The following is a 54611-nucleotide window of genomic DNA, read 5'->3' as shown; positions in this document are numbered from 1 at the left end:
GGGCGAGCAGACGCAAAAGTTCACGCCGCGCGGCGTGTCGGCAGGCTTTTGCGTCTGCTCGCGAGAGCTGGCGGGGGCTGCCCGGGGTCAGCTCGCGGGCGTCAGCTCAGCCGCTCGATCACCATCGCCATGCCCTGGCCGCCGCCGACGCACATGCTCTCCAGGCCGAACGTCTTGTCGCGGGTCTGCAGGTTGTTGATCAGCGTCGTGGCGATGCGCGCGCCGGTCATGCCGAACGGGTGGCCCAGCGCGATGGCGCCGCCGGAAACGTTCAGCTTGTCCTCGTCCATGCCCAGCTCCCGGGCCGAGCCCAGCACCTGCACCGCGAACGCCTCGTTGATCTCGTAGAGGTCGATGTCCTTGATCGACATGCCGGCGCGCGCCAGCGCCTGCTTGCACGCTTCGATCGGGCCGAGCCCCATGATCTCCGGCGAGAGGCCGCTGACCCCGGTGGACACGATGCGCGCCAGGGGCGTCAGCCCCAGCTCCTTGGCCTTGGTGTCGCTGGTGATGATCAGCGCGGCGGCGCCGTCGTTGAGCGGACAGGCGTTGCCCGCCGTCACCGTGCCGTTGGGCCGGAACACCGGCTTCAGCTCGGAGACCTTCTCATAGGTGGTGCCCGCCCGCGGGCCGTCGTCCTTGCTGACGGTGGTGCCGTCGGGAAGCGTCACCGGGGTGATCTCGCGCTCGAAGAACCCGCTGTTGATGGCCTCCTCGGCGCGGTTCTGGCTGCGCACGCCCCAGCGGTCCTGCTCCTCGCGGCCGATGCCGGTGATCAGGGCGACGTTCTCGGCGGTCTGCCCCATCGCGATGTAGACGTCCGGCACCTTGCCGTCGGTCCGGGGGTCGTGCCATTCGTCTACTCCCGACGCCGCGGCGGCCGACCGCTCCTGGGCCTCGTCGAACAGCGGGTTCTTGGTGTCCGGCCAGGAGTCGGAGTTGCCCTTGCCGAACCGCGACACGGTCTCGACGCCGGCCGAGATGAACGCGTCACCCTCGCCCGCCTTGATCGCGTGGAACGCCATCCGGGTGGTCTGCAGGGACGACGAACAATACCGGTTCACCGTGGTGCCCGGCAGGAAGTCGAAGCCGAGCTCGACGGCGACCACACGGGCCATGTTGAAACCGGACTCACCGCCAGGCAGCCCGCAGCCCAGGATCAGGTCGTCGATCTGATGCGGGTTCAGGGCGGGCACCTTGTCGAGGGCGGCGCGCACCATCTGCGCGGCCAGGTCGTCGGGCCGCATGCTGACCAGCGACCCCTTCATGGCGCGGCCGATCGGCGAACGAGTGGCGGAGACGATGACGGCTTCGGGCATGGGGATTCCCTCCAATGGGATGTGGCTCGCTACACAAGCGGCTGCTACGGCACCCAGACGGGCTGGCACAAATCTAGTCGCCGCGCGAGGGCGGTCACGAAGACGGGGCACCCGCGCCGGGCGGCGGGCGCCGCCACAGCCGCGACAGCATGCTCAGCCGCGTATGACGTGCGTCGAGCATCGGCGTTGCCGGCCGTGCCGGCAACGCGACCATGGGTTCCTCGACGTCCTCGCCGAGCGTCTCGCACAGCGCGACCAGCAGGGCGTCGGCCGCCAGCGCGTAGGCGGTCGCCGAGGGGTGATAGCCGTCGGCCGAGAACATCACCTGCGGCTTCTTGCGGAAGTGGGGTGCCAAGCGCTGGGCCAGTGGAACCGGCACACCGCCGGCCGCCCGGACGACGGCGGTCTGGGCGCGGGCGAGCTGAACGCACCGCTCGTGCGCCAGCGAACGAAGCGGCTGCGGGATCGCGCTGATCACCCCGAGGTCGGGGCAGGTCCCGACGATCACGACCGCGCCGCGGGCCCGCAACTTACGGACGGTCAAGGACAGCCGTTGCGCGGACTGGCTGATGCCGTTGAGGGCCGTGACGTCGTTGGCGCCCAGCATCATCACCGCCACATCGGGCGGCGCGCCGGCCACGAACATGGCGTCGACCTGACCGGAGACGCCCTTGGACGTGGCGCCGACGATGGCCTTGGTGCTCAGCCGGACGCGCTTGCCGGTCTGGTTCGCCAGTCCGCGGGCGATCAGGACGCCCGGGACTTCCTCGGCGTCCATGCAGCCGTACCCGGTGGCCGTCGAGTCGCCGAAGATCATCAGGTGCAGGTCCACGGCCATGCCGCGATGCCAGCGCTCCACCGGCCCGCCCCCGCGGGTGTACACGCCGTCGGCGCGCGGCGGGATGTCCCACGACTTAGGGATGACGGTGCGCGCGTGAGTCGCCTGGCCGACCAGCAGGTTGCGTGCGCCCAGATAGGCCGTGCCCGTCGAAGCGAGTGCGCCCGCCGTGGCCAGGGCGATCGTCGAACGACGCGGCACCCGGATGGTCACGGCGCCAGTTTAGTTCGGCTCGAGGGTTTGCGCGGGCGGCTAACGAACAATGTGGTCACGGTGCGAATCAAATGTGGTATCGAATCAGATTCTTCAAACGTTGCACTCATGAACACCTGTCAAGCTAAGTTCAAGTGGCTGGCTGAACGTACGGGAAACTTGGGTTAAACCAGACGCTCGGCTGCCTCGTTCCATGCTGTATGCACTACGAAGGCGTAGGAGTGTCGAGCATGACCGCACCGAGCAAGGTACCCGGCTCACCTCGGTATTCCGTTCGCCCACATGACGTCCTCAGGGCTCGTAAACTCGAGGCTCGAAGATTTGCCATCAGCGACGGCGCGCCGGTCGAGGTCCTCGAGTCCGGACCGAGCGTTGCTGCGCGGCTGGCCACCCTCGCATCCCGGCTGACCATCCGGCCCGTGTTGGCCGTCGGCAGCCACGTCCCCAACCTGCCGTGGCCGTGGGGCCTGATCGATCTGGCGGCCCGCGTCGTGTTGCCGGTGTCGGCCACCGTCCGCGAGACGGTGAACTTGCCAAACGCTTCGGCGCAGCTCGTGCGGGCGCCCGGAGTGCTGCCCGCCGACGGCACCCGCCGAGTCGTCCTGTACCTGCACGGCGGCGCGTTCCTGACGTGCGGGGCCAACTCGCACGGCCGGCTGGTGGAGGCCCTGTCGAAGTTTGCTGACTCGCCCATCCTGGTGGTCAACTACCGGTTGCTGCCCAAACACTCGGTGGGAATGGCCCTCAACGACTGTCACGACGCCTACCAATGGCTGCGCGAGCGTGGCTATCCACCGGACCAGATCGTGCTGGCCGGTGACTCCGCCGGCGGGTATCTCGCGCTGGCGCTGGCGCAACGCCTGCAGGAGGAGGGAGAGGCGCCGGCCGCGCTGGTCGCGATCTCGCCGCTGCTGCAGCTAGCAAAGGAATTCAAACAGGCTCACCCGAACATCAGGACCGACGCGATGTTCCCGCCGAAGGCCTTCGACGCCCTCATCGACCTCGTTGCTGGCGCGGCCGCCAAGAACACGACCGACGGCAAACCCGAGGAGATCTACGAGCCCTTGGAGCACATCAAGCCGGGCCTGCCGCGGACCCTCATTCACGTCTCGGGCTCGGAGGTGTTGCTGCACGACGCGCAGCTGGCGGCCACCCGGCTGGCGGCCGCCGGCGTGCCCGCCGAGGTGCGGGTGTGGCCTGGGCAGGTCCACGACTTCCAGCTGGCCGCACCGATCCTGCCGGAGGCGATCCGTTCGCTACGCCAGATCGGCGACTACATCCGCGAGGCCACCGGCTGATCGACGGCGCGGCTGTGCGCCCGCCGGACGGGCTTGAGACGATGAACGCATGCGGATCGCGCAGCACATCAGTGACCTCATCGGCGGCACGCCCCTCGTCCGGCTGAACTCCGTCGTCCCCGAGGGGGTCGGAACGGTGGCGGCCAAGGTCGAATACCTGAACCCCGGTGGCAGCTCGAAGGATCGGATCGCGGTCAAGATGATCGACGCCGCGGAGGCCAGCGGACAGCTGCGACCGGGCGGCACCATCGTCGAGCCCACCTCGGGCAACACCGGGGTCGGCCTGGCTCTGGTGGCGCAGCGCCGCGGGTACAAGTGCGTGTTCGTCTGCCCCGACAAGGTCGGCGAGGACAAGCGCAATGTGCTGCTGGCCTACGGCGCGGAGGTCGTCGTCTGCCCGACGGCCGTGCCGCCCGACCACCCGGACAGCTATTACAGCGTCTCCGACCGACTGGTCCGCGAGATCGACGGCGCCTGGAAACCCGACCAATACGCCAACCCCGAGGGGCCGGCCAGCCACTACGCGACCACCGGGCCCGAGATCTGGGCCGACACCGAGGGCAAGGTCACCCACTTCGTCGCCGGCATCGGCACCGGCGGCACGATCAGCGGCGCCGGCCGCTACCTCAAGGAGGTGTCGGGCGGTGCGGTGCACGTCGTCGGCGCCGACCCCGAGGGGTCGGTGTATTCCGGGGGCACCGGCCGGCCCTACCTGGTGGAGGGGGTGGGCGAGGACTTCTGGCCGCAGGCGTATGACCGCACCGTGCCCGACCAGATCATCGCGGTGTCCGACTCCGACTCGTTCGACATGACCCGGCGGCTGGCCCGCGAGGAGGCCCTGCTGGTCGGGGGGTCGTGCGGGATGGCGGTGGTGGCCGCGCTGAAGGTGGCCGAGGAGGCCGGTCCCGACGCGCTCGTCGTCGTGTTGCTGCCGGACGGCGGGCGCGGCTACATGGCGAAGATTTTCAACGACGCGTGGATGTCGTCGTACGGCTTCCTGCGCACCCGGCTCGACGGGTCGACCGAGGAGGCCAGGGTCGGCGACGTGCTGCGCGGCAAGTCCGGGGCCCTGCCGGACCTGGTGCACACCCATCCGGCCGAGACCGTCCGCGACGCCATCGGCATCCTGCGCGAGTACGGCGTGTCCCAGATGCCCGTGGTCGGGGCCGAGCCGCCGGTGATGGCCGGTGAGGTCGCCGGCAGCGTCTCGGAGCGCGAACTGCTCTCGGCGGTCTTCGAGGGCCGCGCGAAGCTGGCCGACGCCGTCTCCCAGCACATGAGCCCGCCGCTGCCCATGATCGGCGCGGGCGAGCTGGTCAGCGCCGCCGGCAAGGCGCTGCGCGACTGGGACGCGCTGATGGTCGTCGAGGAGGGAAAACCCGTCGGGGTCATCACCCGTTACGACCTACTGGGGTTCCTGTCCGAGGGGCCGCGGGGGCTCGCGGGGCGCCGGTAGGGACGCCCGCCGAGGCGTGCTTCCGCTCTCGCCGGGCCGCTCGGCGCTCAGGTACTGTAATGCCGCCGAGTTGAGCCAATCCGCAGTGGAAGGGTTGCCCATGACCGATCAACCGCCGCCCGGCGGCGCTTACCCGCCGCCGCCCCCGCCGCCCGGTAGTCATGAGCCGCCGTCCGGCGCGCACGAGGCGCCGTCCTCGCCGGCTGGGCCGTCGGTGCCCGGTGTCGGCTCCTATCCGCCGCCCCCGCCACCGCCCGGCGGCTCCTACCCCCCGCCCCCGCCGTCGTCCGGTGGGTACGCGCCACCGCCCCCGGGGCCGGCGATCCGCACCCTGCCGACGGCTTCCTATGCGCCCTGGCTCACCCGGGTGCTGGCATTCATCATCGACTACATTCCGTACGCCGTCGTGGTGGGCATCGGCTCGGCGATCTACTTCAGCACCCAGCAGTCGTCGTGCGTCACCGACATCACCCAATACGACGTCAGCCAGTTCTGCGCCACCCAGCCGTCGATGATCGGCCAGCTGTCCCAGTGGCTGGCCAGCCTGATCGGCCTGGCGTATCTGGTCTGGAACTACGGCTACCGGCAGGGCAACACCGGCTCGAGCCTCGGCAAGTCGGTGATGAAGATCAAGGTGGTCAGCGAGGTCACCGGCCAGCCCATCGGCTTTGGGATGTCGGTGGTCCGCCAGATCGCGCACTTCGTCGACGCGGTCATCTGCTTCATCGGTTTCCTTTTCCCGCTGTGGGATTCGAAACGGCAGACGCTCGCGGACAAGATCATGACAACGGTGGTACTGCCGGTCCAGGAGGCGTGAGCGGCGCGCGCCACTAGGCTGGACGCCGATGAGCCACGACAGCGACGGGCACCACCCGTTCACCGGATTCGCGACCAAAGCCATCCATTCCGGTTACCGCCCGGACCCGGCCACCGGGGCGGTCAACGCCCCGATCTACGCCAGCAGCACCTTCGCCCAGGACGGCGTCGGGGGGCTGCGCGGCGGGTTCGAGTACGCGCGCACCGGCAACCCGACCCGGGCCGCGCTCGAGGCGTCGCTGGCGGCGGTCGAGGAGGGCGCATTCGGGCGGGCGTTCGGTTCCGGGATGGCCGCCACCGACTGTGCCTTGCGGGCCATGCTGCGGCCCGGCGAGCATGTGGTCATCCCGAACGACGCCTACGGCGGGACGTTCCGGCTCATCGACAAGGTCTTCACCCGCTGGAACGTCGAGTACACGCCGGTGCCGCTGTCCGACCTGGACGCCGTCCGCGCGGCCATCACGCCCCGCACCCGGCTGATCTGGGTGGAGACGCCGACCAACCCGTTGCTGACCATCGCAGACATCCCGGGCATCGCGCAGCTGGCCGCCGAAGGCTCGGCGAAAGTGTTGGTGGACAACACGTTCGCCTCGCCCGCGCTGCAGCAGCCGTTGACGCTGGGGGCCGACGTGGCCCTGCACTCGACCACCAAGTACATCGGCGGGCACTCCGACGTGGTGGGGGGCGCGCTGATCACCAACGACGAGGAGCTCGACGCCGCCTTCGGCTTCCTGCAGAACGGGGCCGGCGCGGTGCCGGGCCCGTTCGACGCCTACCTGACGCTGCGCGGCCTGAAGACCCTGGCGCTGCGGATGCAGCGGCACAGCGAGAACGGCATGGCGGTGGCGCAGTACCTCGCCGGGCACCCGTCGGTCAGTGCGGTGTTCTATCCCGGTCTGCCCGGCCACCCCGGGCACGACGTCGCCGCACGGCAGATGCGCGACTTCGGCGGCATGGTGTCGGTGCGCATGCGGGATGGCCGCCCGGCCGCCGAGAAGCTCTGCGGCCGCACCAAGGTGTTCATCCTGGCCGAGTCGCTCGGCGGGGTCGAGTCGCTGATCGAGCTGCCCAGCGCCATGACGCACGCGTCCACGGCCGGTTCGCAATTGGAAGTGCCCGACGACCTGGTGCGGCTCTCGGTGGGCATCGAGGACATCGCCGACCTGCTGGGCGACCTGGAGCAGGCGCTGAGCTAGTAGGCCGAGCAGTCGCAAAAGCCGGCGACACGCCGGGCGCGCGCGGGCTTTTGCGTCTGCTCGCGGGGAATGGTCGAGCGGCCTAGGAGTGGTAGGGCTCCGCGCTGAGCAGCGTGACCTCGACGGTGTTGCCGTTGGGCACCACGTAGCTGCGCGTCTCCCCGACCTTGGCGTCGATCAGGGCACCGCCGAGCGGGGAGTTGGGTGAGTACACCTCGAGCTTGCCGTCGTTGACGCCCTCCTGGCGCGTCGCGATCAGGAAGGTCTCGGTGTCGGACTTGTCGCCGTTGTAGTAGACCTTGACCACCGAACCGGGCAGCGCGATGCCGGACTGCTTGGGCGCCTCGCCGACCTTGGCGTTGTTGAGCAGATCCTGCAGCTGGCGGATGCGGGCCTCCTGCTGGCCCTGCTCCTCGCGGGCGGCGTGGTAGCCGCCGTTCTCGCGCAGGTCACCCTCCTCGCGGCGGTCGTTGATTTCCGCTGCGATGACCGGACGGTTGGCGATTAACTGGTCGAGCTCGGCCTTCAGTCGGTCGTGTGACTCCTGGGTCAGCCAAGTCACCGAAGTGTCCGTCATCTCGTCGTGCTCCTCATTGTCGTTCGCGTATTCGCGTAAGCCTGTCAGCCCCGCCGCCGGGGTCACCGGGTCCTCCCCCCGCGTGCTGCCGGCCCGTGATCCTGACGGCCATTAATGCAGCAATACACGGTCCCAGCCGGAACCGTGCATTCATCCATGTTACCACCGCGCAAACAAAAGATGACCCCGTTCGATCGGGTCGACTGTGCCGGCGCGGTCAGGAGGGGCGCAGGTAGCCGGGCACTTCGGTGCCGCAACCATAGATGTCGGCCATCACCGGCGGCTGCGACGACTTCACCGTCGTCGTCACTTGGACGGTCGCCTGACCGGCGGGCGGGACCAGCACTTCGCGCCGGCCCGTCTCGCTGCCGTCCTTCGCCTTCACCCGCACGATGCAGTCCACCGGGCGCGACGGGTCGGATCGCGTCACGCTGATCGTTACCGCCGCGGTCTCGTCGTCGACGACGCGATAACCGGCCAGCGAGCCCGACACGCTGCTGGTGGCCAGCCGCTGGTAGGCGATGACGGCGACGGCGACACCGGCCGCGACGACCAGCACGGCGAGGGCAATCACCGCGCTCCGCCGGGACGTGGGCGTCAGTCGCGAACGCCCGTAGCGGGACTCGGGACGCGGGATGGGAGTTTCAGTCATGCCTGGGTATCGGGGGAGTGTGGGCCGGCCGGACGGGCGCCGGCGCGTGCAGGGATACGGAACTGGAATTATAGGGTTCAGACCGGGCGACCAGCGGACCGACAAGGGGGCACGTGAGCGAACTGCGGTTGATGGCGGTGCACGCCCACCCGGACGACGAGTCCAGCAAGGGGGCGGCCACCCTGGCCCGCTACGCCGACGAGGGCCATCGGGTGATGGTGGTGACCCTGACCGGGGGCGAGCGGGGCGACATCCTCAATCCGGCGATGGACTTCCCCGACGTGCTCGAGCACATGGCGGAGATCCGTCGCGACGAGATGGCGAAGGCCGCCGAGATCCTCGGCGTCGAGCACACCTGGCTGGGCTTCGTCGACTCCGGGCTCCCCTCGGGAGACCCGCCCCCGCCGCTGCCCGAGGACTGCTTCGCCCTGGTGCCGCTGGAGGCGTCGGTCGAAGCGCTGGTCCGGGTGGTGCGCGAGTTCCGGCCGCACGTGATGACCACCTACGACGAGAACGGCGGCTACCCCCACCCCGACCACATCCGGTGCCACCAGGTGTCGATCGGCGCGTTCGAGGCGGCCGGCGACTACCGGCGCTTCCCGGGCGCCGGCGAGCCGTGGGCGGTGTCCAAGCTGTACTACATCCACGGCTTCGTGCGGGCGCGGATGCAGCTGCTGCACGACGAATTCGTCAAGCGCGGCCAGGAGGGCCCGTTCACGAAGTGGCTCAAGCACTGGGACTCCGAAAGCGACCCGTTCGAGTCCCGGGTGACGACGCGGGTGGAGTGCTCGGCGTACTTCAGCCAGCGCGACGACGCCCTGCGCGCGCACGCCACCCAGATCGACCCCAACGCCGAGTTCTTCGCCGCGCCCATCTCGTGGCAGCAACGGCTCTGGCCCACCGAGGAATTCGAGTTGGCCCGGTCGAGGGTTCCCGTTCGGCTGCCCGAGGACGACCTGTTCGCCGGGATCGGGCGTGACGCGTGACCCACCTTCTCTTGGCGGTCCTCGCCGACAACGCGCCGCGCAACACCGGGCCCGACTTCGGGAAGGCCAGTCCGGTCGGGCTGCTCATCGTGGTGCTGTTGCTGATCGCCACGCTGCTGCTGCTGCGATCGATGAACCGGCAGCTGAAAAAGGTTCCCGACTCGTTCGACCCCAAGCACCCCGAACCCGACCAGGCCGCCGACGAGGGCACCGACACGGTCGAGCAGCCCCCCGACCGGCCGGACGGGGCGGCGCGCGGGCCGGGGCCCGGCGATGAGCCCGGCTGACCCCGGGACGAACACCCTCGCGCTCGCGACGAGCCCTTATCTGCGTCAGCACGCCGACAACCCGGTGCACTGGCAGCAATGGACGCCACAGGCGCTGGCGGAGGCGGCCGCGCGGGACGTGCCGATCCTGCTGTCCATCGGGTACGCCGCCTGCCACTGGTGTCACGTCATGGCCCACGAGTCGTTCGAGGACGACGAGGTGGCCGCGGTGATGAACGCCGGCTTCGTCTGCATCAAGGTCGACCGGGAGGAGCGGCCCGACCTCGACGCCGTCTACATGAACGCCACGGTCGCGCTCACCGGGCGCGGCGGCTGGCCGATGACGTGCTTCCTGACCCCCGACGGCCGGCCGTTCTTCTGCGGCACCTACTACCCGAAAGACGGGTTTCTGCAACTGCTCTCGGCGGTCGGCGAGACGTGGCGGGAGCGCCGCGGCGAGGTCGAGGAGGCGTCGGACCACATCGCCGGTGAGCTGCGCAGGATGTCGTCGGGCCTGCCCGGCGGCGGGCCCGACCTGGCCCCCGAACTGTGTGACCACGCCGTCGCCGCGGTGCTGGGGGATCAGGACACGGTGCACGGTGGTTTCGGCGGTGCGCCCAAGTTCCCGCCGTCGGCGCTGCTCGAGGCGCTGCTGCGCCACTACGAGCGCACCGGCTCGCCGGCCGCGCTCCGGGCGGTGCAGCGCACCGGCGGCGCGATGGCCCGCGGCGGCATCTACGACCAGCTCGCCGGAGGCTTCGCCCGCTACAGCGTCGACAACGCCTGGGTGGTGCCGCATTTCGAGAAGATGCTGTACGACAACGCGCTGTTGCTGCGTGCCTACGCGCACTGGGCCCGGCGCACCGGGGACCCGTTGGCGGGCCGGGTCGCCGCGCGGACCGCGGCCTTCCTGCTCGGCGAGCTGGCCGACGGGGACCTGTTCACCTCGTCGCTGGACGCCGACGCCGCCGGCCGCGAGGGCTCGACGTACGTGTGGACGCCCGGACAGCTTTCCGAGGCGCTCGGCGTCGACGACGGGCTTTGGGCCGCAGAGCTTTTCGCGGTTACCCGATCCGGCACGTTCGAGCATGGCAGCTCGGTGCTGCAGTTGCGCGCCGATCCCGGCGATCCGGACCGGGCCGAACGCGTGCGGGCGGCGTTGCTCGCCGCGCGGTCGACCCGGGCGCAGCCGGGCCGCGACGACAAGGTGGTCACGTCGTGGAACGGGCTGGCGATCACCGCCCTGACCGAGGCCGCCGTGGCGCTGGACGACCCCGGACTGACGCACGCGGCGCGACGCTGCGCGGCGGCCCTGCTGGACCTGCACCTCGTCGACGGCCGGCTGCGGCGCGCGAGTCTGGGCGGGGCCGTCGGGGCGAGCGGCGCCATCCTCGAGGACCACGGGATGCTGGCCACCGGCCTGCTCGCGCTGTACCAGCTGACCGGGGAGGACACCTGGCTGACGTCGGCGGCCGACCTGCTGGACACCGCGCTGGCGCACTTCGTCGACCCGCAGCGGCCGGGACGCTGGTTCGACACCGCCGACGACGCCGAGGCGTTGGTGCTGCGGCCCGCCGACCCGCTGGACGGGGCCACCCCGTCGGGGGCGTCCTCGATCACCGAGGCGCTGCTGACCGCCGCCCACCTCGTCGGCGCCGACCGGGCCGAGCGGTATCTGCGGGCGGCGGGCGACGCGTTCCGCGAGCATTCGGTGTTGCTGGAGCGGGCGCCGCGCTCGGCCGGACACTGGCTGGCCGTCGCCGAGGCGGCGGTGTGCGGGCCGTTGCAGATCGCGGTCGCCTGCGACCCTGCGCGCTCCCCGCTGCTGGCCGGCGCGCGTCGGCTGGCGCCGGGGGGAGCGATCGTGCTCGGCGGCGCCGAGGACTCGGCGCCGCTGCTCGCGGGCCGGGGCAGGGTGGCGGGGGCCGACGCCGCGTACGTCTGCCGAGGGCAGGTCTGCGACTTGCCGGTCACCGGCGTCGACGACCTCGCGGACCTGCTGGCCGTGCCACGGTAGCGTCAGGTTTCATGCCGAGCGCCGAACACATCACCGACACCGTCAACCGCTACATCGAGCTGGTCGCCAAGGGCACGGCCGACGACCTGGTCGAGTTGTATGCCGACGACGCCACCGTCGAGGACCCCGTGGGCGGCGAGGTGCACATCGGGCACGGCGCCATCCACGGGTTCTACTCCGCGGTCAACAACGTGGAGCGGGAATGCGAGCTGGTGTCGCTGCGGGTGGCCGGCAACGAGGCGGCCTTCCAGTTCCGGCTCACCGTGGCGGCCGGGGAACACCGGATGGTGATCGAGCCGATCGACGTCATGGTCTTCGACGGCGCCGGCAAGATCGCGGCGATGAAGTCGTACTGGTCGGCGGCCGACGTCACGCGGCTCTAGCCGGCAAGCCAGGCGCCGGTCCCGGTGTAGAACACCGCGAACCACATGGCGATGTAGTGCAGGACCGCCGCGACAGCGGTGCAGGCGTGGAAGATCTCGTGGTAGCCGAACGTGCTCGGCCAGGGGTCGGGCCAGCGCAGCGCGTAGAAGATGCCGCCGACGCTGTAGAGCACGCCGCCGACCGCCAGCAGCACCATCGCGGCGACACCCGCCTCGTGCAGGATCGTCGGGCAGAACCACACGGCCACCCAGCCCAGCAGGATGTAGAGCGGCACGCCCAGCCAGCGCGGCGCCGTCGGCCAGCACACCTTGAGCAGGATCCCCGCCGCCGCCCCACCCCAGACGATGCATTCCACGAGCATCCCGGTCTTCTGCGGCATCGCCAGCCGCGCGAACGGCGTGTAGCTGCCGGCGATGAAGACGAAGATCATCGAATGGTCGAGGCGCTTCATCAGGTTGCGAGCGGCCTCGGTCTTCCACTGCACCCGATGATAGGTCGCGCTGACGGCGAACATCGCCACCGTGGAGGCGGCGTACACCAGCGTCGAGTGCCCGGCGCGCGGCGAGGACGCCGCCCACGACACCGACACCAGCGTCGCGCCCGTGATGACCGCCAGCCACGCCGAGTAGAAGTGGATCCAGCCGCGCATGCGCGGCTTGGAGAGGATGTGGGCGGCGCTTTCGACGAGCTCTTCGACGGTGTTGCCGGGGTTGATCGTCTCGGGCTGAGGGTCCTTGCCGGCGGGCGTGTCGATCTGGCTGCTCATGTCTCCTGTTGCCTTGTCCGGGCTGTTGGCGAAGCAATCGGGGTTGCCAGTGCTGGTACCCGTCAACAGTAGCCGCGAACCGTCACGAGTCGGTGTCGCCGTGCGGTGACATTGGCCCAGATGCGGCCCGGAATTCGGCGCCGGTCACAGTAGGGTGGATCCTCGTGGAGATCATCCCGCCGCGCCTCAAAGAGCCGCTGTACCGCGTCTACGAGCTGCGCCTAAGGCAGGGGCTGGCGGCCTCCAAGTCCGAACTTCCCCGCCACATCGCGGTCCTGTGCGACGGAAACCGGCGGTGGGCACGCAACGCCGGTTACGACGACGTCAGCTACGGGTACCGCATGGGCGCGGTCAAGATCGCCGAGATGCTGCGGTGGTGCCAGGAAGCCGGGATCGAAATGACCACCGTCTACCTGCTCTCCACCGAAAATCTGCAGCGCGACCCCGACGAGCTCGCCGGTCTGATCGAGATCATCACCGACGTGGTCGAGGAGATCTGCGCGCCGGCCAATCGCTGGAGCGTGCGCACCGTCGGCGACCTCTCCGCAATCGGCGAGGAACCGGCCCGCCGGGTGCGCGATGCGGTGGGCTCCACGCCGGGCGTTGCGCCGTTCCACGTCAACGTCGCGGTGGGCTACGGCGGCCGCCGCGAGATCGTCGACGCGGTGCGGGCGCTGTTGAGCAAGGAACTCGCCAACGGCGCGACCGCCGAGGAGCTGATCGACGCCGTCACCGTCGAAGGCATCTCCGAAAATCTCTATACCTCCGGGCAGCCGGACCCCGACCTGGTGATCCGCACCTCGGGGGAGCAGCGCCTGTCTGGCTTCCTGCTGTGGCAGAGCGCGTACTCGGAGATGTGGTTCACCGAGGCGCACTGGCCCGCGTTCCGCCGGGTCGACTTCCTGCGCGCGCTGCGCGACTACAGCCAGCGGCACCGCCGGTACGGCAAATAGGACCGCTTCGGGGGCCGCGCTGCGTGCGAGACTGGATCCATGGCAGCGCTGTCGGCGGTGGTCTTCACGCTGAGTGGCTGGCTCGGGCTGTACCTGCTGGCCCGTGATCCGCGAAAACCGGTGCTGGCGTTGGCGGCGACCGGGTTGTGCGGTTTCGCGCTGGTGGTCGCCCTGGACGCGGTGCGCACCGGCGGCATCACCCACATCGCCGCATTCGGCCGGATCGAGGTGTATCTGGTCGCCGTGCCCAGCGTGGCGTGGTTCGCGGTGCTCGTCGAGCTGTCCCGGCCGTGTGATCACTGGCGGGCCCGCACCCGGGAGTTCCTCCTGGTGGCCGCGGTCGCCGCGCTGACGCTGGTCGGCGCGGCGGTGGCCGGCAGCGTCGACGGTCCGCTGCGGCCGGGGCATGTGCTGATGTTCGGGGTGATCTCGGTGTCCACGCTCGGCGCGATGGTGGCGGCGCTGCGGCGCCCCGCGCAGCCGGTGTCCGTCCTCGGCGTCGTCGTGGTGGCGACGCTGTTCTTCGCGCTGGCCAACGCGATCCTCATCATCCCGCTGGGCTTGGTGCCCAGCTGGCTGGCGCTGGCGTCGACGGGATTCGACCTGCTGTTGCTGGGCGTGGCGGTCGCCCTCTGGGACGCGTTCGACGAGGGTCAGGCGCTGCGCGCGGACATGCTGCGCTCGTTCGCCGGGTCGATGTCGGTGGCGGTGCTGCTGGGCGGCCAAGCGCTGATCGGGCTGGGGGCCACCCGCGGGGAACCCACCGCGCAGGCCGCGCTGACCGTGCTGTTGTTCACCACGCTGGCGATCGCCATCACGGTGCAGGTGCTCGCGGATCCCCTCGCCGGGGTGCTCGACCGGCTGGCGTTCCGGAAGTCGCCGGCGTTGCGGGCCGACCGGGCCGCGCTGCGGCAAACCGAGGCCGCGCTGCCGCTGCGTTCCTTCGACCCCCTGCATGACGTCGACGACGAGGCGTTCGCTCGGCTCACGCGCCGGGCGCTGGGTCACTACGGCGACCTGACCAAGCTGGTGGCCAGCCCGCTGACGGCGCTGCCCGCCATCGACGAGCGGCTGGCCGCCCGCGGCGCGCCGGACAACCCGCTGGAGCGGGCCAACGAGCTCAAGGCCGTGCTCGCCGACGCCATCGGCCGGCTCAAGCCGCGCGACGCCGGCGAGTTCGGCACCACCGAGCAGTGGCGGCACTACAACTCGCTGTACTTTCCGTACGTCGTCGGCGTGCGGGCCTACGCGCAGAACGCCACGCCGTCCGGCTTGGATCCGACAGCCCGGCGGGCCTGGCAGTGGCTGGTGACCGAGGTGCCGCAGCGCTCGCTGCACAACTGGCAGAACGCCGCCGCCCGGCTGATCGCCGCCGATCTGCGCGGGCGGGTACGGGTCGTCTCGGCGCGCCGAGCGTAACGCCACCGCGAGTTCGGGCCTCAACTTTCGCGGTGACGTTACGCCCGCGGGGCCGCACCCGTCCGGATAAATGTCTTATTCGCACAAAATAGACAGAAAGCCTAGAATAGTGGGCATGTCGGTAACCAACGAGGACAGCACCACGCACACCGTCGCGTTCCGCAACCGCGACGGCAAGCTCGTCGACATACCCATGGTGGCCGCCACCCGCCTCAAAAACGAATTCGGCACCGTCTTCGAGCAGGCCGCCGTCAACGGGGCGGTCGTGATCACCAAGCACGACACTCCCAAGGCGGTGCTGCTGTCCTACGCCGAATTCCAGGCCCTGACCGCATCCGCCACTCCCGCCCTCGACGACCTCAGCGACCGCTTCGACACGCTGTTGGCCAGCATGCAAACACCGAGGGCGAAAGCCGCGGTCGCTGCGGCATTCAACGCGACACCGGAGGAAATGGGCGCCGCCGCAGTGAAGGCGGCCCGCGCCGCGCAACCGCGGTGACCCCGCGCGCCCCATGGCACGCAAAACCACGACACCGGCGCAGATACACGTGTTGGCAGGTGTCAACGGCGCAGGCAAGAGCAGCATCATCGGCGCGACCATCCGAAATAACGGCGGCGAGTACTACAACCCCGACGAGGCCGCGCGCCAGATCATGGCGGCCAACCCCGCACTAAGCCAAACCCAGGCCAACGCGGCAGCCTGGGACCAGGGCCGAAAACTGCTGCAAAAAGCAATCGATCAAGGCCTCGACTTCACTCTCGAGACCACCCTCGGCGGCAACACGATGCCGCGACTGCTCGCCGAGGCGGCCGACCGGGGCATCGAGGTCCGCGTCCTCTACGTCGGCCTTCACAGCGCCGATGCCCACATCGAACGGGTGCGACAGCGCGTGCGCGCCGGCGGGCACGACATTGCCGACGCCGACATCCGCCGCCGCTACCGGCACAGCCTGATCAATCTCGTGAAACTACTCCCGGTGCTCACCGAGTTACGGGTCTATGACAACTCGGCGACTGCCGACCCTGCCACCGGGCACGCACCCACGCCGATCTTGGTGCTGCACCTGCATCGCGGCCGCATCATGGGGCCGCCCGAATTGGCCTCCACCCCGGCGTGGGCCAAACCCGTCGTCGCCGCCGCATTAGAGCTCATCGCCAGGTCATAGCCTGGCCCGTAGCTCGCCGCCATCCGCGCTGAAGACGTAGTCGGCACGCGGTTGGGCATCGGTCGCAACGACGGTCAACAGGTATCGCGGGTGCTCGCGCACAGCTTGATGGCGGTCGAGCCGCTGGGGCGTCGACGCATTGATCCGTGGGCAGGATCGCGTCAGTCTTTGCGGTGCCGCTGGCCGTGACTCCGCTGCCCGAAGACTGAATCGAACGCGCTACAGAAAGGCCTATGAACGGCGGAAATGCGGGATCGCCCGGCCATCGAAGCATCTTGTCACCGTGGTCGAGCACGAAGGTTCCGAGTTGCACGACGTCCCACGTCGGATCGCACTGAGGAAAGTGGTAGCGACAGGGCCACGTTCAACGCGAACATTCCCGCGCCAAACCCCGTTCTCCGATTTGGTATCAACTACGAAACGGGACGCACATGAGCGAACGCGAGAACCAGATGTTCGACCCAAGAGAAATGGTGATGGTGCACACGATGCTCAGACGGGAGTTCGGGCTGCTGCCCGATCTGTTGCGCGCAACAACCGCAAGCGACGCGGAGCGCCGCGCGGCCATCTCCGCGCACTTCGATCTCATCGCCAACATCCTGCATCACCATCACCAGGCTGAAGACGACCATCTTTGGCCGCAGCTCCTGAAGAGAAGCGTCGCTGCTTCATCGATCGTCGACGTCCTCGAGACCCAGCACTGCGAACTAGCCGCGCTGCTGGAGTCGTCGCGCGTATGCGTTAGGCGGTGGGTTTCAGAATCCGACCTGGAGCACGCGGCGGCTGCCTTCGATAGCGTCGACCAGCTCAACGCCGCACTAGACGAACATCTGCGCGTCGAAGAGCAGCAGGTGGTGCCCCTCATGCAAATGCACATCACGGCCGCCGAATGGGATGCGATGGTCCAACTCGGCGCCGCCGACGCAGACCCACAGGATCTCCTATTGGGTCTGGGCATGCTCGCATACGAGGCTGACCCCGATGTTCTGGCGACCGCGATCGCCGCTATACCGGCCGACGCACAGCCCGCCGTTCGCCAACTTGCGGCAGACAGCTTTGCCCAATACTCGCTGCAGTTGTACGAAACGGTCACACCCCGACGCAGCACCGATCTTCGCCGAGGGCAGCCAGGATGACCGACTACGGACACCCGATCCTGTTCGGGACGCTGATCGAGCCGCCCGCGAACCGGCCGCTCGATGTCATCGGCCTAGCCGAGTTGTCCGATGGTCTCGGACTCGATCTCGTCAGCCTGTCCGACCACCCCTATTGGCCGGAGCGCCTCGACACGCTGACCCTGCTCGCGGCGATCGCCGCTAAGACCGAACGCGTCCGACTACTGACCAACCTCGCCAACCTGCCGCTGCGCCCGCCAGTTGCGTTGGCCCGCATTGCAACAACTTTGGACCTGCTGAGCGGCGGCCGCTTCGAAATGGGCCTCGCCACCGGCTCACAACAGTTGTGGCACCAGATCGTGGCGGACGGCGGACCACATCGCGACGCCGCCGAATCGGTCGCGGCCCTGGATGAGGCGGTGCACATTCTCCGCACCCTTTGGGCGGCCGGCGGACCAGTCCACTTCGATGGCGTCCATTACCAATTGGACGGCGTACCCGCGGGACCGCGGCCCGCACACGACATTCCGATCTGGGTGGGGGCTTACCAGCCCCGCATGCTTCGCCTGGTCGGACGATTGGCCGATGTGTGGGTTCCGAGTTCGCCGTTCCTGCCGCCCGACAGGATCCCGGCCGCCAACGCCATCATCGATGACGCCGCGCACAGCGCAGGCCGCTCGCCTGCCGCCGTGCGACGTGCGTACAACATCGATGGCGACTTCTACGGCGGCGGCGGGTTCCTACGGGGCTCACCTGCAAGTTGGGCCGAGCAGCTCACCGAGCTGGCGCTCACCGACGGCATGAGCGCATTTCTGCTTTACCGCGCCGAAACTGCCACGCAGATCGAAAGATTCGCCAAGGAGGTGGCACCCGAGGTGCGTTACCGCGTCGCTGCTGAACGCAAACGCAGCGATCAGACACCCGCCAACAGTCGAAGCCGCTGCTCTGAGATTGAGCCTGGCTCCGCCCAATAAGGAATTAGCAGCTGGCCGGTGTTCGGCATGACCAGCTGCTGGTAGCGCAGGTCCAGATCCCCCACCTCCGGGTGCCTGATCAGCATCACTCCCCGCGGGTTGTACTCCACGTCGTGGCGCTGCCAAAGGGCACGGAACCGTTCGCTCTCGGCGCTCAAGTCGCCGATTAGCCGAATCAATTCGGCATCGGCGCGATTTGCGCCCAACAGTGACCTCAAGTACGGGACCGTCGCGACCGTCAGCTGCTCCCAATTCCGGTAGAACTCTCGCATCTGCGGCTCGAAGAACAGCGTCCGCAGCGAATTATGGCCAGGCCCGAACAATGGCGACAACGCGATGGCCAGCAGATTGGCCGCGCCGACGGTCAGTGTCCGGTTGAGGTATACCTGGGCTGGCGTCATTGGCCAGCTGTCAATGAGTTGCTTGATCATCGGATCCACATGCGGTGTTGGCGTATTTGGCGAATATCGCCGCGCCGGTTGATAACTGGCTAACTCGCGGAGATGCCGCGCCGCATCGCTCTCTAGGCGCAGCGCTCGCGTGAGACCGACCAGGACCTGTTCGGACGGATGTCGGTCGCGGCCCTGCTCGAGACGCTGGTAGTACTGATTGCTGATGCCGGCCAGCCTCGCCACCTCGTCACGTCGCAAGCCGGCAACTCGACGACGGCCGCCGGCAGCAAGCCCGACGTCCTCGGGGCGGACCAAATGGCGCCGCGCCCGCAGAAACTCGGCGAGTGCGGATCGGCTGACACCTGTGACGGCCGCCGGTCGATCATCATTGCCCACGCTGGTCCTTGCCAAGATTGTGTTTCGGCTGCGGCGTGGCTGTCGAGGCCGCATTCTTACTGGTGGTGACGGGGACAGGCGGTCAATCCCACTCCGGGCGGTTCAGGGAAATGTAAATTATCCATGAAACTGTCGGAAAGCGTCGGCGCGGCACCGCAACGCCGATCTTGCGCACAATGTCGAGGGGTTCTGCTGCTGCCCGCCGTGGGCTAGCGAGCGGATCGCGCCGTAGCGCGATATTCGATAGCGGTAGAGATACCGCGGTGCGACCTCATCATCCGTTGGGGTCATCGATGAGCGACTGGCCGCCCCGCGGCGCGCCGGACAACCCGCTGGAGCGGGCTGCACAACTGGCACAACGCCGCCGCCCGGCTGATCGCCGCCGATCTGCGCGGGCGGGTACGGGTCGTCTCGGCGCGCCGAGCGTAACGCCACCGCGATTTCCGGCCCGGATTTTCGCACTCCCGCTACGCTCGCGGCCGCGTAAAAGGGGACGTCGCTCGCTGCCTGGCAGCACTTGGCAGTGCCACGGGTCGATATGGCAGTGCCCGGTCGCAACGCTCGGAACTGTCCGACGCTCGTTCGACCCAACCCCCGAGGAGCAATCGCATGACCGCCATATCAGGTCCCCCCACCCGCCGCCTCTATGACTCCACCGACTCGCTGCTGCGCTTCGCCATGCGCGCCGACGCCACCCTGACCGGGCTGTGCGGCCTGGCGGTGGCCTTCGTCGCCGACCCGCTCTCGTCGCTGACCGGTCTGACGTCCTTCCAGGAATACGCGCTGGGCGCCACCTTCGTGCTCTACGGCCTGGTGGTCTTCAGCCTGGCGGCCCTGCCCAACCTGCGCCGCATCGGGATCGGTGTCGTGGTCGCCAACGTGGTCTGCACCGGGGCCGCTGTGGTCGCCGCCGAGGCGGTCCCGATGACGTCGCTCGGCGTGGCCGCGACGCTGGCCACCGGGGCGTACACCGCGACGTTCGCGGTGTTGCAGTACCTCGGGGTCCGTCGTCTCGCCACCTAGCGCAGGCTGAAGGCGGGGCTCCGACCGCGGGGCCCCGCTATAGCTTGCGCAGCCGCAGCCGGTTGATGGAGTGGTCGGCGTCCTTGCGCAGCACCAGCGTGGCGCGGGGGCGCGTCGGCAGGATGTTCTCCACCAGGTTCGGCCGGTTGATCGATCGCCAGATCTCGCGGGCGGCGGCCACGGCCTTGGTGTCGTTGAGCGCCGAGTAGTGGTGGAAGTGCGATTCGGGATCGGCGAACGCCGTGCTGCGCAGCGACAGGAACCGCGACACGTACCACTGTTCGATGTCCTCGATGCGGGCGTCCACATACAGCGAGAAGTCGAACAGGTCGGACACCATCAGGGTCGGGCCGGTCTGCAACACGTTGAGTCCCTCGAGGATCAAGATGTCGGGATGCCGGACCACATGCTTGGCCCCGGGGATGATGTCGTATTTCAGGTGCGAGTAGACGGGCGCGCACGCGTATTCGGAGCCGGATTTGACGGAAGTGACGAACCGCATCAGCGCCCGGCGGTTGTAGCTCTCCGGAAACCCCTTGCGATGCATCAGGTTTCGATGAGCGAGCTCGGCATTGGGGTAGAGGAATCCGTCGGTGGTCACCAGGTCCACCCGGCGGTGGGGATCCCAGCGCGCCAGCAGCGCCTGCAGCACGCGGGCGGTCGTCGACTTGCCCACGGCCACGCTGCCCGCCACGCCGATGACGAACGGCACGGGCCGGTCCGGATTCTGCTGCGGTTCCCCGAGGAATTCCGCGGTGGCGGCGAACAGTCGCTGGCGGGCGGCCACCTGCAGGTGGATCAGCCGGGCCAGCGGCAGGTAGACCTCTTCGACCTCGAGCAGGTCGATCTGCTCGCCCAAACCGCGCAGCCCGACGAGCTCCTCCTCGGTGAGGGCCAGCGGCGTCGACATACGGAGCGCACGCCATTGCTTCCGGTCGAACTCCACATAAGGGCTCGGCTCGCTAAGCCGCGGCATAGTGCACAGTGTTGCAGGGGCGGCCCCGCGGCCGACGGTTGGGCTGGCGAATTCCGCCGCTCGATAGACTTGCCCCCGTGACCGCCGCACCTGATGCCCGCACCGCCGCCCCCCGAAGCGCGTCCGTGATGTCCGCCCCGCTGGCCGAGGTCGACCCCGATATCGCCGAGCTGCTGGGCAAGGAGCTCGGCCGCCAGCGCGACACCCTGGAGATGATCGCCTCGGAGAACTTCGTCCCGCGCTCGGTGCTGCAGGCCCAGGGCAGCGTGCTGACCAACAAGTACGCCGAGGGACTGCCCGGGCGGCGCTATTACGGCGGCTGCGAGTACGTGGACGTGGTGGAGAACATCGCGCGCGACCGGGCCAAGGCGCTGTTCGGCGCCGAATTCGCCAACGTGCAGCCGCATGCGGGTGCCCAGGCCAACGCCGCGGTGCTGCACGCGCTGATGAGCCCGGGCGAGCACCTGCTGGGCCTGGACCTGGCCAACGGCGGCCACCTGACCCACGGGATGAAGCTGAACTTCTCAGGCAGGCTGTACCAGGCCGGCTTCTACGGCGTGGACCCGAAGACACACCTGGTGGACATGGACGTGGTGCGGGGCAGGGCGCTTGAGCTGCGCCCCAAGGTGATCATCGCGGGCTGGTCGGCCTATCCGAGGATCCTCGACTTCGCGGCGTTCCGGTCCATCGCCGACGAGGTCGACGCCAAGCTGTGGGTCGACATGGCCCACTTCGCGGGCCTGGTGGCGGTAGGTCTGCATCCGTCGCCGGTGCCGCACGCCGACGTGGTCTCCACAACCGTGCACAAGACCCTCGGCGGCGCCCGGTCCGGGATGATCCTGGGCAAGCAGGAATACGCCAAGGCGATCAACTCGGCGGTGTTCCCCGGGCAGCAGGGCGGCCCGCTCATGCACGTCATCGCCGGCAAGGCGGTCGCGCTCAAGATCGCCACGACGCCCGAGTTCGCCGACCGCCAGCGCCGCACGCTGTCGGGCGCCCGCCTCATCGCCGAGCGGCTGCTGGCCTCCGACGTCGCCAAGGCCGGTGTGTCGGTGGTCAGCGGCGGCACCGATGTCCACCTGGTGCTGGTGGACCTGCGCGACTCCCCGCTGGACGGTAAGGCCGCCGAGGACCTGCTCCACGAGATCGGCATCACGGTCAACCGCAATGCCGTGCCCAACGACCCCCGTCCGCCGATGGTGACGTCGGGCCTGCGGGTGGGCACCCCCGCGCTGGCGACCCGCGGCTTCGGCGACGCGGAATTCGCCGAGGTCGCCGACATCATCGCCACGGCGCTGGTGGGCGGCGCGAGCGCGGACCTGCCCGCGCTCCGCGAGCGGGTCATCCGCCTGGCCCGGGAGTTTCCGCTGTACGAGGGCCTCGAGGAGTGGACCCTGGTCGACCGGTAGGCCGCGTTTTCGCGGCGCGGGCCGGCGAGCGGAACCCGAAAGAGCCTGCGAAAGGACCAAAGTCACCACTTCGTCCCGACACGGGCAGGAAATTTCACAACACCTGTGAACGCGGGTTACAGTAACCGCATGGCACAGAAACCTGTCCCTAACGCGCTGACCCTGGAACTCGAGCCGGTGTGCGAGGTCAACATGGACCGCCACCTCAACACCGAGGATCTCTGGTTCGCCCACGACTACGTTCCGTTCGACCGGGGCGAGAACTTCGCCTTTCTCGGCGGGCGGGACTGGGAGCCGTCCCAGGCCACGCTGCCCCGGCCCATCACCGACGCCTGCGAGATCCTGCTCCTGCTCAAGGACAACCTCGCCGGCCATCACCGCGAGCTCGTCGAGCACTTCATCCTCGAGGACTGGTGGGGTCGCTGGTTGGGCCGGTGGACCGCCGAGGAACACCTGCACGCCATCGCGCTGCGGGAGTACCTGGTGGTCACCCGCGAGGTCGACCCGACCGCGAACGAAGAGGCTCGGGTTCGGTATGTGATCAAGGGTTACCGCGCAGACCAATACACGCAGGTCGAAACCCTGGTGTACATGGCGCTGACCGAGCGCACGCAGGGCGTCTTCTGCCAGAACCTGGCCGCCCAGATCGAGGAGCCGGTGCTGGCCGGGCTCATCGACCGGATTGCGCGGGACGAGGCGCGCCACGAATTGTTCTTCTCGAACCTCGTCGCGCACTGCCTCGACTACACCCGCGACGAGACGATCGCGGCCATCGCCGCCCGCGCGGCCGACCTTCAGGTTGTCGGCGCCGACATCGACGAGTACACGGACAAGGTGCAGAACGTGGCCGACGCCGGCATCTTCGGTGAGGCGGACCTTCGGCAGGCCATCTCCGACCGCATCAGGGAGTGGGGAGTGGCCGACGAGCCCGCGCTCAAGCGGTTCGTCGTCGGCTAGCTCGGCCCGCGCGCGCGTCGCGCCTCTCACACCCTCGCCCGGCTGACCTCGGCGCGCCTGCGCGGCGCGCACGCCGCGACGGGAGTAGCGTCAGTCTCGATGGCCAGCGACAAGCTCTGCTGCCAGGGCGGCACCTCCCGTCACGAGAAGGGCAGGACCGGCCCCGGTCCTGGTGCCGCGGTTCCCGCCGACATGCCCGTGCGGGTCCGCGCGGGCTCATCCCGCTCGAGGAGCGCTACGTGACCGAAATCCGGACTTACGTGATCGATACGTCCGTGCTGCTGTCCGATCCGTGGGCGTGCAGCCGGTTCGCCGAGCACGAGGTGGTGGTTCCGCTGGTGGTGATCAGCGAATTGGAGGCCAAACGCCACCACCACGAGTTGGGGTGGTTCGCCCGCCAGGCGCTGCGGCTGTTCGACGATCTCCGGCTCGAGCACGGACGGTTGGACCAGCCGATTCCCGTTGGGGCACAAGGCGGGACGCTGCACGTCGAGCTCAATCACACCGACCCCGCGGTCCTGCCCGCCGGCTTCCGCGGCGATAACAACGACTGCCGGATCCTCAGCTGCGCCGCCAACCTCGCCGCCGAGGGTAAGCGGGTCACGTTGGTCAGCAAGGACATTCCGCTGCGCGTGAAGGCCGCCGCCGTGGGTCTGGCCGCCGACGAGTACCACGCGCAGGACGTCGTGGCGTCCGGATGGTCGGGAATGCGCGAGATCGAGACCGCCACCGAGGACATCGACGCCTTGTTTGCCGAGGGCGAGATCGATCTGGTCGAGGCGCGAGACCTCCCGTGCCACACCGGGATTCGGCTGCTTGGTGGCAGCTCCCACGCGCTGGGCCGGGTCAACGCGGACAAGCGCGTCCAGCTGGTGCGTGGCGACCGCGAGGTGTTCGGGCTGCGCGGTCGTTCCGCCGAGCAGCGCGTCGCTCTCGACCTGCTGCTCGACGAATCGGTGGGCATCGTGTCGTTGGGCGGCAAGGCCGGCACCGGCAAGTCGGCGCTGGCCCTGTGCGCGGGTCTGGAGGCGGTGCTGGAACGCCGGACCCAGCGCAAGGTGGTGGTGTTCCGTCCGCTGTACGCCGTGGGTGGCCAGGAATTGGGCTACCTGCCGGGCAGTGAGAGCGAGAAGATGGGCCCCTGGGCGCAGGCGGTGTTCGACACCCTTGAGGGCCTGGCCAGCCCGGCCGTACTGGAGGAGGTGCTCTCGCGCGGCATGCTCGAGGTGCTGCCGCTGACCCACATCCGGGGCCGCTCCCTGCACGATTCGTTCGTCATCGTCGACGAGGCGCAGTCGCTGGAGCGCAACGTGCTGCTAACCGTGCTGTCCCGGCTGGGAACGGGCTCGCGGGTGGTGTTGACCCACGACATCGCGCAGCGCGACAACCTGCGGGTCGGGCGCCACGACGGCGTGGCCGCGGTGATCGAGAAACTCAAGGGCCACCCGCTGTTCGCCCACATCACGCTGCTGCGCAGCGAGCGCTCACCGATCGCCGCGCTGGTCACCGAGATGCTCGAGGAGATCGCCGGACCGCACTGACCCCGGCACTCGGCGCGTGAGTGCACCCCCGATGCGCGGGTAGGCTTCCAGCGTGCCGAAACGACCCGACACCCAGGCCTGGCGCTACTGGCGCACCGTGGCCGGTGTGGTCGCGGCCGCGGCGGTGCTGGTGGTCGGCGGTCTCACCGGCCACGTGACGCGCGCCGACAGCCTGAGCTGCTCGGTCACCAAGTGCGTCGCCCTGACCTTCGACGACGGGCCCAGCCCGTTCGACGGGCGGCTGCTGCAGATCCTCAAGGACAACGACGCCAAGGCCACCTTCTTCGAGATCGGCAACAAGGTGGCGGCGAACCCCGCCGGTGCCAAAGAGGTCGCCGACGCCGGGATGGAGATCGGCAGCCACACGTGGGAGCACCCCAACATGGCGACGATCCCGCCCGACGACATCGCCGGCCAGTTCTCCCGCGCTAACGACGCCATCGCGGCCGCGACCGGCCGCACCCCGAACCTCTACCGCCCCGCCGGCGGCCTGTCCAACGACGCGGTCCGGCAGACCGCAGCCCGCTTCGGCCTCGCCGAGATCCTCTGGGACGTCATCCCGTTCGACTGGGCGAACGACTCCAACACGGCGGCCACGCGATACATGCTGATGACCTACATCAAACCCGGCTCGGTGGTGCTGTTCCACGACACCTATTCCAGCACCGTCGATCTGGTGTACCAGTTCATTCCCGTACTCAAGGCCAACGGCTACCGCCTGGTGACGGTCAGCGAGCTGCTGGGCCCGCGGGCACCCGGCAGCAGTTACGGCAGCCGCGAGAACGGGCCGCCCGCCAACGGGTTGCACGACCTCCCGGCCGACCAGATCCCCACGCTGCCGAACACACCCTCGCCGAAGCCGATGCCGAACTTCCCGATCACCGACATCCCGGGCCAGAACTCGGGCGGACCGAACAACGGCGCCTAGTGGGCGGGCGCAGGCCTCGGGTCCCGCGGTGGCCGGAAGACCTGGGTCCCGGGCACCGAAAGTCCGCCCGCCGGTTGGCGATTCGCTACGGCATTGACCTCGCCCTGGCCTACGTTATCGGCCTGCTCGACGCGTCGGCCATTCTGATTCCACTCGGAAGGCACGCGGCGGTCGCCTTCCCGGCGCGCAACGTGATCGTGGTGCTGCTGCTGGGGCCGCTCGGCGCGGCGATCGACCGCGCCAGCGAGTCGGAGCGCGCGCACTGGACCGAGCGCTATTCCACCGTGCTGCGCGGCCGGTCGGAACTGACCCACGTCTGTGCGCCGACCGGACCGGCTACTTCGTGACCTTGAGCGCCGCGATCACCTTGCCGATGATGCCGGCCGAACCCGCGTCGCCGATCGGGGTGGCGCCCATGAAGACGGTGACCGGCTTGGTGTCCACCGCGATGATGGTGACGGAGTCGCCCTTCACGTTTCGGGCGGGGTCGGCGATCGAGATGTCGGCGTCGACGCGGGCGGCCTTGACTCCGTCGACGGTGGTCGACGACGTCTTCGTCGGCCCCAGGGTGGGCGACGCGTTGGCGTAACCCGGGCCGCTGGCCACGCAGTCCATCAGCTTGGACGCCTGGGCTCCGACGTCCATGCTGGTGACAAAGTTGGTGACCGCGACCTCGGCCTGCATCATCCACTGGTTGGCGCCCGGCACTTCTTGGCCGACTCCGACCGCCCCGATCAGGTTGGGGCTCTGGTCATCCGTGAAGCCCGCCCACCCCGGCGTCGCGCTGGCCGGGAAGGAGAGCTTGCCCGCGCTGATCGTGTCGCCCGTCGGCTTGTCGCCGCCCGACACGTTCGGCGTGCAACCTGTCGCCGTCTGCATCGAGTTGCTCGGCTGCGACGTCGGTGCGCTCGACGGAGTGGGGGAGGCCTTGGTCGACTTGTTCCCGCTGCTGAGCCCGATGACCAGGATCACCACCAACGCGATGACGCCCACGACGGCGACACCCGCCAGGATAAGCCAGGGCAGTTTGGAGCCGGGACCGCGCGGCGGCGGTCCCGGCGGGTACGGCCCGCCCGGCCAGCCCGGCGGAACCTGGCCGGGCGGCGGGTACTGCTGGCCGGGCGGTGGGTAGTGCTGGCCGGGCGGTGGCGCGTAACCGCCCGCGGCGTAGGGGTCCGTACCTCCCTGCGGATTGGGGTACGGCCCGCCGGGCGGTGGATACGGGTAGGAGCCGCCCTGCGGCTGGCCGCCCCAATAGGACCCCTGCCCATAGGGGTTCGACCCGTAGGGATCCTGACCGTAGGGACCCCCGGGAGGAGCCGTCATCGCTGAACCGCCCTTACTCTTCGTCTCGTTGGCCGTCGCCGTCGTTTCTAGTCTTCCGGCTTGACTTTCGCCATCGCCAAGACATCGAGGCGGCGGTCCAGCTCCTCCTCGGACAGCTTGTCACCGATCAGGCCGCGGTCGATGACGGTCTGGCGGATCGTCTTGCGCTCCTTGAGGGCCTGCTTGGCGACCGCCGCGGCCTCCTCGTAGCCGATGGCCGAGTTCAGCGGCGTCACGATCGACGGCGACGACTCGGCCAGCTCGCGCAGGTGCTCGACGTTGGCGGCCAGCCCGACGATGCAGCGCTCCGCGAACAGCCTCGAGACGTTGCTCAACAGCTTGAACGACTCGAGGATGTTGCGGGCCATCATCGGGATGTAGACGTTGAGCTCGAAGGCGCCCGACAGGCCGCCGACGGCGACCGCCGCGTCGTTGCCGATCACCTGCGCGGCGACCTGCGTAACCGCCTCCGGCAGAACAGGATTGACCTTGCCGGGCATGATGGAGCTGCCCGGCTGGAGGTCGGGAAGCCGGATCTCGGCCAGGCCGGTCAGCGGGCCCGATCCCATCCAGCGGATGTCGTTGGCGATCTTGGTCAGCGACACCGCGATGGTGCGCAGCGCGCCGGAGGCCTCGACCAGCCCGTCGCGGTTCGCCTGCGCCTCGAAGGAGTTCTTCGCCGGCCGCAGTTCGTTCAGGCCCGTCGAGGCGATCAGGGTTTCGACCACCCGGGCACCGAACCCGTCGGGCGCGTTGAGACCGGTGCCGACGGCGGTGCCGCCGATCGCCAGTTCGCCCAGCCGCGGCAGCGTGGCCCGGACCCGCTCGATGCCGGCCTCGATCTGCCGGGCGTACCCGCTGAACTCCTGGCCGAGCGTCACCGGGACGGCGTCCATCAGGTGGGTGCGGCCCGACTTGACCACCGTGTGCCACTCGCGGGCCTTGCCGGCCAGAGCGTCGTGCAGCACCTCCAGCGCCGGGATGAGGTGGCGGACCGCGGCCTCGGTGGCCGCGATGTGGGTGGCGGTGGGGAAGGTGTCGTTGGACGACTGCGACATGTTGACGTCGTCGTTGGGGTGCACCGTGACCCCGTTGGCCGCCGCGATCGACGCGATCACCTCGTTGGTGTTCATGTTCGAGCTGGTCCCCGAACCGGTCTGGAACACGTCGATGGGGAACTGGTCGTCGTGTTGGCCGTCGGCGATCTCGGCCGCGGCGGCGATGATGGCGTCGGCCTTCTCCGGCGCCAGCAGGCCCAAGTCCTTGTTCACCTGCGCGCACGCGCCCTTGAGCAGGCCCAGCGCCCGGATCTGGGTGCGCTCCAGCCCGCGCCCGGAGATCGGAAAGTTCTCCACCGCGCGCTGAGTCTGCGCCCGCCACAAGGCTTTTGCCGGGACACGGACCTCGCCCATGGTGTCGTGCTCGATGCGGTACTCGGTGTCTGCGTTGTCTTGCAGGGCGCTATCGGCCATAGGTGGCAATCCTCTTTGCTCGTCGGTCAGGGCAGGGGATAGGCGGCGGTGCTGTCGCCGGTGAAATCGATGGACGAGTATTCGTTGAGCTTCGAGAGCCGGTGGTACGCCTCGATCATGCGGACGGTGCCCGACTTCGAGCGCATGACGATCGACTGCGTGGTGCAGCCGCCGGGGTAGTACTGCACGCCCTTGAGCAGGTCGCCGTTGGTCACGCCGGTGGCGCAGAAGAACACGTTCTCCCCGGACACCAGGTCCTCGGTGGTCAGCACCCGGTCGACGTCGTGGCCGGCGTCGATGGCCTTCTGGCGCTCCGCGTCGTCCTTGGGCGCCAGTTGCGCCTGGATCGCCCCGCCCATGCAGCGGATCGCGGCCGCGGCGATGATGCCCTCCGGGGTGCCGCCGATGCCGGCCAGCATGTCGGTGCCCGACAGGTACCGGCACGCCGAGATCGCTCCGGCGACGTCGCCGTCAGTGATCAGCCGGATGCGGGCCCCGGTCGCCCGGACGTCCTCGATCAGTTGCGCGTGCCGGGGCCGGTCCAGGATGCAGACCGTCATGTCGCGCACCGACAGGTTCTTCGCCTTGGCGACCGCCCGGATGTTCTCGGCGATCGGGGCGGTGATGTCCAGCACGTCGGCGGAATCGGGCCCGACGGCGATCTTGTTCATGTAGAAGACCGCGGACGGGTCGAACATGGCGCCGCGCTCGGCCACCGCCAGCACCGAGATGGCGTTGGGCATGCCCTTGCTCATCAGGGTGGTGCCGTCGACGGGGTCGACGGCGAAGTCGCACTCCGGGCCGTCGCCGTTGCCGACCTCCTCGCCGTTGTAGAGCATCGGGGCGTTGTCCTTCTCGCCCTCGCCGATGACCACCACGCCGCGCATCGAGACCGAGTTGACCAGCTCGCGCATCGCGTCGACGGCCGCGCCGTCGCCGCCCTCCTTGTCGCCGCGGCCCACCCAGCGGCCGGCGGCCATGGCGCCGGCCTCGGTGACCCGCACCAGCTCGAGGGCCAGGTTGCGGTCCGGGGCCTCGCCCCGCCCCCGCCCCTTGGGCGGGCCTCCGCCCGCGCTGGCGTCCTGCTCCGAATGGGACGCGGAACCGGGTCCAGACGAGCGGGTGCCCTCAGCTGTCATGGTTGGTGATTGTCCCAGAAGCGGATCGTTGCCGGAGAACTGGGATACTCGGGGGGTGACCCCGGAGTCGGAGCCGAATGGCAGCTCGCAAGCCCAGGTAGCCGCGGAGCCGGCGCCCGCGCCGAAGCCCGCCAAACCTCGCCTGCTGCAGGACGGCCGCGATATGTTCTGGTCGCTGGCGCCCCTGGTGATCGCCTGCATCCTGCTGGCCGGCCTGGTCGGCATGTGCTCCTTCCAGCCGGGCAGTGCCAACAAGGTCCCCATCCCGGCGTACGACGCGGCGGGGGCCCTGCGCGCCGACGCCCAGGCGCTGGGCTTCCCGATCCGGCAACCGCAGTTGCCCGCCGGTTGGCGGGCCAACTCGGGCAGCCGCGGGTTCATCCAGAGCGGGCGAACCGATCCGGCGACGGGTCAGCGGCTCAACGCGGCCACCTCGGTCGTGGGATTCATCAGCCCGACCGGCATGTACCTGAGCCTGACTCAGAGCAATGCCGACGAGGACAAGCTGGTGGGCTCCATCCATCCGTCGGCGTATCCGACCGGGGCGGTGCAGGTCGACGGCACCAACTGGGTCGTCTATCAGGGCGGCGGCCAGAGCGGCGCGGACGCCGAACCGGTGTGGACGACCCGGCTCGCCGGGCCGGCGGGCGCCACCCAGCTCGCGATCACCGGCGCCGGAAACGCCGACCAATTCCGTACGCTGGCGGCGGCTACCCAATCGCAGCCGCCGCTTCCCGCGCGCTGACGGGTTCGAAGGAAGGCAGAGCGTGACCGCACCCGAGGCAGACCTTTCCGGATGGTCGGTGGCGCCGTTCACCGGCGGTGGCTACACCCACGACGTCTATCGCAAGGGTGCCGGGCCGGGTGTGGTGCTGATCCCGGAGATACCCGGCATCCATCCCGGCGTGCTGGCGCTCGGTAACCACCTCGTCGACAACGGGTTCACCGTCGCGATGCCGTCGCTGTTCGGCGAGCCGGGCAGGGCCAAGACCACCGGTTCCATCGCGGCCAGCCTCGCGCGGGCGTGTGTGGCGCGGGAATTCGCCGCGTTCGCCACCAACAAGCAGCGGCCGGTGGCGATGTTCCTGCGGGCGCTGGCCCGCGACCTCAACGCGTCGACGCCGGGCAAGGGCGTGGGCGTGATCGGCCAGTGCTTCACCGGCGGCTTCGCGCTGGCCGCCGCCGTCGACGACAGCGTGCTGGCCCCGGTCCTCAGCCAGCCGTCGGTGCCGCTGCCGCTGGGTGCCGCCCGGCGCCGCGACGCCGGTCTGAGCGAAGCCGAGCTGGCCACCGTCGCCGAGCGCTGCGCCAACGACGGGCTGTGCGCCATGGGGCTGCGGTTCAGCGAGGACAAGACGGCGCCCGCGGAACGGTTCGCCACGCTCAAGCAGCGGCTCGGCGACGCCTTCGAGGTGATCGAGATCGATTCCGGCCCCGGCAACTCGGGTGGCTTCGGCAGGGGCGCGCACTCGGTCCTGACGAGCGAGGTTCGCGAGGTCGACGGCCACCCGGCGTACGAGGCGCGCAAGCGGGTCGTCGAGTTCCTCACTGAGCGCCTCGCCTAGGGGACCGGCATGGTGATCGACGACCTGGTGGTCGAGACCGCCCACGGCCCGGTCCGCGGAATCGACCTGGGCCCGGCCCGGGCCTGGAAGGGCGTCCGGTATGCGGCGGCGCCCGTCGGTGACCTGCGTTTCCGCGCGCCCCAGCCGCCGGCGCGATGGACCAAGGTCGCCGACGCCACCCGCTACGGGCCGGTCTGCCCGCAGCCGGTCTTTCCCAACATGCCGCTGGACCTCGGGGCGCCGCAGGGCGAGGACTGCCTGCGGCTGAACGTCTGGGCCTCGCCCGGCACCCGGCCCGGCGACGGCAAGCCGGTGATGGTGTGGCTGCACGGCGGCGCCTACGTGCTGGGCTCCAGCAGCCAGGCCCTCTACGACGGGCGCCGGCTGGCCGGCGGCGGCGAGGTCGTCGTCGTGACCGTCAACTACCGCGTCGGGGCGCTCGGCTTCATGGACCTGTCGTCGTTCAAGGGTCGGTTCGACTCCAACGTCGGGCTGCGCGACGTGCTGGCGGCGCTGCGCTGGGTGCGCGACAACATCGCGGCGTTCGGTGGCGACCCGCACCAGGTCACGCTGTTCGGGGAGTCCGCCGGCGCGGGGATCGTCACGACGCTGCTGGCCAGCCCGGCTGCCGACGGCCTGTTCGCCCGCGCGATCGCCCAGAGCTCGCCGGCGACATCGGTGTACGACCGGGGTAGGGCGCGGCGCGTCGCCGAAGCCATCATGGACCGGCTCGACGTCGCGCCGTCCGACGTCGACAGTCTGCTCGGCGTGCCCACCGCGGTGCTCCTCGCGGCGTCCCAGGAAGTCTTCGACGAGGTGCCCGTGCGCAACCCGGGCATCCTGGCGTTCGTCCCGATCGTCGACGGCGAACTGCTGGACGATTACCCGGTCAAGGTGGCTCAGGAGGGCCGTTCGCTACCCATCCCGCTGATCGTCGGCACCAACAAGCACGAGGCGGCGCTCTTCCGGCTGATGAGGTCGCCTCTGGTGCCGATCACGCCGCGGGCGATCACGTCGATGTTCGACCAGATCGCCGCCGAACAACCCGACCTGCAGTTGCCCACCGAGGAGCAGATGGGGTCGGCGTACTCGCGATTCCGGCGCCGCGCGAGGAGTTTGAACATCGCGACCGACGTCGGGTTCCGCATGCCGTCGGTGTGGCTGGCCGAGGGCCATTCCCGGGTGGCGCCCGTGCATCTCTACCGGTTCGATTACGCCACCCCGCTGCTTCGGCTGCTGCTGGTCAATGCCGCCCACGCCACCGAATTGCCGTACGTGTGGGGCAATCTCGGCGGGCCCAAGGACCCGACGCTCAAGCTCGGCGGCGCCAAGACGGCCCGGGCCGTGTCCAAGCGCCTGCGCACGCGGTGGATCAACTTCGCGACGCGCGGCGACCCCGAGGGCCCGCCCGGCGAGCCGGACTGGGCGCCCTACCGTCCCGCCGGCCGGGCCTGCCTGCTCGTCAACAAGCGCGACACCGTGGCGCGTGACGTCGACGCGCACATCCGCGCCGCGTGGGGCAGCGAGATGGTGGGCTTCCGGTAGCTAACCGGCGCTGCTGGCCTGCTGCGCCTGCTTCTTCATCCGGTGGAACATGTCCACGTAGTACGGCAGGCACTCGCAGAGGGCCTGTTCGGTGGTGAACAGCGGGCGGTAACCGAGGTCGCGGGACGCCTTGGCGACCGAGAAGTAGTTGTCCAGGTACAGCCGCTCGACCGCGAGCGGCTCGAGCAGCGGTGCGGGGATGCCGAACCGGAAGTGCAGGCGCTGCCAGCCCGACATGGCCGCGCGCACCATGGGGCCGTTGACCCGCACCCGCGGCCAGCGCTCCCCGCACGCCTCCACCACGGGCCGGGCGAACTCGAACATGTTGATGGGCTCGGCGTCGTTGATGAAGTACGCCTGGCCGGGCGCCGCGCCGCCTGGCACCAGATGCTGCGCGGCCAGGATGAAGCCGTGCACCAGGTTGTGCACGTAGGAGTTGTCGAGCCGCGCCGACTCGCGGCCGATCAGCACCTTCACGTGGCCGGCGATGACGCTCTCGAACAGCTTGCGGAACATGGTCTGATCGCCCCGGCCCCAGATGCCGCTGGGCCGGATCGCGCACGTGAGCATTCCGGCCCCCCCATTTCCGGAGCCGTTCTCGGACAACACGAATCGCTCGGCGACGACCTTCGTTTCGGTGTAGAGGTCGTTGAACCGGTCGGTGTAGGGCAGGGTCTCGTCGCCGCCGGCGATGTTCTGCCCGCCCATCACCACGCTGTTGGACGAGGTGTAGATGAACCGCTGCACCCCGGCGGCCTGCCCGGCGTGCACCAGGTTCTGGGTGCCGCCCACGTTGACGGCGAAGCTGCGCTGACGGTATTCGTCGGTCACCGACGCGCCGCCCATCAGGTCGATGACCGCCGCGGTGTGAAAGATCGTGTCGACGCCGTCCACCGCGGCGGCGCAGGTCGACGCGTCGGTGATGTCGCCCTGCAGCACCTCCAGCCGCGGGTGCTCGGCCAGCGGGGAGGGGGCGCGGTCGAAGGAGCGCACCCGGTAGCCCCGGTCGAGCAGGGTGGTCACCAGGTTGGCGCCGACGAATCCCGAGCCGCCGGTGACCAGGGCGTGGCCGGGTTCGGATGTCAGTGCTGGATCACCCATCGGCGAAGCATAACTGAAACGTGTTCCAGTTTGACAATGCCCCGGGTGGCCGGTTTCGCGAAACGGCGCGGATCAGGCGTCGTCGGCGCGCCCCGAGGCCAGCGCGTCCTCGATCCGCTTGCGCGCGCCAGCTAAGTGCTCCTCGCACCTTTTGGCGAGCTGTTCGCCCCGTTCCCAGAGCCGCAGCGACGCGTCGAGGTCCAGGCCGCCCTGCTCGAGGAGCGCGACGACCTCCATCAGCTCGTCGCGGCACGCCTCGTAGCCCAGCTGACTAATGGGCGTAACCGCGTCGTCGTCCTTACGGGCCATCGGTGCGTCCTTCGCTCGTCGCCGCTATTGCGCCGTCGGCCACCCGCACGCGCAGGCGCGTGCCCGCCGGGGCGTCCTCGACCGACCGCAGCACGGCTGCTGTCGCCCCGTCGGGAACCGCCTGGACGACGGCGTAACCGCGGGCCAGGGTGGCCGCGGGGCCCAGGGTGGCCAGCCGCGCGCCCAGGTGACCGACCCGCTCGGTTTCGCCCGCGACCAGGCGGGTGATGTCACGGCGCACGGCCGTGCGGGCCCGGTGAATTTCGTCGGAGCGCGCCGCCAGCGCCGTCAGCGGCTCCGCGAGGACGGGCCGGCTGCGTACCTGGTCCAGCGCGCGCTGTTCGCGGGCGACCCAGCTGCGCAGCGCCCGGGCGCTGCGCCGGCGCAGGTCGTCGACCAGCCGCTGTTCGGCGGCGGTGTCGGGTACCACCTTCTTCGCCGCGTCGGTGGGAGTGGCGGCCCGCAGGTCGGCGACCAGGTCGCACAGCGGGTTGTCGGGCTCGTGGCCGACCGCGCTCACCACAGGCGTGCGGCACGCCGCGATGGCGCGGCAGAGCGTCTCGTCGGAGAACGGCAGCAGGTCCTCCACGCTGCCACCGCCGCGGGCCACCACGATCACGTCGACGTCGGCGTGGCCGTCGAGTTCGCGCAGCGCCTCCACGATCTGCGCGACGGCGTTCGGTCCCTGGACCGCGGTGTTGCGCACCGCGAACCGCACGGCCGGCCAGCGGGCCCCCGCCACCGTCCGCACGTCGTGCTCAGCGGCGCTCGCCCTGCCGGTGATCAGCCCGATCATGTTGGGCAGGAAGGGGATGGGCCGCTTGAGCCGGGCGTCGAAGAGGCCCTCGGCGTCCAGCAGGCGGCGCAGCCGATCGATGCGCGCCAGCAGCTCACCGACGCCAACGGCGCGAATCTCGCTGAGCCGCAACGAGAATGTGCCCCGACCGGTATAGAACGAGGGCTTGCCACACACCACCACCTGGGTGCCCTCGACCAGTTTCACCGGCGCGCCGAGCACCAGGTCACGCGGGCAGGTGACGGTCAGCGACATGTCGGCGGCCGGGTCGCGCAGCACCATGAAGACCGTTTTGGAGTCGGGCCGGATGTTGATCTGGGCCAGCTGCCCCTCGACCCACACCGTGCCGAGCTTGTCGATCCAGCTCGCCACCCGGATCGCCACCGCGCGCACCGGAAACGGGTTCTCGGCGGAATTGGCCTCGGAATTCGCCGCTCGGGTCACTTCGCGTTCGCGCGGGTGATCCTGTTGGCCAGCAGCGTCTGGAACGGCGCGCGCGCCTTGGTGGCCTGCTCGTAGGCCAGCAGGGCTTCCAGGTCGTCGACGCTCAGCGATTGCAGCCGGGCCCGCAACTGCGCCAGCGTCAGCGTCGCGTAGTCGAGCTCGTCGACCACCTGCGGTGCGGGGACGGCCGGCGCCGGCTTGGTGGACCGCTTGGGGGGAGTGGCCGACGCCTCGGCCGCGTCCGCAACCGAGTACAGGGCGAACCGGCCCTCGGTCAGCCGGTCGCCGTCCTCGGCCGCGGGGATCGCCGCCGGGATCTCGGACTCGGGCAGGTCCTCGTCGAAGGTGGCCCACTCCGGCTGTTCGTCCTTGGGCGGAAAGATGTTCTCCAGCGTGCTGTCGCCCTTGATCACCAGCTCCGCCAGGTTCTGCTGAAAGAGCATCACCAGGTGCGCCGCCTGACTCGCCAAAGTCATGGGGTACATCAGGATGGTTTTCGGCAGCTTCATGGTCTCCTCTACGGCGACTGTCGCCGCGCCGACCAGCAGCCGAACTCCATACGGTGCAGTTGCCATGGGACCAAGATTGCCTTAAGCCGCCGCTAACGCCAACCCCGCCCGCGCGAGCTGGCGGGCCCGTGTCGCCGGTAAGTACCCTGGACGGCATGCCGCCGACTGTTGATGTGGGGATTCCCGGTGCGTCCAGGTCGGTAGCCGACGACCCCACCGGCAAACGAGTGCTCCTGGCGGAACCGCGCGGCTACTGCGCGGGCGTCGACCGGGCCGTCGAGACCGTCGAACGCGCACTGGAAAAGCACGGCGCCCCCGTCTACGTGCGCCACGAGATCGTCCACAACCGGCACGTGGTGGAAACCCTGCAGAAAGCCGGCGCGGTGTTCGTCGAGGAGACCGACCAGGTTCCCGAGGGCGCCATCGTGGTGTTTTCCGCGCACGGCGTGGCGCCCACGGTGTACGCGGCGGCGGCCGAACGCAATCTGCGCACCATCGACGCCACCTGCCCCTTGGTGACCAAGGTGCACAACGAGGCCAGGCGATTCGCGCGGAACGACTACGACATCCTGCTGGTCGGCCACGAGGGCCACGAGGAGGTCGTCGGCACCGCCGGGGAAGCGCCCGAGCACGTGCAGCTGGTCGACGGGGTGGCCGCCGTGGATCGCGTGACGGTCCGCGACGAGGACAAGGTGGTGTGGCTGTCGCAGACCACGCTGTCGGTCGACGAGACCATGGAGATCGTCGAGCGGCTGCGCCAGCGGTTCCCCAAGCTGCAGGACCCGCCCAGCGACGACATCTGCTACGCGACGCAGAACCGGCAGGTGGCCGTCAAGGCGATGGCGCCGGAGTGCGAGCTGGTGATCGTGGTCGGCTCGCGCAACTCGTCAAACTCGGTGCGGCTGGTCGAGGTGGCGCTGGGCGCCGGCGCTGGCGCCGCGCACCTGGTCGACTGGGCTGACGACATCGACCCGGCCTGGCTGGAGGGCGTCACCACGGTGGGAGTCACGTCGGGTGCTTCCGTCCCCGAGGTGCTGGTGCGTGGCGTGCTCGAGCGGCTCGCCGACTGCGGATACGGCGTGGTGCAACCGGTGACGACGGCCCAGGAGACGCTGGTGTTCGCGCTGCCCCGGGAGATTCGGTCACTTCTCAAAGACGGTTAGCCGTCGTATTCCCAGGTTTCCGCGGGTGGGCGGCCGCGCGATCGGCCTGACGCCCGCGACCGGCCCGGGCGCTCGGCCCCGGCCTCGTCGAGCGGGCCCCCGCGGTACCGGACCTGCGAGATGGGGTGGTGCGTCGGGTCCGACCCGTTGGTGCCCCTGGGTGCGGAGCGGCGGGCCGGACGCTCGTGGGGCTCGTACGGCTCGTAGCGGTTGAAGTGCTCGGGTGCGCCCGGCGGGTCGTACCGGTCGTAGCCGTCGAAGCGGCTGCTGCGGGGCGCGGGTCGCTCGTAGGGGCTGCGGCGCTGGCGCGGTTCGCGGCGCGGTTCCCGGGGTGACTGGCCCCGCGGGTCGGCACCGGCCTCGGGCCTCGGCCGGCGGGGGCGGCGGCGCGTGTCGGTGGGGTCGAAGTCGCGGGAACCGGCCTGGCCCCGGCGGTCCGCGCGGCGCGGGCGCCCGGCGAGGGAGTCCTGCTCGTCGTCTCGCGGCGGGCGGGCGTGGCGCGAGTGGGCCCTGTCCGCGGATCGCCTGGCGCGTGCCGCCTGGCGGGCTTCGGCGGCGCGGCGGGCCGTGCGGGCCCGCCGTTTGTCGGCGGGGGTCACCCCGTCGGCGTCACCCGCTTCGGGGCCGCGCCCCAGGATCGCCTGCAGCTTCGCGGCGATGCCGCTGACGAGGGATTTCATGTCCCCGCCGGTCGCGGGCTCCGCGCCCTCCTCGGGGGTCGCCGCGTTGGGCCGGTGCGACATCCCCAAGTACCACCGGATCAGCCCGATCAGCAGCACGCCGCCGGCGGTACCCAGCATCAGCGGAAAGCGCTCGATCAGCGGATACCCGCAGTTGATCAGCAGGTCCTTGAGGTGGCCGATCTTGCGTCCGTGGAACAGCCAATAGGCGCCCGGGACGGCGCAGAACAGGATCAGGGGTGGCTGGATGACGGCGGTGAACACGCCGTCCTGCCGCACGGCGAGCACCGCCGCCACGCAACCGGCGATGTAGAGGCCGGCGAAGACGTCGGTGAGCTCCTTGTGGCCGGATCCGGCGTCGATCGCGAATCCGACGACGGTCGCGCCCATGGCGATGAGCAGGGCCGCCCACCACGGCACGCCCGGGATGTTTGGGTGGACCGAGCGGTGGGAAGCTTCGACCGCCGACCTTGCCCGCTGTGCTGACACATCTAGACCGTACCGGCTACGAGCCGAAAGGCCCGTATATAGCGGGTCGTGTGCCACGACTTACCCACGAGGCACTTTCTTTAACATCGGCCCCTTCGCTACCACGGGGGAGGGTGGTCGTCCCTGGGGCCCGATAGCGCCGGCGGTATCGGATCGATGGCCGTCGGCGCGAACGGTCGCCGGCGGGGCCCCTAGACTTGGTTCCCCGTGAGCCTGAGCCTGGGAATCGTCGGCCTGCCCAACGTCGGCAAGTCCACCCTCTTCAACGCGTTGACGCAGAACGATGTGGTGGCGGCCAACTACCCGTTCGCCACGATCGAGCCCAACGAGGGCGTCGTGTCGCTGCCCGATCCGCGGCTGGGCAAGCTCGCCGAGCTGTTCGGTTCCGAGCGCATCGTCCCGGCCCCCGTCACCTTCGTCGACATCGCCGGCCTGGTCCAGGGCGCGTCCGAGGGCGCCGGGCTGGGCAACAAGTTCCTCGCCCACATCCGCGAATGCGACGCGATCTGTCAGGTGGTCCGGGTGTTCGCCGACGACGACGTCACTCACGTCTCCGGGCGGGTGGATCCGCAGTCCGACATCGAGGTCGTCGAGACCGAGCTGATCCTGGCGGACCTGCAAACCCTCGAGCGCGCCCTGCCCCGGCTGGAGAAGGAGGCGCGCACCAACAAGGAGCGCAGGCCCATCTACGACGCCGCGGTCAAGGCCCAGGAGGTGCTCGACGGCGGGAAGACGCTGTTCTCCGCCGGAGTCGACGTGTCGCTGCTGCGGGAGCTCAACCTGCTGACCACCAAGCCGTTCCTCTATGTCTTCAACGCCGACGAGTCGGTCCTCACCGACGCCGACCGGGTGGCCGCGCTGCGCGAGCTTGTCGCGCCCGCCGACGCCGTCTTCCTCGACGCCGCAATCGAATCCGAGCTGGCCGAGCTGGACGACGAGTCGGCCGCCGAGCTGCTGGAGTCGATCGGCCAGACCGAGCGCGGGCTAGACGCGTTGGCGCGGGCGGGCTTTCACACCCTGAAGCTGCAGACGTACCTGACGGTCGGCCCGAAGGAGGCGCGCGCGTGGGTGATTCACCAGGGCGACACGGCGCCGAAGGCGGCGGGTGTCATCCACAGCGACTTCGAGAAGGGCTTCATCAAGGCCGAGATCGTGTCCTTTGACGATCTGATCGCCGCGGGGTCGATGGCCGCGGCCAAGGCCGCCGGGAAGGTCCGCATGGAGGGCAAGGACTACGTCATGGCGGACGGCGACGTGGTCGAGTTCCGGTTCAACGTATGACCGCAAGTCGCTAATTACCGGCGCGAGCGATCGTCCGCCGGCCGGAAGTGATCCGAAAAGTCACCAGATGCAGCGCCGGGCGTAGCGCATCACGCTAGAATTCTGTACATGACGACGCTGCCGCTCGCCGAGGTCCGCGCAAACCTCTCCAAACTGGTCGATGAGGCGGTGCGTACGCACCAACGCATTGAGGTGACTCGACAGGGGCGCCGTGCTGCGGTGATCCTGAGCGCCGAAGACTATGACTCGATCATGGAAACGCTGGCCATCCTCAGCGACTCGGATTTGATGCGCGACGTTCGCGCGGCTGAGCAGGATGCCGAGTTCTTCACGCTGGACGAAGTGACCGAGGAGATGCGCGCCACCGGCCGGCTCCCACGTTGAGCTACCGGATTGAACTGACCGCGGCTGCGAAACGGGCGCTCACCGAAACTCTGCCCGAATCCGTCGCCGTCGCGTGTTGGGAGTTCATCCGCGGACCGCTAGCCGAAAATCCCTACCGGGTTGGTAAGCCCCTTCGCGGTGAGCTTGAGGGCCGGTATTCGGCTCGGCGCGGCGAGTTCCGGGTCATATATTGGGTTTTCGAGGGCCGCGTGGTCGTCAGGATCATCCACATCGCACACCGACGTGACGTTTATCGGTGACGCGACGCGGTGAGAGTTCCGACTCAAGGTCTGGGCCGCCGCAACCTGCGTCGCCGCGTCGCGGAAGGCTTTCCGAATACGCTGACACGATGATTTGTCGCTGGCTGGTTGGAAACGGCTGTCCGAGCAGCGGTTCGACGAGACGCCCTTGGTCGACGGCATGCACTTGGTGTTTCTCGGTGACCATCGGCTTGCGGCCGACATCCGCGGTGCGGACGCGGTTCGGGAATTGCTACGCGACCAGTTGCTGTTCAGGCTGCCAGACTTCCGCTGTGTGGTGGACGAAACGCTCGTCGAGGGTGGACCGTGGTCGACCCGGTACCACACCGAACAGAACGGACGACTCGTCGATCGCGGTGTCTATTTTGGACGGGTCGAAGAGGTCATCCGCCCGGATACCAAGGCGCTCTCGGTCGCGCTCGAGCGGGCAGAAAAAGCCCAGACTGAATGAAGCGGGGCCTGGTCGAGTGCGTCGGTGGCCGATCGGAGAGACATGGGACGTACCGATACCGCATCGCGGCTGATCGGAGCCCCGCTCACGCGGGTCTATGCCGCCCTGGTGGACCCGCGGGCGCTCGTCGAGTGGCTGCCGCCGCGGGGCATGACGGGACAATTCGACCACTTCGACGCCCGCCCCGGCGGGTCGTACCGGATGACCCTGACGTATGCCGACGCGCCTGCGGCGGGCGGCAAGTCGAACGCCGAATCGGACGTCGTGGCGGCACGCTTCGTCGCGATCGAACCGAACAGCCGCGTCGTGCAGGCTGTCGACTTCCAGTCCGACGACGCGTCCTTTGCGGGAACGATGACCATCACCTGGTCCGTGACCGAGGTGGACGGCGGGACCCGGGTCGACGTGCGGTCCGACGACGTCCCGCCCGGGATCTCGGCCGAGGATCATGTGGCCGGCATGGACTCGTCTTTGACCAACCTCGCCACGTACCTGGCGGGCCGCGGCGCGGATTGACCGCATCACGGGGTTATTGCAGGTCCTCCGCGGTGAAGACGTCGATCGGCCGTCCGAGCGTCAGCATCACCAGCGGGATCTGGCGGCTGGTCGACTGCTGGTAAGCGATGTACGGCGGGTAGAGGTGGGACATGTATGCCCAAACCTCGTGGCGCTCTTCGGCTTCGGGCTCACGCCACGCGGCCTCGAACGCCTGGGTCGCGATCTGCACGCCGATCGTCTCGCTCTCGCGGAGATTCAGGTACCACCCCGGATGCGTGTCGGAGCCGCCCTTCGACGCGACGACCACGATCTCGCCGCCGAAGTTGCCGTAGATCAAGGGCCTGATTTGCACCTTGCCCGACTTGCGACCCACACACTTGATCAAGCAGTGCGTCGTCATCTCCCTGCCCCCGACCGCGGTGACGTCCATGATGTGGCCCCGCGTGCCACCGGAGTCGAGGTAGGTGTCGAGGTGATCGTTGATCCAGTTACCGAGCGCCTCTCGGATCGCTGCGGCATCGGCGTCGGCCATTGGTACTCCTGATAGACGGTTGACCCCATGTAACCATGCGGCCGGAGGGCGCCCAACGTGGGCGGTATGCAGCCGATCGGCATCGTTTTCCTCCGTAGCCCCCACGCGCGGCGGGGGGCCCGCCGGCGGAACTGGCACTTGCCCGGATGGCGCTCACGGGAAATCCTGGGGAGGTGGCGACGGTGAAGCAAGCGGTTCGGCGGTCTGTCGGCGCATGGTTGGGCGGGTTGGCGGTCTGCGCGTGTGTTACCGCCCCGGCCGCCCAGGCCGGCCCGCCGCCCAGCTCCCACTGGTGTCCCGGCGACGGGTGGGACCCCAGCTGGGGCAGGGCGTACGACTGGGACTGGAACCACTGCCACGACTGGCAGGGCGCGGCGGGCCAGAGTTACCCGGCGGGGGCCGGGCCCTGGGGGCCGCCGCCGCCGTGGGCGCCGCCGGCGCCGCCACCGCCGTCCTGGGCGCCCGGGGCGCAACTGATGTGGAACCCGACGGGTGGCAACTGGGGCTTCTGGAACAACGGGGTGTGGAATCCGATCTGAGCGGGGGCGCGATGCGGTGGCGCGGAGTTTGTCACGTCGAGTTCGCGGTGCGCGGCCATGACGAGTCGGTCGCGTTCTACGACGCCCTGTTCGGGTGGCTGGGCTACAGCAGCTTCTCCACCCTGGGAATGGAGTACCAGTCGACGTACTCCATGACGCGGGATATGAACCCGCACAGCTACATCGGGATTCAGCCGGCCCGTACCGGCGCCAAGCTGACACACCGTGACCAGGCGGTCGGCATCAACCACATTGCGTTGTGGGCGCGCGGCAGAAAAGAGGTCGATCGCTTCCACCGGGACTTCCTGATCGCGCGGGACATCCCGGTCACCGACGAGCCGAAGGAGTATCCCTAGTATTGGCCCGGCTATTACGCGGTGTTCTTCGACGACCCGATCAACGGCATTCACTGGGAGCTCGCGTGGATGCCGAAAGTTCCGACTCCCCAGCAACTTTGGGCGTTATGCCGTGCGATTCGCGCCTTCGCGAAGAGCCGGCCGGACCTGGCGGCTACCGCACCCGGCGTGATCCTGCAGGCGAGGAGGACTCTGCCGGGGCGCTGATCCCGTGGGCCGCCGCCTCGGCGGTCAGCACGGCCTGAGCCGGAACATTGGGGTCTGTGGGCCCACGGGGGCGGTCTTTGCGCGGTAGTCGGCGTATCGGCCATGAACCCGCTCGGCGAGTTCGTACAGCCCTTGCGTATTCGTCGGCGTCGGTCACCAGCGATGCGGTGAAGCGTTCCCCGCCGAACTGGCACTCGGGGTGGGCCTGGAGGTTGTAGTGCCACCGCGGATGTTTGTGCCCGCCGAAGTTCGACGCGTGCAGGATGACGTCGGGCCCGTCGTGAAAGTAGGTCAGCTGCACTTCGGCGCGCTGCCCCGTCTTGGCCCCAATGGAGACCAGCGGCGCGTTGATGACCGCGCCCATGTTCACGCGGACGCCGGTCAGCCCGAACGGGTAGGGATCGGTGTGGCGTGCGACGTGCCGGGCGACGAACTGGCCCACCGGCGATCGACGCGGACGCTCGCCCGGTCGAGGCGGCCCCGCTTCTTGTGCGGATCCACGTGGCGCAGCGGCACGATTCTCGACCGCACGCGCGACGCCCGGCCGGGCCGGGCGCCGGGGATACCAGTGGGTCACGAACGCGCAACCGCCTAATAAGTTTGCTGCATCTGCGACGAAAGCCATTGTCCGTGCCGCGAATGAGGTATGCCACAAATTTTTGATACCAATAAACTCGCTTGCTAGCGTGCCTGGCCATGGTTGTTCTTGCTACACTCGTCTCGCTCATTAATCAGGTTTCCGGGACGCCCTATATTGTGGGCGGGGATTCTCCCGCCGGCACCGATTGCTCCGGGCTGGCCTCCTGGGTCGCCAACGCGGCAACAGACCGGCCGGTCTTCGGAAATCGCTTCAACACGGGCAACGAGGAAGCCGCACTGCTGGCGCGGGGGTTCCGCTACGGAACCGCGCCCAACGCCGTGGTGATCGGGTGGAACGGCGGCCACACGGCGGTCACGCTGCCGGACGGCACCTCGGTATCCAGTGGTGAACGCGGTGGCGTGCACGTCGGCGGCCCCGGGGCCTACCAGGCCGGATTTACGCACCACATGTTCCTGCCGATGCCCCCCGACGGTGACGGTGCCCTTCCCCCGCCGCCGGACGCGCCACCCCCGCCTCCGGCGCCCGACGCGCCCCCGCCGGCGCCCGACGCACCGCCGCCGCCCGGTGACCCAGGAATGGCGAATCAATAACTATTTGAAAAGCGCATCGGAGTTCACTTAACCGACAGCTAATTGGCGCCGGTGTGAAGCGATCCGACAAATGGCCGCCGTGTGTTGTGCGTCACGATCGATAGTTGTGGAAAATGTTGGCGCACCCGGCGCTTGTGCCATAGCGAATTTGCTGACGCGGCCCGGCCGGCGGATCACCGACCGGTCGTCGAAAGCCATATCACCCGCGCTCTCGCTTCCGGCGGTCACACATCGGTCCCGAGACGGTGCGCCTGTGGCATATGAGGTGGCCGACGCCCGCACGTATCCTGGCGCTGCGCGGCACGATCGAGCCGGCACAGTGGAGGCACAGAGACGGGGAGCGGCCAATGATCTTCATCGTCGTCAAGTTCGACACCAAGCCCGAATGGACCGAGCGCTGGCCGGAACTGGTCGGTCCGTTCACCGACGCCACCCGCGCGGAGGACGGCAACCTGTGGTTCGAATGGTCCCGCAGTCTGGACAATCCGGCGGAGTACGTCCTGGTGGAGGCCTTCCGCGATGATGAGGCGGGCAGCGTTCACGTCAACAGCGAGCACTTCAAGCGGGCGATGCACGACCTGGCCCAGGCGGTGAAGTCGACGCCGAAGATCATCAGCCAGACGATCGACGCGACGGGCTGGTCGGAGCTGGGGGAGATGGCGGCCGGCTAATCGAGGACGACTTCGATCTCGCCGCCGAGCTGATAACCGGGGGCCAGGGGGAGCCGGTCCCCGCTCCAGAATGAGCCGGGGTCGAACCAGTTCGAGTACTTCTCCGTGTTGAGCAACCCCATCTCCTCGTAGGTGATCGCCACGGTCTCCGCGCAGTACGCCGCCTCCAATCCCACGCGTTGCCGGGCCTTGCGCCGCCGGGTCGATTCCCGAACCTTCCTGTCCACGAACGGGATTCCTTGGGTCCAGTCGTATGCGGTGGGAAGTCGCCCCCGCAGCCACCGGCCGGTGAGCCGCGCGGTGGCCGGAAACGGGGTGCCATCCATACGCGCGATCACCCGTAGTAGCGCGTTCTCCTGGCCGCGGTCGGCGTAGGGCGTCAGTTGCCGCAACCAGCAACGCTGGTGGTAGCGCTCCATCCACTGCCGCACCGCTTCGCGGAGGTCGTTGAGCTGCACCCCGCGGTGGTTGGTGCCCGTCCACACGTCGACGAGCTTCTCCCCGAGCTCGGCGTGCCAGATCAACGGGGGCAGGTCGTCGATGGCGACCGTCATTCCGACGTGGTTGACCGGGCTGTTGGTCAGCGTCTGGATGGCGCGGTCCGGGCGCGAACCGCCGCGAAACAACCACAGGTCACCGGTCCGGGTTTCGTCAACGGCTTGATTCAGTGTCAGCATCGTCGTGTAATCCCGGTCATCACTTGATCTTTCGATGATTATGGGTGGACGGGCGCGCCGCTGCCCGCGAGTGAACGGGCACTCAAGTTAACCACAACGGTGAACGGGCGAACCCCGCGGCGAATAGCCTGTGTCGATGCGCAACATCTGGAAATGGCTCGGACTGGCGGGTGTCGCCGGAGTGGTCGCCGGTGGCGCCCTGGTCGTTCGCGATCAACGCAAGCGCCGTGCCTACACGGCCGACGAGGTCCGGGCCCGCCTGCATCAAAGGCTGGCCGAATCCAACGGCGAGAGCTTTCAGCCGAGGTCCGGGTCAGGCACGGGCTCGACGGCGAACAACCGGTAACTGCCCGAAAAGCCTTTCAGCTCAACGTCGTGCCCCGCGTCGAACCGGATGTCGTCGTAGTCGCGCAACGCGTCCCGGACCGGTTCGCTCACCAGAACCTGACCGCCGACGGCTTCCGCCGCGACGCGCGCCGCCATCGCGACGTTGCGGCCGAACAGGTCGTCGCCACGACGCACCGAACGTCCCATGTGGATACCGATTCGGACGCGGATCTCGCTGTGCCGCTTGCGTTTCGCCTCCGCGCGCAACGCGCGCTGCAAGTCGATCGCGCAGCCGACCGCCTCGTCCGCTCGGGAGAACGCGATCATGAAGCCGTCACCCTGGCTCTTCACCACGTGCCCGCCGTGGTCGCGGACGAGCTTGTGCACCAGCTTGTCGTGCGCGCTGATCAGCTTGACCCACGCGCGGTCGCCGATGCGCTCGTTGAGGGCCGTCGACTCCTCGATGTCGGAGAACAGGATCACCACCCGGCCGTCGGGGGTAACCCGCGCCAGGTCGGGCCGCTCCACCTCGGCCCAGTCGGCGAGGTCCTCGATAGAGCTGCGCACGACCGCGCCGAAACCCTCCTTGCGCATCAGGTTGGCGGTGTTCCACACGGTCTTGACCGCCTCGCGCCCACCCGACAGCAGCCAATTGCGGGTGTCGGTCCGGTGCTGCAGTTCTTCGATCTCCCGGCGGCTGCTCACCAGCAGCCGCGACAGCACGACGATGGCCCCGGCCTCCAGCACCGCAATCCCCGCCGCGACGTAGACCGCGATATGCAGCACATCATCCACGTGGGTCATCCTTGCAAGCCCGCGATGCGCTGCGGTTGTCGCTCCCCCGGGGCAATGTCTAGTGTTGGGATCGGCCGCCGCGGGTAGTGGATCTCAAAGGAGCCCATCAGGTGACTTTCGGGAGGTGCGGTCTTGGCCGACGGCGACGTTAGCGCGTCGAACGTACTGGTGATCTTTGGAATCACCGGCGATCTCGCCCGCAAGATGACATATCGGGCGCTGTACCGGTTGGAGCGCCGCAAGCTGCTGGACTGCCCGATTCTCGGCGTCGCCAGTGACGACATGTCCCTCGACGCCCTAGTCGACCGGGCCCGTCACGCCATCAAGGACTCCGGCGAGGAGTTCGACGAGGCGGTGTTCGACCGGCTGGCCGCCCGGATCTCCTACCTGCATGGTGACGTCACCGACAGCGGGCTGTACTCGGAGCTGAGCAATCGGATCGCGTCGGAGTCGCGCCCGCTCTACTACCTGGAGATGCCGCCGGCGTTGTTCGCGCCGATCGTCGAAAACCTGGCGAAGGCCGACCTGCTCGAGCATGCGCGGGTCGCCCTCGAAAAGCCGTTCGGCCACGACCTGGCGTCCGCGCGCGATCTCAACGCCCGGCTGCGAGCCGTGCTGGACGAAGACCAGATCCTGCGGGTCGATCACTTTTTGGGCAAGCAGCCCGTCGAGGAATTGGAGTACCTGCGGTTCGCCAACCGGGCGCTCGCCGAGCTGTGGGACCGCGACGCGGTCTCCGAAATCCACATCACCATGGCCGAGAACTTCGGCGTGGAGGACCGCGGCAAGTTCTACGACGCGGTGGGCGCCCTGCGCGACGTCGTGCAGAACCACCTGCTGCAGGTCCTGGCGCTGGTGGCGATGGAGCCCCCCGTCGGCCCCAGCGCCGACGACCTGAACGACAAGAAGGCCGAGGTGTTCCGCGCGATGCCGGCGCTGGACCCGGAGCGCTGCATCCGCGGCCAGTACCGCGGCTACACCGACGTCCCGGGCGTGGCGAAGGACTCGCAGACCGAAACCTACGTCGCGCTGCGCACCGAGATCGACAACTGGCGCTGGGCCGGCGTGCCGATCTTCCTGCGCGCCGGCAAGGCGCTGCCGCAGCGGGTGACCGAGGTGCGGATGTTCCTGCATCACGTTCCCGGGCTGGCGTTCCTGCCCAATCGGCCCAGCGAGCCCAACCAGATCGTGCTGCGCATCGACCCCGACCCGGGCATGCGCCTGCAGCTGTCCGCCCAGGTCGAGGACTCGTGGCAGGACGTGCACCTCGATTCGTCCTTCGCCAAGGACCTCGGCGAACCCGTCCGGCCCTACGAGCGGCTCCTGTACGCCGGATTGACCGGCGACCGGCAGCTTTTCGCCCGCGAGGACAGCATCGAGGAGACGTGGCGGATCGTGCAGCCCGTCCTGGACAAGCCGGGACGGATTCACCACTACGAGCCCGGCTCGTGGGGACCCGAGGCCGCGCAGTCACTCCTGCATGGCCACCGCAGTTGGCAACAACCGTGGCTGCCGCAGTAACGCTGACAACAGAGGAGGACACGACATGCAGCTTGGGATGATCGGCCTGGGCCGGATGGGCGCCAACATCGTCCGCCGCGTCGCCAATGATGGGCACGAATGCGTGGTCTACGACCACAACCCCGACGCGGTCAAGGCGATGGCGGGGGAGGAGCGGACCACCGGGGTGTCGTCGCTGCGGGAGCTCGCCGAGCAGCTGACCGCGCCGCGGGTGGTCTGGGTGATGGTGCCGGCCGGGACCATCACGACGGGGGTCATCGACGAACTGGCCAAGACGCTGGAGGCCGGTGACATCGTCATCGACGGCGGCAACTCCTATTACCGCGACGACATCAGCCACGCAAAGACCCTGTCGGAGAACGGAATTCACCTGCTCGACTGCGGCACCAGTGGCGGCGTGTGGGGCCGCGAGCGCGGCTACTGCCTAATGATCGGCGGTGACGACGAGGCTTTTCTGCACGCCGAGCCCATCTTCGCCAGCGTCGCTCCCGGCGTCGACGCGGCCCCGCGCACGCCCGGCCGTGACGGCGAGGTCGCCCGGTCGGAAAAGGGTTACCTGCACTGCGGGCCCTCCGGCGCCGGGCACTTCGTCAAGATGGTGCACAACGGCATCGAGTACGGCATGATGGCCTCGCTCGCGGAGGGCCTCAACATCCTGCGCAACGCCGACATCGGCAAGCACGTGCAGGAGGGCGACGCCGAAACGGCGCCGCTGTCGAATCCCGAGTTCTACCAATACGACTTCGACATCCCCGAGGTCGCCGAGGTGTGGCGCCGCGGCAGCGTCATCGGCTCCTGGCTGCTGGACCTGACGGCGATCGCGCTGCACGACTCGCCCGACCTCAAGGAATTCTCCGGACGGGTGTCGGACTCCGGGGAGGGCCGCTGGACGGCCATCGCGGCGATCGACGAGGGCGTCCCGTCGCCGGTGCTGACCACCGCCCTGCAGTCTCGGTTCGCCTCGCGGCAGCTCGACGACTTCGCAAACAAGGCGCTGTCGGCGATGCGCAAGCAGTTCGGCGGGCACGCGGAGAAGCCGGCCAACTAGCGGCGATCGCGAGCGCGGCGTAGCCGGGCGAAGCGGGTCGCCGCCAACGGGCTAGTGTCATGAGTCATTGGTTCGGGTGCAGCCTTCGCTCCTGTTTCCGGGCGTGGGCCCTATGGACGAAAAGTGTTGGGAATTTGTACTTTTCCCCCACGTTCGACGTGTTCACAGCGGGATGAACGGCCGAAGATGCTGGTGCACTCTTAACGACTCACGACACTAGCGGCGATCAGCCGCGCTTGACGAACCCGACGACGACTTCGCTGAAGGCGTCGTTGTCGTCGCCGGCCGCGGTGTGCCCGGCGTCGGACAACTCAACGAACTCCGCGGCCGGGACCGTGTCCAGGAAGTGCTGGACGCCCTCGGGGCTGACGACGTCGGACAGTTTGCCGCGAATCAGCATCACCGGGATGGCCAGGTTCGCGGCCGCGTGCTCGAACTTCTCCGTCCGCAGCTCGGGGTCGTCGCCCGGCTTGGTCATGAAGGCCGGGTCCCAATGCCAATACCAGCGCCCGTCGCGCAGGCGGAGGTTCTTCTTCAGGCCCTCCGGGCTGCGCGGCTTGGCCCGGTAGGGCAGGTACTCGGCGACCGCGTCGGCGGCCTGGTCCAGGGTGTCGAAGCCGTCAATGTTGCCCATCATGAAGTCGCGGATGCGCGCGCTTCCGCCCTTCTCGAACCGAGGGACCACGTCGACGAGCACCAACTGGGTGACCCGTTCGGGGCCCGCCTGGTGGGCCGCGAGGATGCCGGTCAACCCGCCCATGCTCGCCCCGATGATCATCACGGGCCGGGCGATAGCGTCCAGCACCTCCAGGACGTCGGCGGTCAGCGTGTCGACGGCGTAGTCGGCGTCGGGGGAGCGGTCGCTGTCACCGTGGCCGCGGCTGTCCAGGGCGACGACGTGGAAGCCCTCGTCGGCCAGGATCTGGCCGGTGTTCTTCCACGAGAACCGGTTCTGGCCGCCGCCATGGAGCATCAGGATCGAGGGGCGGCCCTGGGCATCGATGCCGCGGTTCCATTCGTCGGCGACCAGGGTGATCCCGTCCCGGCCGGCAAACTCGACCGTCAGTGGTGTGCTGCTCACGGCGCTCACGGGCGTCCTCTCGATAGATCGCCCTCCGACGTTACCTAGGTTGTCTATCCACCTTCGCACTGGTACCCCGATGGCGGGGGAAGCGGCCGCGGTGACTTCTTGCCGTAGCCGCGGTCAGTCAGGTAGACCCCATCTCGAACAACCTCGACAAGGAGGCGCCCATGCCATCCATCACCCCCACGCTGTGGTTCGACGACGACCTGGAGGAAGCGGCCGAGTTCTACACCTCGGTGTTCCCCAACTCGCGCATCGAAGGCCTGAACCGGACCACCGAGGCCGGCCCCGGCGAACCCGGCACCGTCCTGTCGGGCAGCTTCGTGCTCGACGGCAACCGGTTCATCGGGATCAACGGCGGGCCGCTGTTCTCGTTCAGCGAGGCGGTGTCCTTCACGGTGCACTGCAAGGACCAGGACGAGGTGGACTACTACTGGGACCGGCTCAGCGACGGCGGCGAAGAGTCGCAGTGTGGCTGGCTGAAGGACCGCTTCGGGCTGAGCTGGCAGATCGTCCCGGACCGGCTCTACGAGCTGATCGGCAACCCCGATCGCGCCCGCGCCGCCGCGGCCACCCGAGCGATGAACGGCATGCGAAAGATCATCATCGCCGACCTGGAGCGGGCGGCGGCCGGCCAGAGCGTGCCATGAGCAGTTCGCGAAATCGTTTGCCGTTGTAGCGCCCTCGCCGACTTCCGATCGCGGCCGGTGCGTCCCTAATCGGCAGGGGTAGGTTTGTCCTGCGACGCCCCGAGCAGGGAGGGAACATGGCGGACGGTGTTCGATGGGCCATCCGGTTCGCGCCGGGACTCGGCGAGGTGGCGGGCCATGGGTGAACCGGGTTGGGTCGACGCGCGGGGCCGGGCCGGTGACCTCAAGGCGCTCGCCTGGGGTCCGAGTGACGGCCCGCTCGCGCTGTGCCTGCACGGTTTCCCCGACACCGCGTACGGATGGCGCAAGCTGGCGCCCCTGCTCGTCGAGTCGGGGTGGCGCGTCGTCGCACCCTTCATGCGCGGGTACGCGCCCTCCTCGATTCCCGCCGACGGCAGCTACCACATCGGCGCGTTGATGGACGACGCGCTGCGGGTGCGCGAGGCCGCCGGCGGCACCGAACGGGACGTCGTGATCGGCCACGACTGGGGTGCGCTCGCCGCCACCGGCCTGGCCGCCATGCCCGACAGCCCGTTCGCCAGGGCGGTGATCATGTCGGTGCCCGTGTCGGCCGGACTCCGCCAGCGCGCCGGCCTGGCCGAGAGCGGCCGCCTCGCCGGCCTGATCTCGCGCCAACTCTTGCGCAGCTGGTACATGTTCTACTTCCAGTTGCCGGTGCTGCCGGCACATTCCGCGTCGTGGGTGCTGCCGCTGCTGTGGCGGCGGTGGTCGCCCGGCTACCGCGGCGCCGAGGAGGACCTGCGTCACGTCGACGCCGCGATCGGCACACCGGAGAGCTGGCGGGCGGCGCTGGGACCATACCGCGCCGTGATCCGCAACACCCGGCCGCCGGCACAGTACGCCGAGCTGCACCGGTTGTGGACGCAAGCACCGCTGCTGCCGTGCCTGTACCTGCACGGCCGCGACGACGGGTGCATGACGTCGGCTTTCACCCGCTGGACCGAGAAGGCGCTGCCCGCGGGCAGCGCGGCCGACATCGTCGAGCATGCCGGGCACTTCCTGCAGCTCGAACAACCGAACAAGGTCGCCGACCTGATCCTCGGATTCATCGGTTCGGCCGCCTGAGGCGGCGCGCCATGGCAGCCGGGCGCCGGATGGCCGCCGTCGACGCCCAGTTCTACTGGATGTCGGCGAAAATCCCCAGCGACGAGTTCCTGCTGTATGCGTTCGACGGCGCGCCCGCGGATCCGGGGCGCGCGACCGAGGAGATCGTCCTTCGGGCGCGGGGATGCCCCGAGCTGGCGGTCCGGGTCGAGGAGCGCGGCCGGCTGGCCTACCCGCGGTGGGTGCCGGCGACCGTCGGGCCGGAGTGGCTGGTTCACCACGACCTCGGCGACGACAGCTGGAGCGGATGCCTTGCCGCGGTGGTCGGCCTGGCGCGCGACCAGCTCGACGTCCGGCGGATGCCCTGGCGGCTGCACCTGTTCGGTCCGGTTCGGGGCGTGCCCGGCGTCGACGGACCGGGCGTCGTGGCCGTCCTGCAGGTGGCGCACGCGCTGGCCGACGGGAACCGCGCCGCGGCGATGGCGGCCTGGCTGTTCGGCCGGCCCTCCCCGGTGCCGCGGGTGTCCGTGCCAAGGCCGGGCTTCCCGCCGGTGCGGGTGGTCGACGCCGCCCGCACCCATCGCCGGTTCGAGCGTGACACCCGCGCGGGCCTGCTGGCGCCTCGCCCCGGGTCCCGGCCGCCGCTACCCACCAACACCCGCCCGGACGGTGCCCGCTCGGTGCGCACCCTGGTGCGCGACCGCACCCGGCTGCCCGGGCCCACCGTCACCGTCGGCGTGCTCGGCGCCGTGTCCGCCGCCCTGTCCGGCCTGATCGGCGCGGCGGCCGACTCGCTGGGGGCGGAGGTCCCGATGGCCAAATCCGGTGAACGGCAGGCGAACAACCATTTCGGGAACGTCGTCGTCGGGTTGTATCCCCACCTCGAGCCGGGTGTGCGCGCCGAGCGGATCGCCGCGGACCTGGCCAACGGCCGGCGCCGATTCGACCATCCCGCCACCCGCGCCGCCGATCGGGCGTTCGCGGCGGTGCCCGCGCCGCTGCTGCGGTGGGGCGTGTCCCAGTTCGACTCGGATGTCCGCCCGGCCGAGGTGGCCGGGAACACCGTGGTGTCCAGCGTGTACCGGGGTGCCGCCGACCTAAGGCTCGGCGGGGCGGCCGTGGTGTTGACCGCCGGGTTTCCGGCGCTTTCGCCGGCGATGGGCCTCACCCACGGCGTGCACGGCATCGGCGAGACCGTCGCGATCAGCGTGCATGCGGCCGAGTCGGCGGTCGGCGACATCGACGCGTACGTGCGGCTACTGGATGCGGCGCTGTAGCCTATTGCGCGCCATCGGATTTGGCGGCGTCCGCGCGGGTCAGGCCGACCGCGACGATGAGTTCCTCGTGCAGCTCGAACCACACGGTGTGGTAGGAGTCGACGAGCGGTCTGGTCAGCCAAGCGGTGTCGCCGGCCTTGATGTTGTCCAGGGCCGCACGCAATTTGACCGCATAGCCGCCCAGCCGTGGCAGCTGCGCCGCGGCCGCCTCGATGAGCGGGAGCACCCGCGCGTGCACGCGGTCGAGGCGGCTGAGCACCGCCGCGTCGTATTCGGCGTCGTCGTGGGTGTTAGGGCGGCCCTGCGGGCCGCCGTGCACCTGCCAGTCCGTGACCAGGGACTTGAAGTCGTCGTTGATGGCGCGAAAGTCGTGGTACACGGCGAGCATCGCCTCGTGGTCGATGCCCGCGCGCTCGTGCCGCAGCAGCGTATCGAGCCTGGCGCGACCGTCCGGACTGATCCGCAGCGCCGTGCCGTCGATCAGCAGTCCCGCCTCGGTCAGCCGCCCGATGGTGTCGGCGATGTCCGCGAGGTCGGCGTTCAGGGTTGCGGCCAGCTCGACGGGCCGCACCCGGCCCTTGAGCCGGACCGCCTGCAGCACGGCCAGTTCGGTCACCCGGCGGCCCGGCCCGCCAGCCGCAGGGCGGTCAGCATGACGATCAGGGGGGCAGCCGAGGTCACATCGGACAGGCCGGCGTCCATGGCCGCTCGGACCGCGGCATCGGAGGTGTCGTCAAGGCGCGGGTGATCACCCTCGGCGTGGGCCCGCAGCGGGCTGACCCGTCGCGCGAGGTCGGCCAGCTCGCGCAGCTCCGGCGTGTCGTTCTCCGACCATGCGGACAGTGTCAAGTTGCCTTCTCGCACTTCGCCTGCGGCGCCGTCGACCGTGACATACCGGCCGGACAATGCCTGCGCCACGCCCTTGCCGCATCCCACCACGGCCACCCGGCCCAGCTCGCGGCTGACCACGGCCGCATGGCTGGCGGCGCCGCCGACCTCGGTGACGATGCCCTGTGCGGCCAGCATGCCGAGCACGTCTTCGGGCCGCGTGTGGTCGCGCACCAGGATGATTCGCTCGCCCCGGTCGGCGGCGTCGAGCGCCTCGTCCACGTCGGTGTATGCCCTGCCCGCCGCCACGCCCGGGCAGGCGGGCAGCCCTCGGGCCAAAAGTGGTGCTGTCAAACGGGTTTCGGGCTGCAGCGCGGGCAGCAGCAGGTTCTCGACGT

At 69.3% G+C, this 54611-nt stretch carries 60 protein-coding genes and 1 pseudogene (1 of these 61 only partly in view); 38 read left to right on the top strand and 23 right to left on the bottom strand.

Going from position 1 to position 54611, the window contains the following annotated elements:
* Positions 1 to 101: 101 nt before the first annotated feature.
* Positions 102 to 1319: an acetyl-CoA C-acetyltransferase gene (locus SKC42_RS05380; RefSeq protein WP_330963251.1), complete on the bottom strand. Its 1218-nt coding sequence runs from the start codon at positions 1317 to 1319 to the stop codon at positions 102 to 104.
* A gap of 94 nt (positions 1320 to 1413) precedes the next feature.
* Positions 1414 to 2358 (bottom strand): SGNH/GDSL hydrolase family protein, encoded by a 945-nt coding sequence (locus SKC42_RS05375; RefSeq protein ID WP_330963289.1) that lies wholly within the window; start codon positions 2356 to 2358, stop codon positions 1414 to 1416.
* Positions 2359 to 2600: 242 nt separating this feature from the next.
* Here SKC42_RS05375 and SKC42_RS05370 point away from each other — a divergent pair, with 242 nt between their 5' ends.
* The 4 genes from SKC42_RS05370 to SKC42_RS05355 all read left to right on the top strand — a co-directional run bounded on the left by SKC42_RS05370 (position 2601) and on the right by SKC42_RS05355 (position 7136).
* Entirely contained in the window at positions 2601 to 3668 is a 1068-nt protein-coding gene (locus tag SKC42_RS05370; protein WP_330963250.1) for an alpha/beta hydrolase, read from the top strand.
* 49 nt (positions 3669 to 3717) lie between these two features.
* Positions 3718 to 5124 (top strand): cystathionine beta-synthase, encoded by a 1407-nt coding sequence (locus tag SKC42_RS05365; RefSeq protein WP_330963249.1) that lies wholly within the window; start codon positions 3718 to 3720, stop codon positions 5122 to 5124.
* Between the two features lie 100 nt (positions 5125 to 5224).
* Positions 5225 to 5941: an RDD family protein gene (locus SKC42_RS05360; RefSeq protein ID WP_330963248.1), complete on the top strand. Its 717-nt coding sequence runs from the start codon at positions 5225 to 5227 to the stop codon at positions 5939 to 5941.
* A gap of 28 nt (positions 5942 to 5969) precedes the next feature.
* Entirely contained in the window at positions 5970 to 7136 is a 1167-nt protein-coding gene (locus SKC42_RS05355) for a cystathionine gamma-synthase (protein ID WP_330963247.1), read from the top strand.
* A gap of 82 nt (positions 7137 to 7218) precedes the next feature.
* Here the strand turns inward: SKC42_RS05355 and greA are convergent, their stop codons facing one another.
* Both greA and SKC42_RS05345 read right to left on the bottom strand, forming a co-directional pair.
* Positions 7219 to 7713 carry a transcription elongation factor GreA gene (gene greA / locus SKC42_RS05350; RefSeq protein ID WP_330963246.1) on the bottom strand — a complete coding sequence of 165 codons (495 nt, stop codon included), beginning with the start codon at positions 7711 to 7713 and terminating at the stop codon, positions 7219 to 7221.
* Between the two features lie 217 nt (positions 7714 to 7930).
* Positions 7931 to 8365 (bottom strand): DUF4307 domain-containing protein, encoded by a 435-nt coding sequence (locus tag SKC42_RS05345; protein ID WP_330963245.1) that lies wholly within the window; start codon positions 8363 to 8365, stop codon positions 7931 to 7933.
* 113 nt (positions 8366 to 8478) lie between these two features.
* Here SKC42_RS05345 and mca point away from each other — a divergent pair, with 113 nt between their 5' ends.
* Genes mca through SKC42_RS05325 form a run of 4 tightly spaced genes read left to right on the top strand, consistent with a single transcriptional unit; the run spans position 8479 to position 12017 of the window.
* On the top strand, positions 8479 to 9351 hold the full coding sequence (mca, locus tag SKC42_RS05340) for a mycothiol conjugate amidase Mca (protein WP_330963244.1): 873 nt from the start codon (positions 8479 to 8481) through the stop codon (positions 9349 to 9351).
* Positions 9348 to 9638: a hypothetical protein gene (locus SKC42_RS05335; protein WP_330963243.1), complete on the top strand. Its 291-nt coding sequence runs from the start codon at positions 9348 to 9350 to the stop codon at positions 9636 to 9638. The genes mca and SKC42_RS05335 overlap by 4 nt, the downstream gene beginning before the upstream one ends.
* Positions 9625 to 11634, top strand: coding sequence for a thioredoxin domain-containing protein (locus SKC42_RS05330; protein WP_330963242.1), 2010 nt, complete (start codon positions 9625 to 9627; stop codon positions 11632 to 11634). Before SKC42_RS05335 ends, SKC42_RS05330 begins: the two co-directional genes overlap by 14 nt.
* Positions 11635 to 11645: 11 nt before the next feature.
* Entirely contained in the window at positions 11646 to 12017 is a 372-nt protein-coding gene (locus tag SKC42_RS05325) for a nuclear transport factor 2 family protein (RefSeq protein ID WP_330963241.1), read from the top strand.
* On the opposite strand, the gene trhA is transcribed toward SKC42_RS05325, so the two are convergent.
* Positions 12014 to 12784 (bottom strand): PAQR family membrane homeostasis protein TrhA, encoded by a 771-nt coding sequence (gene trhA, locus SKC42_RS05320; RefSeq protein ID WP_330963240.1) that lies wholly within the window; start codon positions 12782 to 12784, stop codon positions 12014 to 12016. The genes SKC42_RS05325 and trhA overlap by 4 nt on opposite strands.
* A 164-nt stretch (positions 12785 to 12948) precedes the next feature.
* Here trhA and SKC42_RS05315 point away from each other — a divergent pair, with 164 nt between their 5' ends.
* From SKC42_RS05315 to SKC42_RS05290, 6 genes are all read left to right on the top strand, one after another.
* Positions 12949 to 13737: a (2Z,6E)-farnesyl diphosphate synthase gene (locus SKC42_RS05315; protein ID WP_330963239.1), complete on the top strand. Its 789-nt coding sequence runs from the start codon at positions 12949 to 12951 to the stop codon at positions 13735 to 13737.
* Between the two features lie 39 nt (positions 13738 to 13776).
* Entirely contained in the window at positions 13777 to 15156 is a 1380-nt protein-coding gene (locus tag SKC42_RS05310; RefSeq protein WP_330963238.1) for a hypothetical protein, read from the top strand.
* A gap of 115 nt (positions 15157 to 15271) precedes the next feature.
* Complete coding sequence (locus SKC42_RS05305) at positions 15272 to 15655, top strand: type II toxin-antitoxin system Phd/YefM family antitoxin (protein WP_330963237.1); 384 nt, start codon at positions 15272 to 15274, stop codon at positions 15653 to 15655.
* A 13-nt stretch (positions 15656 to 15668) separates the two neighbouring features.
* On the top strand, positions 15669 to 16322 hold the full coding sequence (locus SKC42_RS05300) for an AAA family ATPase (protein ID WP_330963236.1): 654 nt from the start codon (positions 15669 to 15671) through the stop codon (positions 16320 to 16322).
* A gap of 431 nt (positions 16323 to 16753) precedes the next feature.
* Positions 16754 to 17458, top strand: coding sequence for a hemerythrin domain-containing protein (locus tag SKC42_RS05295; protein WP_330963235.1), 705 nt, complete (start codon positions 16754 to 16756; stop codon positions 17456 to 17458).
* Positions 17455 to 18411: an LLM class flavin-dependent oxidoreductase gene (locus SKC42_RS05290; protein WP_330963234.1), complete on the top strand. Its 957-nt coding sequence runs from the start codon at positions 17455 to 17457 to the stop codon at positions 18409 to 18411. Before SKC42_RS05295 ends, SKC42_RS05290 begins: the two co-directional genes overlap by 4 nt.
* Here the strand turns inward: SKC42_RS05290 and SKC42_RS05285 are convergent.
* Positions 18351 to 19199, bottom strand: coding sequence for a helix-turn-helix domain-containing protein (locus tag SKC42_RS05285; protein WP_330963233.1), 849 nt, complete (start codon positions 19197 to 19199; stop codon positions 18351 to 18353). The two genes, SKC42_RS05290 and SKC42_RS05285, sit on opposite strands and share 61 nt — an antisense overlap.
* Before the next feature lie 609 nt (positions 19200 to 19808).
* Between SKC42_RS05285 and SKC42_RS05280 the strand changes: the two genes are divergently transcribed.
* Complete coding sequence (locus SKC42_RS05280; protein WP_330963232.1) at positions 19809 to 20222, top strand: hypothetical protein; 414 nt, start codon at positions 19809 to 19811, stop codon at positions 20220 to 20222.
* A gap of 37 nt (positions 20223 to 20259) precedes the next feature.
* On the opposite strand, the gene coaA is transcribed toward SKC42_RS05280, so the two are convergent.
* Positions 20260 to 21198, bottom strand: a complete 939-nt coding sequence (gene coaA, locus SKC42_RS05275; protein ID WP_330963231.1) for a type I pantothenate kinase — start codon at positions 21196 to 21198, stop codon at positions 20260 to 20262.
* Between the two features lie 128 nt (positions 21199 to 21326).
* Here coaA and glyA point away from each other — a divergent pair, with 128 nt between their 5' ends.
* The 5 genes from glyA to SKC42_RS05250 all read left to right on the top strand — a co-directional run bounded on the left by glyA (position 21327) and on the right by SKC42_RS05250 (position 26380).
* Positions 21327 to 22607, top strand: coding sequence for a serine hydroxymethyltransferase (glyA, locus tag SKC42_RS05270; RefSeq protein ID WP_330963288.1), 1281 nt, complete (start codon positions 21327 to 21329; stop codon positions 22605 to 22607).
* Between the two features lie 129 nt (positions 22608 to 22736).
* Positions 22737 to 23564 carry an acyl-ACP desaturase gene (locus SKC42_RS05265; protein ID WP_330963230.1) on the top strand — a complete coding sequence of 276 codons (828 nt, stop codon included), beginning with the start codon at positions 22737 to 22739 and terminating at the stop codon, positions 23562 to 23564.
* A 239-nt stretch (positions 23565 to 23803) separates the two neighbouring features.
* Positions 23804 to 25105, top strand: coding sequence for a PhoH family protein (locus SKC42_RS05260; RefSeq protein ID WP_330963229.1), 1302 nt, complete (start codon positions 23804 to 23806; stop codon positions 25103 to 25105).
* A gap of 52 nt (positions 25106 to 25157) precedes the next feature.
* On the top strand, positions 25158 to 26033 hold the full coding sequence (locus SKC42_RS05255; protein WP_330963228.1) for a polysaccharide deacetylase family protein: 876 nt from the start codon (positions 25158 to 25160) through the stop codon (positions 26031 to 26033).
* Positions 26034 to 26107: 74 nt separating this feature from the next.
* Positions 26108 to 26380: a hypothetical protein gene (locus SKC42_RS05250; protein WP_330963290.1), complete on the top strand. Its 273-nt coding sequence runs from the start codon at positions 26108 to 26110 to the stop codon at positions 26378 to 26380.
* Here SKC42_RS05250 and SKC42_RS05245 read toward each other — a convergent pair.
* From SKC42_RS05245 to glpX, 3 genes are read right to left on the bottom strand one after another with little or no spacing between them, the layout of a single operon-like run.
* Positions 26370 to 27359: a hypothetical protein gene (locus tag SKC42_RS05245; RefSeq protein WP_330963227.1), complete on the bottom strand. Its 990-nt coding sequence runs from the start codon at positions 27357 to 27359 to the stop codon at positions 26370 to 26372. The two genes, SKC42_RS05250 and SKC42_RS05245, sit on opposite strands and share 11 nt — an antisense overlap.
* A gap of 47 nt (positions 27360 to 27406) precedes the next feature.
* On the bottom strand, positions 27407 to 28831 hold the full coding sequence (locus SKC42_RS05240; RefSeq protein WP_442931985.1) for a class II fumarate hydratase: 1425 nt from the start codon (positions 28829 to 28831) through the stop codon (positions 27407 to 27409).
* A 26-nt stretch (positions 28832 to 28857) separates the two neighbouring features.
* Positions 28858 to 29970, bottom strand: a complete 1113-nt coding sequence (gene glpX, locus SKC42_RS05235) for a class II fructose-bisphosphatase (protein WP_330963226.1) — start codon at positions 29968 to 29970, stop codon at positions 28858 to 28860.
* Positions 29971 to 30025: 55 nt separating this feature from the next.
* On the opposite strand from glpX, the gene SKC42_RS05230 reads away from it, so the two are divergent.
* From SKC42_RS05230 to SKC42_RS05220, 3 genes are read left to right on the top strand one after another with little or no spacing between them, the layout of a single operon-like run.
* Positions 30026 to 30715, top strand: a complete 690-nt coding sequence (locus SKC42_RS05230) for a DUF4245 domain-containing protein (protein ID WP_442931984.1) — start codon at positions 30026 to 30028, stop codon at positions 30713 to 30715.
* Positions 30716 to 30737: 22 nt separating this feature from the next.
* A complete protein-coding gene (locus SKC42_RS05225) occupies positions 30738 to 31535 on the top strand; it encodes a dienelactone hydrolase family protein (RefSeq protein ID WP_330963225.1) in 798 nt (265 codons plus the stop codon).
* Positions 31536 to 31544: 9 nt separating this feature from the next.
* Entirely contained in the window at positions 31545 to 33080 is a 1536-nt protein-coding gene (locus SKC42_RS05220; protein WP_330963224.1) for a carboxylesterase/lipase family protein, read from the top strand.
* Here SKC42_RS05220 and SKC42_RS05215 read toward each other — a convergent pair whose 3' ends face one another.
* From SKC42_RS05215 to SKC42_RS05200, 4 genes are all read right to left on the bottom strand, one after another.
* Positions 33081 to 34181, bottom strand: coding sequence for a 3-beta-hydroxysteroid dehydrogenase (locus tag SKC42_RS05215; RefSeq protein WP_330963223.1), 1101 nt, complete (start codon positions 34179 to 34181; stop codon positions 33081 to 33083).
* 72 nt (positions 34182 to 34253) lie between these two features.
* The gene (locus SKC42_RS05210) at positions 34254 to 34490 is read right to left on the bottom strand and encodes an exodeoxyribonuclease VII small subunit (RefSeq protein WP_330963222.1); all 237 of its coding nucleotides are present in this window, start codon (positions 34488 to 34490) and stop codon (positions 34254 to 34256) included.
* Positions 34480 to 35730: an exodeoxyribonuclease VII large subunit gene (gene xseA / locus SKC42_RS05205; RefSeq protein ID WP_330963221.1), complete on the bottom strand. Its 1251-nt coding sequence runs from the start codon at positions 35728 to 35730 to the stop codon at positions 34480 to 34482. Before xseA ends, SKC42_RS05210 begins: the two co-directional genes overlap by 11 nt.
* Positions 35727 to 36305 carry a lipid droplet-associated protein gene (locus SKC42_RS05200; RefSeq protein WP_330963220.1) on the bottom strand — a complete coding sequence of 193 codons (579 nt, stop codon included), beginning with the start codon at positions 36303 to 36305 and terminating at the stop codon, positions 35727 to 35729. The genes xseA and SKC42_RS05200 overlap by 4 nt, the downstream gene beginning before the upstream one ends.
* Before the next feature lie 89 nt (positions 36306 to 36394).
* On the opposite strand from SKC42_RS05200, the gene SKC42_RS05195 reads away from it, so the two are divergent.
* The gene (locus SKC42_RS05195; protein ID WP_330963219.1) at positions 36395 to 37402 is read left to right on the top strand and encodes a 4-hydroxy-3-methylbut-2-enyl diphosphate reductase; all 1008 of its coding nucleotides are present in this window, start codon (positions 36395 to 36397) and stop codon (positions 37400 to 37402) included.
* On the opposite strand, the gene SKC42_RS05190 is transcribed toward SKC42_RS05195, so the two are convergent.
* Positions 37399 to 38571: a DUF6542 domain-containing protein gene (locus SKC42_RS05190; protein ID WP_330963218.1), complete on the bottom strand. Its 1173-nt coding sequence runs from the start codon at positions 38569 to 38571 to the stop codon at positions 37399 to 37401. The two genes, SKC42_RS05195 and SKC42_RS05190, sit on opposite strands and share 4 nt — an antisense overlap.
* A 207-nt stretch (positions 38572 to 38778) precedes the next feature.
* Here SKC42_RS05190 and ychF point away from each other — a divergent pair, with 207 nt between their 5' ends.
* Complete coding sequence (gene ychF / locus SKC42_RS05185; RefSeq protein WP_330963217.1) at positions 38779 to 39852, top strand: redox-regulated ATPase YchF; 1074 nt, start codon at positions 38779 to 38781, stop codon at positions 39850 to 39852.
* Between the two features lie 108 nt (positions 39853 to 39960).
* Positions 39961 to 40236, top strand: a complete 276-nt coding sequence (locus tag SKC42_RS05180) for a type II toxin-antitoxin system Phd/YefM family antitoxin (protein WP_330963216.1) — start codon at positions 39961 to 39963, stop codon at positions 40234 to 40236.
* Between the two features lie 98 nt (positions 40237 to 40334).
* Here the strand turns inward: SKC42_RS05180 and SKC42_RS27680 are convergent, their stop codons facing one another.
* On the bottom strand, positions 40335 to 40658 hold the full coding sequence (locus tag SKC42_RS27680) for a hypothetical protein (RefSeq protein ID WP_442931982.1): 324 nt from the start codon (positions 40656 to 40658) through the stop codon (positions 40335 to 40337).
* On the opposite strand from SKC42_RS27680, the gene SKC42_RS05170 reads away from it, so the two are divergent.
* Positions 40645 to 40947, top strand: coding sequence for a hypothetical protein (locus tag SKC42_RS05170; protein ID WP_330963214.1), 303 nt, complete (start codon positions 40645 to 40647; stop codon positions 40945 to 40947). The genes SKC42_RS27680 and SKC42_RS05170 overlap by 14 nt on opposite strands.
* A gap of 42 nt (positions 40948 to 40989) precedes the next feature.
* Complete coding sequence (locus SKC42_RS05165; RefSeq protein ID WP_330963213.1) at positions 40990 to 41463, top strand: SRPBCC family protein; 474 nt, start codon at positions 40990 to 40992, stop codon at positions 41461 to 41463.
* A 13-nt stretch (positions 41464 to 41476) separates the two neighbouring features.
* Here SKC42_RS05165 and SKC42_RS05160 read toward each other — a convergent pair whose 3' ends face one another.
* Entirely contained in the window at positions 41477 to 41977 is a 501-nt protein-coding gene (locus SKC42_RS05160; RefSeq protein ID WP_330963212.1) for a nitroreductase/quinone reductase family protein, read from the bottom strand.
* Between the two features lie 218 nt (positions 41978 to 42195).
* Between SKC42_RS05160 and SKC42_RS05155 the strand changes: the two genes are divergently transcribed.
* On the top strand, positions 42196 to 42516 hold the full coding sequence (locus SKC42_RS05155) for a hypothetical protein (protein WP_330963285.1): 321 nt from the start codon (positions 42196 to 42198) through the stop codon (positions 42514 to 42516).
* Between the two features lie 11 nt (positions 42517 to 42527).
* Positions 42528 to 43079: pseudogene (locus SKC42_RS05150) on the top strand (VOC family protein).
* On the opposite strand, the gene SKC42_RS05145 reads toward SKC42_RS05150, so the two are convergent.
* On the bottom strand, positions 43027 to 43521 hold the full coding sequence (locus SKC42_RS05145) for a nitroreductase family deazaflavin-dependent oxidoreductase (protein WP_442931981.1): 495 nt from the start codon (positions 43519 to 43521) through the stop codon (positions 43027 to 43029). The pseudogene SKC42_RS05150 and the gene SKC42_RS05145 overlap by 53 nt on opposite strands.
* 254 nt (positions 43522 to 43775) lie before the next feature.
* Between SKC42_RS05145 and SKC42_RS05140 the strand changes: the two genes are divergently transcribed.
* Together SKC42_RS05140 and SKC42_RS05135 are read left to right on the top strand one after the other, a co-directional pair.
* Positions 43776 to 44270: a peptidoglycan endopeptidase gene (locus tag SKC42_RS05140; RefSeq protein WP_330963211.1), complete on the top strand. Its 495-nt coding sequence runs from the start codon at positions 43776 to 43778 to the stop codon at positions 44268 to 44270.
* A 347-nt stretch (positions 44271 to 44617) separates the two neighbouring features.
* Positions 44618 to 44941 carry a putative quinol monooxygenase gene (locus tag SKC42_RS05135; RefSeq protein ID WP_330963210.1) on the top strand — a complete coding sequence of 108 codons (324 nt, stop codon included), beginning with the start codon at positions 44618 to 44620 and terminating at the stop codon, positions 44939 to 44941.
* Here SKC42_RS05135 and SKC42_RS05130 read toward each other — a convergent pair.
* A complete protein-coding gene (locus SKC42_RS05130) occupies positions 44938 to 45618 on the bottom strand; it encodes a guanylate cyclase (RefSeq protein ID WP_330963209.1) in 681 nt (226 codons plus the stop codon). The genes SKC42_RS05135 and SKC42_RS05130 overlap by 4 nt on opposite strands.
* A 136-nt stretch (positions 45619 to 45754) precedes the next feature.
* Here SKC42_RS05130 and SKC42_RS05125 point away from each other — a divergent pair, with 136 nt between their 5' ends.
* Entirely contained in the window at positions 45755 to 45964 is a 210-nt protein-coding gene (locus tag SKC42_RS05125) for a hypothetical protein (protein ID WP_330963208.1), read from the top strand.
* Here SKC42_RS05125 and SKC42_RS05120 read toward each other — a convergent pair.
* Positions 45916 to 46749, bottom strand: coding sequence for an adenylate/guanylate cyclase domain-containing protein (locus SKC42_RS05120; protein ID WP_330963207.1), 834 nt, complete (start codon positions 46747 to 46749; stop codon positions 45916 to 45918). The two genes, SKC42_RS05125 and SKC42_RS05120, sit on opposite strands and share 49 nt — an antisense overlap.
* 123 nt (positions 46750 to 46872) lie before the next feature.
* On the opposite strand from SKC42_RS05120, the gene SKC42_RS05115 reads away from it, so the two are divergent.
* Entirely contained in the window at positions 46873 to 48261 is a 1389-nt protein-coding gene (locus SKC42_RS05115) for a glucose-6-phosphate dehydrogenase (RefSeq protein WP_330963206.1), read from the top strand.
* 25 nt (positions 48262 to 48286) lie between these two features.
* Complete coding sequence (gene gnd / locus SKC42_RS05110; protein ID WP_330963205.1) at positions 48287 to 49309, top strand: phosphogluconate dehydrogenase (NAD(+)-dependent, decarboxylating); 1023 nt, start codon at positions 48287 to 48289, stop codon at positions 49307 to 49309.
* A 226-nt stretch (positions 49310 to 49535) separates the two neighbouring features.
* On the opposite strand, the gene SKC42_RS05105 is transcribed toward gnd, so the two are convergent.
* Positions 49536 to 50399: an alpha/beta fold hydrolase gene (locus SKC42_RS05105; RefSeq protein ID WP_330963204.1), complete on the bottom strand. Its 864-nt coding sequence runs from the start codon at positions 50397 to 50399 to the stop codon at positions 49536 to 49538.
* Positions 50400 to 50560: 161 nt separating this feature from the next.
* Between SKC42_RS05105 and SKC42_RS05100 the strand changes: the two genes are divergently transcribed.
* The 3 genes from SKC42_RS05100 to SKC42_RS05090 all read left to right on the top strand — a co-directional run bounded on the left by SKC42_RS05100 (position 50561) and on the right by SKC42_RS05090 (position 53385).
* Positions 50561 to 51043 carry a VOC family protein gene (locus tag SKC42_RS05100; RefSeq protein WP_330963203.1) on the top strand — a complete coding sequence of 161 codons (483 nt, stop codon included), beginning with the start codon at positions 50561 to 50563 and terminating at the stop codon, positions 51041 to 51043.
* A gap of 177 nt (positions 51044 to 51220) precedes the next feature.
* Positions 51221 to 52129 (top strand): alpha/beta fold hydrolase, encoded by a 909-nt coding sequence (locus SKC42_RS05095; protein ID WP_330963202.1) that lies wholly within the window; start codon positions 51221 to 51223, stop codon positions 52127 to 52129.
* 29 nt (positions 52130 to 52158) lie between these two features.
* Positions 52159 to 53385 carry a WS/DGAT domain-containing protein gene (locus SKC42_RS05090; RefSeq protein ID WP_330963284.1) on the top strand — a complete coding sequence of 409 codons (1227 nt, stop codon included), beginning with the start codon at positions 52159 to 52161 and terminating at the stop codon, positions 53383 to 53385.
* Between the two features lies 1 nt (position 53386).
* Here SKC42_RS05090 and SKC42_RS05085 read toward each other — a convergent pair whose 3' ends face one another.
* Together SKC42_RS05085 and SKC42_RS05080 are read right to left on the bottom strand one after the other, a co-directional pair.
* Positions 53387 to 54001 (bottom strand): MarR family transcriptional regulator, encoded by a 615-nt coding sequence (locus tag SKC42_RS05085; RefSeq protein WP_330963201.1) that lies wholly within the window; start codon positions 53999 to 54001, stop codon positions 53387 to 53389.
* Positions 53998 to 54611, bottom strand: the 3' portion of a protein-coding gene (locus tag SKC42_RS05080; protein ID WP_330963200.1) for a pyruvate, phosphate dikinase. 1027 nt of this gene lie beyond the right edge of the window; only the last 614 of its 1641 coding nucleotides appear in the window; the start codon falls outside the window, past its right edge; the stop codon is at positions 53998 to 54000. Before SKC42_RS05080 ends, SKC42_RS05085 begins: the two co-directional genes overlap by 4 nt.

It is taken from the genome of Mycobacterium sp. 050134, from assembly GCF_036409085.1.
In the GTDB taxonomy this organism is placed as follows: Bacteria; Actinomycetota; Actinomycetes; order Mycobacteriales; family Mycobacteriaceae; genus Mycobacterium.
Note: the sequence above shows the minus strand (reverse complement) of the source record. Positions and strands in the feature narration are given on the sequence as shown.

What these genes read in the sequence shown, in the direction of transcription:
- SKC42_RS05380 (WP_330963251.1), bottom strand. Translation starts at nt 1,319, where the DNA reads ATGCCCGAAGCCGTCATCGTCTCCGCCACTCGTTCGCCGATCGGCCGC.
- SKC42_RS05370 (WP_330963250.1), top strand. Translation starts at nt 2,601, where the DNA reads ATGACCGCACCGAGCAAGGTACCCGGCTCACCTCGGTATTCCGTTCGC.
- SKC42_RS05365 (WP_330963249.1), top strand. Translation starts at nt 3,718, where the DNA reads ATGCGGATCGCGCAGCACATCAGTGACCTCATCGGCGGCACGCCCCTC.
- SKC42_RS05360 (WP_330963248.1), top strand. Translation starts at nt 5,225, where the DNA reads ATGACCGATCAACCGCCGCCCGGCGGCGCTTACCCGCCGCCGCCCCCG.
- SKC42_RS05355 (WP_330963247.1), top strand. Translation starts at nt 5,970, where the DNA reads ATGAGCCACGACAGCGACGGGCACCACCCGTTCACCGGATTCGCGACC.
- greA (WP_330963246.1), bottom strand. Translation starts at nt 7,713, where the DNA reads ATGACGGACACTTCGGTGACTTGGCTGACCCAGGAGTCACACGACCGA.
- SKC42_RS05345 (WP_330963245.1), bottom strand. Translation starts at nt 8,365, where the DNA reads ATGACTGAAACTCCCATCCCGCGTCCCGAGTCCCGCTACGGGCGTTCG.
- SKC42_RS05330 (WP_330963242.1), top strand. Translation starts at nt 9,625, where the DNA reads ATGAGCCCGGCTGACCCCGGGACGAACACCCTCGCGCTCGCGACGAGC.
- SKC42_RS05325 (WP_330963241.1), top strand. Translation starts at nt 11,646, where the DNA reads ATGCCGAGCGCCGAACACATCACCGACACCGTCAACCGCTACATCGAG.
- trhA (WP_330963240.1), bottom strand. Translation starts at nt 12,784, where the DNA reads ATGAGCAGCCAGATCGACACGCCCGCCGGCAAGGACCCTCAGCCCGAG.
- SKC42_RS05310 (WP_330963238.1), top strand. Translation starts at nt 13,777, where the DNA reads ATGGCAGCGCTGTCGGCGGTGGTCTTCACGCTGAGTGGCTGGCTCGGG.
- SKC42_RS05305 (WP_330963237.1), top strand. Translation starts at nt 15,272, where the DNA reads ATGTCGGTAACCAACGAGGACAGCACCACGCACACCGTCGCGTTCCGC.
- SKC42_RS05300 (WP_330963236.1), top strand. Translation starts at nt 15,669, where the DNA reads ATGGCACGCAAAACCACGACACCGGCGCAGATACACGTGTTGGCAGGT.
- SKC42_RS05295 (WP_330963235.1), top strand. Translation starts at nt 16,754, where the DNA reads ATGAGCGAACGCGAGAACCAGATGTTCGACCCAAGAGAAATGGTGATG.
- SKC42_RS05290 (WP_330963234.1), top strand. Translation starts at nt 17,455, where the DNA reads ATGACCGACTACGGACACCCGATCCTGTTCGGGACGCTGATCGAGCCG.
- SKC42_RS05280 (WP_330963232.1), top strand. Translation starts at nt 19,809, where the DNA reads ATGACCGCCATATCAGGTCCCCCCACCCGCCGCCTCTATGACTCCACC.
- coaA (WP_330963231.1), bottom strand. Translation starts at nt 21,198, where the DNA reads ATGCCGCGGCTTAGCGAGCCGAGCCCTTATGTGGAGTTCGACCGGAAG.
- glyA (WP_330963288.1), top strand. Translation starts at nt 21,327, where the DNA reads ATGTCCGCCCCGCTGGCCGAGGTCGACCCCGATATCGCCGAGCTGCTG.
- SKC42_RS05265 (WP_330963230.1), top strand. Translation starts at nt 22,737, where the DNA reads ATGGCACAGAAACCTGTCCCTAACGCGCTGACCCTGGAACTCGAGCCG.
- SKC42_RS05245 (WP_330963227.1), bottom strand. Translation starts at nt 27,359, where the DNA reads ATGACGGCTCCTCCCGGGGGTCCCTACGGTCAGGATCCCTACGGGTCG.
- SKC42_RS05240 (WP_442931985.1), bottom strand. Translation starts at nt 28,831, where the DNA reads ATGGCCGATAGCGCCCTGCAAGACAACGCAGACACCGAGTACCGCATC.
- glpX (WP_330963226.1), bottom strand. Translation starts at nt 29,970, where the DNA reads ATGACAGCTGAGGGCACCCGCTCGTCTGGACCCGGTTCCGCGTCCCAT.
- SKC42_RS05220 (WP_330963224.1), top strand. Translation starts at nt 31,545, where the DNA reads ATGGTGATCGACGACCTGGTGGTCGAGACCGCCCACGGCCCGGTCCGC.
- SKC42_RS05215 (WP_330963223.1), bottom strand. Translation starts at nt 34,181, where the DNA reads ATGGGTGATCCAGCACTGACATCCGAACCCGGCCACGCCCTGGTCACC.
- SKC42_RS05210 (WP_330963222.1), bottom strand. Translation starts at nt 34,490, where the DNA reads ATGGCCCGTAAGGACGACGACGCGGTTACGCCCATTAGTCAGCTGGGC.
- SKC42_RS05200 (WP_330963220.1), bottom strand. Translation starts at nt 36,305, where the DNA reads ATGGCAACTGCACCGTATGGAGTTCGGCTGCTGGTCGGCGCGGCGACA.
- SKC42_RS05195 (WP_330963219.1), top strand. Translation starts at nt 36,395, where the DNA reads ATGCCGCCGACTGTTGATGTGGGGATTCCCGGTGCGTCCAGGTCGGTA.
- SKC42_RS05180 (WP_330963216.1), top strand. Translation starts at nt 39,961, where the DNA reads ATGACGACGCTGCCGCTCGCCGAGGTCCGCGCAAACCTCTCCAAACTG.
- SKC42_RS27680 (WP_442931982.1), bottom strand. Translation starts at nt 40,658, where the DNA reads ATGCCGTCGACCAAGGGCGTCTCGTCGAACCGCTGCTCGGACAGCCGT.
- SKC42_RS05165 (WP_330963213.1), top strand. Translation starts at nt 40,990, where the DNA reads ATGGGACGTACCGATACCGCATCGCGGCTGATCGGAGCCCCGCTCACG.
- SKC42_RS05160 (WP_330963212.1), bottom strand. Translation starts at nt 41,977, where the DNA reads ATGGCCGACGCCGATGCCGCAGCGATCCGAGAGGCGCTCGGTAACTGG.
- SKC42_RS05140 (WP_330963211.1), top strand. Translation starts at nt 43,776, where the DNA reads ATGGTTGTTCTTGCTACACTCGTCTCGCTCATTAATCAGGTTTCCGGG.
- SKC42_RS05135 (WP_330963210.1), top strand. Translation starts at nt 44,618, where the DNA reads ATGATCTTCATCGTCGTCAAGTTCGACACCAAGCCCGAATGGACCGAG.
- SKC42_RS05130 (WP_330963209.1), bottom strand. Translation starts at nt 45,618, where the DNA reads ATGCTGACACTGAATCAAGCCGTTGACGAAACCCGGACCGGTGACCTG.
- SKC42_RS05125 (WP_330963208.1), top strand. Translation starts at nt 45,755, where the DNA reads ATGCGCAACATCTGGAAATGGCTCGGACTGGCGGGTGTCGCCGGAGTG.
- SKC42_RS05120 (WP_330963207.1), bottom strand. Translation starts at nt 46,749, where the DNA reads ATGACCCACGTGGATGATGTGCTGCATATCGCGGTCTACGTCGCGGCG.
- gnd (WP_330963205.1), top strand. Translation starts at nt 48,287, where the DNA reads ATGCAGCTTGGGATGATCGGCCTGGGCCGGATGGGCGCCAACATCGTC.
- SKC42_RS05100 (WP_330963203.1), top strand. Translation starts at nt 50,561, where the DNA reads ATGCCATCCATCACCCCCACGCTGTGGTTCGACGACGACCTGGAGGAA.
- SKC42_RS05095 (WP_330963202.1), top strand. Translation starts at nt 51,221, where the DNA reads ATGGGTGAACCGGGTTGGGTCGACGCGCGGGGCCGGGCCGGTGACCTC.
- SKC42_RS05090 (WP_330963284.1), top strand. Translation starts at nt 52,159, where the DNA reads ATGGCCGCCGTCGACGCCCAGTTCTACTGGATGTCGGCGAAAATCCCC.